Below are 43,609 nucleotides of genomic sequence, written 5' to 3'. Positions count from 1 at the left end.
TCTGCGATCTCTACTGCAAACAGCAGCTTCGCTCCGCCACGGCTTCTGATACCGGCGTCGGATATCTTTATGAATGGATGTTTTTGGGAATTGCGTTGCGTAGCAAGTCTTAAAGCCCTATCACAAACACCGAAAATTTTCGTAGCAACGCTTGTTTCAACAAAAAGCATTAACTAGCCTTATTCTCCAAGCTTTCAGGCATTTGTTCGATTATGCCTTCACTAAGAAGTGCTTCAAACACACGTCGCATACTACCTTTTGCGGTATTGTATTTGCCGACAAGTTCGCCGTTTATTACCATGTAAGCTATTCTTTCATTTAGGTCATGCTTCTTAGCCCACTGCCTGATACTTATGCAGTTATCTATGAAATATTGCTTTATCACGGTTGCTCCTTTCGCTCATTTTTTCAAACATTTGAATAATTTAACTTTTTTAAGGTATAATTTTTCAAATGTTTGTAGAATTATATCACATATTGTGAAGTAAGTCAATACAATCTGTGAATAAAAATATATAGGATTTCACAATATGCCAAAAATAGACGTAATTTTAGATAGGATTTATAAAAAGCTAGACATAAAAGGTGATGCCGATTTTTGCAAAAGGTATGACATAAAGCCAAATACACTAAGCAACTGGAAAGCAAGAAATTCTATCCCATACGATAAAATATTTGAGATTATGAAAGCTGAAAAATTGTCATTAGATTACATTTTTTTAGGCAAAGATATTTCTGATACACAAATTGTGAAGCAAAAAGGGTATTACATTACAGCTCTTAGCCATAGCGCAAGTGCAGGAACTTCAAGTATGGTAGATGACGTTGAAGTTTATGAAACGGATAAGAAAATTTTTATACCAGAAACATTTTTTAGAACGCAAATGGACGAAAAACGCCTAAGAATGATACAAGTGGTCGGTGATAGTATGTTGCCTAAATTGCATTCTGGCGACTGGGTTGTTTTGGATATTAATGATAAATTTTTGGGCGATGGTTTATATGTTATCAACTATAACAATATACTAATGGTAAAAATGTTGCAATTTAAACCTAGTGGAAATATTTTTATCAAGAGCCTTAATGCTGAATATGATAGCTATGAAGTAGAAAGCGACAGCCAAGAAATTTTTTATATTGTTGGACGTGTTATAAAAACTATAACTTAAAACCAAGCTTAAAATGTTCCTTAATCAAAAAGGCTATTTTTTAAGCTTAAAAGCATAAGTTTTATTATTTTTGTAATGTTCCTTAATTAAAATCGCCTATTTTTAGATATATCACAACACTAAGGAACATTAAGCTTTATTAAGGAACATTTTTATTTAAATTTTGTTCCTTAATCCCCATTTTTTAAACCTAAATTTATAAGATGATTTGATTATAGTAGCTTGTTTTGTGTGAATTTTTCCGCCATTTTTTCCACCCTTTAAAATGCTTTTAAAAGGCGTTTATTTAGGCTTTATAGGCTTTTAAAGAAGTTTAGTTTTTCCACACTTTTCGGGAAAAAACGGACGATTTGGGATTATAGGGATTTTTCTTGCAGCTGAATTTTTACATTACAACTGAGAGTGAAGTTTTTTAAAATGCCTATTTTTCGTGCTTTCAAAAATCTCGCGCTAAAATTTCTCACTCTCATTTTCTATACCCCCTCAAACAAGTAACATCAATCAGGATATAAAAACATAATCAACAACACAAATATTATCTCTTAATGAAATAAAAAATCTCCCAAAAAAACACAAAATTTGATCTTATATAAAATTTTTTCCCAAAAAAAGAAACAAATACTGCCCTCCATTTGTAAAAAAGTACTTACATTAAAGAAAAAAGCAAAAACCATAAAATAATCCAATGATAATAGGTTTTCTTTTTTGGTGTTTTGTTTTTGTGCGAATTTTTTGCTTGCAAAAAATTAATAGCACAATTATAAAAGTTCAAAAGTTATTTACTTTTGATTTACCTTATTTTTGGTTCCGACAAAAAGAAAAGAATAAGAAGGGAAAACGCTATAAAAAATGGTCTTAAAGTGCGGTAATTTCGTGGACCGTAGCCATTTTATATTTTCCCATACCTGGGAAAAATGGTTTTCTGTGTGGGAAAAATTTAACCACACTAGCGAAATTTTTCCCAAGAAATTATAATTAATCATAATTTTTTACAGCAATAGCAATTTTTGGAAAGTTTTTATCACACGTGTATATAACTTCGCAGCCTTCTTTATCTGCGCAAAAATATTGCAATGCATCCTCCAGGTCGGCATTAGAATTTTTAGAGTACTTTATAGCCTTCTTTATTGTTTCGACGCCAAAGCTTGCTAGCTGCCATTTTTGAGTTATCACTTCTAGAAAGTCAAGCAATATAAGCTGTTTTTGCTTTGAATGACGTAAATTGTAATAAAGTGTGCTAATACTATCTTCACTAATAACAATGTCAGTGCCATTTCGCATTAAATTTTGCATGAGTGCAACAGCTTTTTGGTTATTTGCTCTATCAGTATCAATAATATCAATAATAATATTTAGGTCAAAAAAGACTTTCATTATTCATCCCTTTGGTTTAGTTCGTCTGATTTAACAGCCCTAAGTGACTTAGCATCACCTTTAAAATCACCCTTAAACGCTCCAACAAATTTCATAATATCAGCAATATCGCTCTCTATGCCGCTTGCTGCTTCATTTGTTGTTTCAGATTTTACCTCGATGGCTTCTGGCTTGTCCTCGGCTGGCTCCTCATCATGTTTTTTTGATATCACGATCTCAGTCTCACTCTTATTTGCTGAATGTTGGATCTGTTTTACGCTATCTATTTGAAAATCATCGGGGGCTGCCAAAACCTTGTCAAATCCATCATAGGCTGCATCAGTTAAAATTTCTTTTGTCATTTCGAGCGTTTCGAAATTAAATGTTTTAACAGTCGTTTGCCTTAGCTGTTTGAGGTCTTTTATTGAGCCTTTGCCTACGATTTGTGGGTTGAGCATAAATGAGTTTTTGCCTATAATGTCGAATTTATCCTTGTCATTTTCACTGATTTTAAAAATTGCCTGCTTATCTTCTAACTCTTTCAAGGCACGATATACACTTGATTTTGCCAGAATCTTTCTCTCTTCAAAGTATTTGACAAAATCACTATCATATTTAAAGATATTTTTATAATTGACATTTTTTATCATCACTAAAAAAACCGTTCTGGCATTGTTTGAAAGATTTTCAACTAAAAAGTCTAAGTTTTCAACAAATACCTTTATAAAGGCATCTTTTGACTGTTCTTTTTGTAAAAAACTCGTTACTATCGTTTTTACTTCACCTGTTTGGCTATCTACTATCTCTTGCGTACGATTGTAAAGCCTGGCACTCGTAGAACGAGATTTTTCAAGATCTATAATCTCTCTTGCCATATTTGTCCTTTTTTTCATTTTTTGACACAAATTTACATTTTTTCGCCTTATTGCCTACTTAATTTTTCCCAAAAAATGATACAAAATTTATTATATTAGAAAATTTTTTCCCAGAAAAAAATATTTTTATTTTAAAAGTATGGTTTAAATCAAAATTATAAATAATTTTTGCTATATAATTTTTTTCCATAACAGGTGTTTTTTGGGCTGCCCTTAAATTTAATTTGAGAGTATGTAATACTCACAAGTGATTTTTGTTAAATTTCACGACCTAAAATTAAAAATTTGAAAAAATATTTAAAATTTGTACTATCTAGAAAATCAAAAAATATAGATTATTTTTATGAAAAGATAATTTTTATAGTTTGCGGGTCTAATGGACCCGCAAAAAAACAACATAATTTTAGTAATATTTTTTAAAACTTTACGACTAAAAAATATAAAAATTTAAAAAAAGTATTTATTGAAAAATAATTTTTATTATTTGGGGGTCCATTGGACCCCCAAAAGCAAAATAGCTATTTTTTAAAAATTTATAGTGAATTCTACGACCTAAAATTGAAAAAATAAAAAAAAGACTTTATAAAAAATTGATTTTTTTTAAAAAAATAGTAGTCATATTTGTATTTTTATGTTAAAAAATTTAAGATTAGCTTAATTTATTTAGAGTATCAATAGCCATATTTAATATCACCTGGCTTCTCTTTGATATGAAATTTTCTGCCACTCGTAAGACCTCTTCATCTAGGTTATAAAATTCATGTCGCTCAAACTTAAAATTAGATAACTTTTCAAGTCGTCCTATGTGCCTTGGCATAGCAAACATCTTGGCCTGATCATCAAAATTTAACTCAAACCAGCTTATTTTATCCTCCATCAAGCTATCTATGTTTTTCAATTCTTCCTGAACTATAAAATTTAAAAAGGATAGACCATTATCAAAGATCGGTGCTGCCTTAATTAGATTTTGGCTTTCATTATCTATTAACATGCCAAAATTACCTAAATGTCTATCTGTATTTAGTATTAAAGCGTCAAAGAGCATTATGTCCTCAAATGCTTCTTTGCCATAAATTTCTTCTATTTTTTTCATTAAACTTAGTTTATCTGACTTTATATCGCTCTTGTCTAAGCAGTAGTAAATTGGTAAATAGCCATACTTTTCACTGGTAAAAAGCTCACAAGAACTTATAATTTCTTTTTTAAAAGCGACTAGATCATAGTCTATTGCATTTAAATTTAGTGCTTTTGCGATTTGAGCCATATAATATTCACAATATGCTTCATATCCGCCTTCTGTGCTTTTTGTATTGCTACCTTTATATAGTTCAATCTTGCCACTACTTTCATTTTTATGCCAACATTTCTTTAGCATGCCATTTGTTGTTAATTCTGGAGAAACAGATAGCTCTTTTAGTCTTGTTGATATGCCAGTAAAGGCAACTAATGTAAGTGTTTCATTAAAAGAGTTGCTATATAAATTATAATCAGACCATTTGTAGTCTTTCTCGTTTGATACCACCCAATAGCAATCATTAAGAGAAAGCCCAAAGGATATGTTGATATAGGCCATAAAATTATCTTCTCTTGTTATACCGCTACTAGCTAGAATTTCATTAACAAATTCTCTATTTTTTGGGATTTTTCTATTTCTAATCCAGTTCTCTAGCGACCCCTTTATGTTTTTTGGACTATTTTTTATTTCAAACGGAACTATATCCTGACGTAAAACTTTAACGTCAAGTAGATAGGCCATTTCCTTTTCGACGCCCCTAAATATCTCTTTTTCAAAACAAACATTAAATTCTAAAACATCTACGTCTTTGTTTTTTAAAATATATGTTTTTTTCATTAAATATCTTTTATTTTTATTTAATAATATGTTTAATTATTATAAAAACTAGTAAATTATTAAAAAATATTGTTTTTTTATTTTTTAATATACAAATAATTGTAAATTTAAATAAAATTATTTTTTTATATTAAGAATACTATATTAGTCAATATTTTTAACTAATTTTACAACTCACTCAAAATTTTCTGATTTATCTCTTTGAGAGCTTCTTTTATCAAAGCATTAGCCTCTTTCTCTTTGCCAAGCCTTGTTGCGAGATCTAAAATAACGTTATAAAGCATTATATTATCCTTTGGAAATCTAACACACTCCATCCCTGCTACTACATAACTTTCCACTATCTCGCCCAACTCTTTTGGACTTTTTGTCGCACCTAGCTTTGCCAAAAACTCGTCTGGAAGCTCTATCTTTTTTAATGCCATTGTTCTTTCCTTTCTGATTTTATTTTATAATATTCTTTAATTTGCTGTTTTTTATAACGTTTTCAAACCATTCTATTTTATTAGGCGAATAAATGGTGATTGTGCCATCTTGCTTTTTAGCGATAAAATTTAAATTTGAAAACTTTTGTTTTTCTCTATCCTCGATCAACTCACTATTATCAAAAAAATAAATTTCATCGCATGTTGGGATAATGTGGGCTAAATTTTCAAAACTTTGCGAAAAACGCCTTTCAAGTGTTGCCTCATCAATAGAGTGTCCATTTCTTGCTGCTCTTATGGTCACTCGTTGTTTTGAGAGTTCGATGCTATTTAAGCCAACATAATAAAGGGTAATATAGTAGCCAGCCTCTTTTGCTTCTTGTATAAATTTAACCATGCTATGTTCGCTAAGAGTAGTTTCTATATTAAAATCTATTCCGCGCTCAATGTAAGATTTTCTAAGCTTTAGCGCAAGCCTGCCAGCTCTATTTTGATCTTTGGGGTTTTGCCAGTCGCCAAATTCTCTAACGATTTCATCAGAATTTATCCTTGCACCATAGATGACAGAATCTGCTTCTAGCTGGTTAATATAAAAAGTAGATTTTCCTGCACCATTTACACCTGCAAATATATATAATTTCTTTTGATCGTCCATTTTTATCTCTTTACTCTTTTAAATTTTAAAGCCAAAAAGCCTAAATTTACACATTTGAACTTTTTTCTGGGAAATTTTTAGATCTAACCATCTATTTTTGTCCCAAATCCTGACATAACTTTTTTAAGTGTAGAATATGCTTCATTCAAATCAATGCTTGCACCATCGATATAGTCTTTTAAAATAGCCTCGTATTCATCTTGGCAAGACAAACAAGTATCTATTAAAAATCCTTTTTGGTTCTCATAATTTTTAAGCCCACGATAGTAAAATGCCTGGTGCCCTACATCTATTATAAAAGGGATAATGCCATTTTTTAGGCACTCTTTAAACATTATTAACCTACCAATTCTACCATTGCCATCTTCAAATGGGTGTATTCTTTCAAATTTATAATGAAAATCTATAATATCTTTTATATCTATATTAGTTTTTATAGTATATTCACTAAGTAGCCTTTCTATCTCTTGCATAACTTGTTTTGGTTTAGTGGTTGAAAAATCCCCTATATAATTTGCTATTTTCTTATAGTCGCCTATTACATCATCGCTAGTCCCACTCTTTAAAATTCTATGAAGCTCTTTTAAAAAATCTTGCGTGATAGGCTCGTAATTTTTTTCTAATATAAAGTCAAATGCCTTGAAATGGTTTCTAGTTTCTATAACATCATTTATTTTTATCTCTTCACCATCTTTTTCAGAAAAAAATGAGCTTGTTTCATAAATATGTCTTGTTTGCTCTTTTGTCAAACGACAACCCTCAATATGGTTAGAGTTATATGCAAAAGCTATTTGATTTAAATAATAAAAGCCATTTTTTATATTATTTCTCTTTTCATATAGTAAAATTTCAAGAGACGAAACTTTTTTCATAGTCAAACTACCTTTTAAAAGTTTAAAACTAAATTTATAATAATATAGCTAATAATAATAAAAAAATCAATACAAAACTCTATAATATTTAGCATTTTATTAAAAATAATATTTTAAATAAAAATATATCTTTTATTACTTGACAATACAATCTATTATGATATAATCTCTAAATATATTTACATAATAATTATAAAAAATAAGAGCGTTTAAAAAATTAGCCCTTGTGATAAATAGTAAAAAATATTTTACATAACAGACTATTATGTAAAATAAAAGGAGAATTTTATGAAAAATAATGAGAAATTAGACTTTGCAGACGAGATGGCGAATTATAGAGATAGTTTCATTTCTTATAATAAGATAGCAGACAAGAGCATTAACACAATTAATACATATAGAAATTGTCTTGACGGCTTTGTAGAGTTTTGTTATGAGAATAATGACGTTATTAGCTTTAATAATCTAAATCAAAAGCATATAACTGATTATTTTATATGGTTAGATGACTTATATAGAAAGAAACAACATAAAAAGATTGCTAATAGAGCTAAAAGTGTATCAAGCTCAACAAAGATTAGTTATTTAACTATTTTAAAGATTTTCTTTAAGTATATTACTAATAATAACGATAAGCTTATAGATTTAGAGAAAATATTAGATGGTTACAAGATCGCTAAGAAAAAAGTAAATAAATTTGAAAATTTTATGAAAGAGGGCGAGAGGGATAAAATTTTAGACTATATAGAAAATAAGCTGGTTAAAAAACCTGAATATAGATACATTAAAAATTACAGAAATTCGTTGCTTATAAAACTAATGCTAAAAAGTGGGCTAAGAATAAGCGAAGCACTAAATCTTAAATTTTGTGACTTTCAAGAGAGTGACGACGGCGAATTTTACGATATAAATATACTAGCCAAGGGTGGAGAGTATCAAACGGCATATATACCAAAAAGCCATATAGAAGATGATTTTGAGAGGCTATCTGGCATATACCCACCTGAAAGCTATATCTTTACAAATAAAAACGGCGACAAGCCTATTTCTAGGCAATGCGTATATACTTTACTAGAGCGTATATATAGAAAATGTGGCATAGTAAATAAAAGGGGTTGCCATATATTAAGGCACTCGTTTGCCATGAATATGGTCGAGAAAAATACAAACTTGGGAGTTATACAAAAAGCCCTTAGGCACAAAAAGATACAGACAACAATGATCTATGCAGACGCTACTGGGGATATGGTAAAAAAAGAGATGAGGCGGATAGAACATACAAAACAAACTATACACGATGTAAATCAAACCAAATAAGTAGCTAAATTTTAGACGGAGTCGATCAAACAAAGTGGCTTGTTTGAGTCTGTAAACTCGGCATTAAACATTTTTTCACGACACCGAGTCCTCTTTATGTTTTTAAGGAATTATGTAATTTTTATAAGTCGCATAATTTTGTTGCTAAATAGAAAAATCTTAAAAAAATACACCGATATGTCTATATGTTCTTATTAAAATAAGACAATAATATTCTATTTTATATTGATTTTTATCCTACTTTATGCTATAACATCTATGAAACGAAAAGGACAATGGAGGAGTATTTTTATGACTGAAGGAGTTAAGGATATCAGAGCGACAAAAATAAGCATCACGCTTGATACTTATTTAAAAAAGGAGGTGGATAATATTGCAAAAGAGCTAGGTAAAACTAGGAGTTGCCTAGTCGCCGATGCGGTTGAGTATTATCTTGATTTTTTAGATATGACCGTTGCCACAAGGAGGTTAAATGATAAAAATGACACCATTATATCAAGTGCTGATATGGAGAGATATATAAATGAGTTGGGAGCTAAAATTTAAAAATAGTGTTAAAAAAGATTTTAATAATATTGGATTTTTCGAATCGGCTAAAATTATAAAATCTTTAAATGATTTTATAGAAAATTTTTCTGACGATCAAGAAAGAATTTTGTTAAAAAACGGAAATATCAAAAGGCTTAAGGGTAGTTTAGAGGGTTGTTATTGGCTACGGCTTAGAACATATAGGGTCATCTATGAAAAGAGAGAAAATGAGCTTATAATTCTTGTTTTAAGGGTCGGTAGCAGGGGGAATGTTGATTAAAAAAAATCAAAGTGATTTTATCCCACAAATTTTGGATTATTTTTGATAAGCATAATTTAAAAATAAAAGCAAACTTATTGCGTTTTGCTTTTATTTTTTTATGATCATACTCTTTCTCAAATGTGAAGAATTAAAACATGATCTAAAAAATATATTATACTTACAAATTTTTATAAAAATTACAGGACGCAGTTATGAGCGATGCTTTAAAAATATATAGCAACGATGTTCTTGTAGGATTTCTTAAAGTATATGCCGTAGGCAGAAATGAAACATATTATTTTGAATACGATAAAGAGTGGTTAAAAAATGGCTTTGAAATAGATCCAAATTTACCGCTGCAAAGTTCCCAGTTTGTATCTAAAAAACTATGGGGAGCGTTTTGTGATATAAGCCCAGATAGATGGGGCAAGCTAATCCAAAAGCGAAAAGCTGGTAGCGAACTTACTGAAAGCGAATATATGCTAGGAGTAAGTGACTATTTTCGTATAGGCTCACTCAGAATAGAAAAAGAGTGCGAATTTGTATCTGCTACAAACGATATTCCAAAGCTAACTCACATTAGCGAGCTTTGCATATCATCACAAAGAATTGAGCGTGGTGAGAGCCTTGAAAGTGATATTAAAAATTTGCTCGCACCTAGCGGAAGCTTGGGTGGGGCTAGACCGAAGGCAAGCGTATTAAAAGACAATGAGCTTTACATAGTCAAATTTCCGTCCATAAAAGATGAATATAGACAAATTTCTCGTAGTGAAAAGACTATGTTAGATGTTGCCAGTATCGCAAAAATAAACGTATGTCAAAGCGAGCTTTTTGAAACAGCAAAAGGCACGGCTTTGCTTGTCAAAAGATTTGACAGAAACGGCGATAAGAGAATACCCTATAAGTCAGCTATGACCTTGCTTGGGGTTAGAGATGGCGATGAAAGCAACGATAAGAGCTACTGCGATCTAGCTAGCGTGCTTGATAGTAAAAACAAAAAAGAGCTTTTTCGACGTATGGTTTTTAACGGCTTATTTGGCAACACGGACGATCACCTAAGAAATCACGGCGTGCTATATGATGAAAAAACAAAAAGCTGGAATTTATCCCCTGCATTTGATATAACACCAACACCTATAATCTACTCAAAACAAAACCATGCTTTAAATTTTGTGGGTTTTAAAAGCTTGCCATCGGTCCAGCTTTTTTATGAGATAAAATCAAAATTTGATATAGATGACGGCGAATTTAAAGAGATCATCACAGATATGCTAATGGCAAGAGATAAATTTGAAGAGATAGCAAAGCGAAATAAAATAAATAGCGACAACTTGAAAATGCTAAGAAACAACTATTGCCACGAGGACTTTGGAAGGGGTGGGCGATGATATGTTTGCTTTGCCATTTGGTTTTATGGGGCGAGAGATGGCCATAGTAGTTTATTGCGCTATCCCAAATATTCTCCAAGCAGATTCTCAAATTTCACCCTTAGATACTCAGGCTCTTTTATCTTGATAAATGGCAGCCAGTACTTGACCACGCGCAGGATCTCATCGTCATAGGCTACCTCAGTGCTTAGGATGATCTTATATTCATCTTCGCTTATTATTTTAAAATTTGGCAAGAATTTCTTTCTTTTAAAGTAGCTCATCGCCTCGCTTTTTATCTCTAGTGTAACCTCAAATTTTACGTCTGAAAACCAGTTTGTATCGTTTTGTTTAATGCGGTTTATAAATTCTTCATTTGGCTTAAATGTGCTCTCTTTTATCTTTATATTTTCAAGCTTTGAAATGGTGAAATTTTTAAGCTTGCCACTATTATCTGCCAGCAGGTACCAGACGCCATTGTTGTTTATCAGTTTATATGGTTTTAGTGATCTAAATTTAGCGTTATAAGAGCACTCAACTATCTTATTTTTAATGATAGCAGCGCTTATCTCTTCAAACTCGACTCTTGAAATTTGCAGATCCTCAAAGCCTTGATTTTTGATGAGATAGGCTTTGTTTAGCTTCTCGTTTAAGATGTCGCTAATAAATTTATCGTCTAGGTCCGGAAACAAAGACTTCACTCCACTAAGTATGGCAAATGCCTGGATATCTTTATAGCTAAGCTTACCAAGTGCATAGTCAGCCAAAAAGTATTTGCCATTTGCTTTTTCTATAGGCAATACATTTAGGCGCTCAAAGTCCCTTAGGATGGTTCTTTTATTGACACTAAATTCCTCCGTGAGCTCATCTATGCTAAGTCTTGCTCCGTCATTTAGCTTTATTAAAATTTGAGCGAGCCTAAAGGCTATCTTGTCGTGAGAGTGCATCTTAAATCCTTTTAAAAATTTCGTTATTTTATCCTAAAAACAGATCGCGACACAACCTGTCAATGCTCTGGTGTAAATTTCATTAAATTTTTTTAAAAAAGGAGAAGATATGAGCCTAGCCGAGAGCATAGATAAAGCAACAAGTAATGCACAAATAGATGAGGTAGATAAAAATAAAGTGCACTACTACAAAGAGAGATTTAGTGCATTTGAAGAGATAATAAATGATGAAAATCATCAGATAAATGAGCTAAAGCTTTCAGATTTTCAAGGTTTTGCTTCGTATGAGCAAAATTTAAAAGATATAGACAAAGACCTAGTTGATATGGCTAGTAGCGCTATGTTTATAAATGAGTTTAGTGGCCACTCTGCAAGCATAGGGCTAGACATATCCGACATTAAAAGCACTATGGCTCATAATGGCATGCCAGTGATCGTTAGGGGTATTTCTAGTGGGCAAGATGCTATCCAAAATGCTACCAAGCAAGCCATGCAAAAACTTCTCTCATCAGATGTGTCTGTTAGGTCTGTGACGGCTTGGTTTGAGATAGAAGAAAGTATGGAATTTTCAGATTTAACAGAGGCTATAAATATCATAGAACAGCATCTTGAGCCAGATAGTGACATAGTCTTTGGGACTACAAGTGATGTTAAAAACACAGGCACTGCCAAAATAACCATACTTGCTATGACCTCAAGAGGTATAGGCTAAATTTTATTTGCCTCAGCTCTAGCTTTTATGAGCTTAGCTAGCACGCTGCCTTCTCCTACTCCTACTATCTTTGCTCTTAGTTTTGTTACATCGGCATGGCTAGGGGCTTTGGCATGGACTGTTTCATTGCGTAAGTCTTGGAGTGATGTTATTACTTTTGGCAGGGTTTTAGCTACATAAGTTTGCAACACATTTCCTTCTAGTGCGTCTTGTACAAGATAGTTTTTAAAAAGAAATTTATAGGTTCCTAAATTTGGTTTATTGTTAAACATATCAGCGACCGTAAATTTTGAACCCTGAACTTCATAGTCTATCTTTAGGATGGCTGGATTTTTATCTGTGAGCTTTTTAAAAAGCACTTTAGCAAAGGCATAAATTTCTTGCTCCATAGTCTTTGAGTATTTGACCACGACCGAGCTAAAGTCATAGAGTGGGTTGGAGATGTTGTCAAGATACTCTATCTCGGCTGAGATGATGTTTTCTATGCTGTCTGGGTGCATGAGGTTTATCAAATTTTGCCCAAAGCAGTAGTGAGTCAAATTTTTCTTGATTTCTAAAAACTCATCACTCTTATAAACATCAGGATAGAATTTGCTCTCTTCATCAAAATAGCTCATGCCTTGTTTTGTATCTATAATGAGTGGATAGACGTAGGCGTTGCCATAGACTGCGTATGTGTGGCCATTTACCGTGAAATTTGCTAGGTAGTTATCTCTAACACACTCAAAGTCGCTTCTAGCTAGCTCCCTTATGTCGCTTATCACAAACCACTTCTCTACATCTAGCTCTTTTTCTTTGTAGTAACTCGGTGCGATCTCGCTCATATCATTGCTTGTGATAGAGGTGACCTTTGCTACAAATAAATTTGAATAGTCAGTTAAAAAGAGTTGTAAAAATTTGGCATCGCCGCTTGAGCTTAACTCTTGAGCAAACTGCTCTATTTACTCCTCAAAAGGATTTATCATATCTCGGCGCTTGCTCTTTATCTTGCCAAAGGCAACCTTGCCCTTGTCATTTAAAATTTTAAGATGCTGCTCGATGACATCGCTTTGGTAGTATGGGTTGTAGAGGATGAGGATGTTGCGAATTTTATCTGACATAGTTTTACTTAAAAATTCTCTTTATTAAATCAAACATGCTGTAACCAGTATCTGTGTATGGTTTGCGCTCAAATTTATCATTACCGCATTTTGGACACACTTTTGGTATCTGAGCCATATCATCAGCATCTAGGCAATCACTGCTAAAATGAACCACCTTTTCATAACCGCAGTTTGTACAGCACATTTTAAATGGATTTGGACGTCTTGGCATTGTTTTCTCCTTAACAATATAATAAATAAAGTTTGTCACATCCTATGTGATTCTCAATTTTACCACAAAGGATACGACAAACCAAACGGAGCTACTTTTGATGGTTATTTTACTTTTTCTATGTATGCTTTTATGACAGTGTCAGTTAAATTTTTAAAGAGATCAAAATCTCCTTCGTATATTAAACTAAAATTATCATTTAAATATGCTAGATAGGCGTTGCCCATTAACTTAGTTGTAGAGACAGCAACTGTAGCATTAAATGCTCCTGCAACAAATCCTACAGTCGGTATAAATTTTAATAAATTGCCAGCTGCATATCTTACTGCAAAACCTCCAGCAGCTACTGCAGCAAAAGATGTTGCTAGTTTTGTAATGCTTTCTACATTGGCTTTAAAGCCGTAATTATACGTAATATGTGATATCATGGCTATTTGAGTAGGCAAAAGCAGAACTATATCCGAAAATGGTATAGGTGTAACTGCTATAGCTCCTACTGTTGCACTATATTTATTGATGATATCTAGTGATGCTTGATATTTTATATCTTTATTATATTTTTGCTCTCTAGCAAAAGCTTGCTTTGATGCAGTAGGTAGAGCATCGTATGTTTTTTGGGTAAGTTCTTTTACGCCTTTAAATGGCTTTATGTTGCCATCGTCGTCTTCGATTTCTAGTGCCATAACTCTTTGCAAGCTGTCGTCATTGATGCAAAGCTCGCTTTTCACCTTGTCTGAAAATTTTTCATTATTTTCGTCTTTGTCTTGATTGGCTTTTGTGATTACAGTTATTATGGTATAATTTTTTTGTTTAAGTAATTCAAATAGCTTTTTCTCTCCTTCCTCTATCCTTCTGCTGGGTTCTGCTATACAAAACCATACTATATGTATCTGCTCATCAGCTTTCTTATGGCTATCTTCTTCTAAAAAATTTTCAATATCAGCATACGTATTTTCAAAGTCTCTCATCTCAAGACCTTTTGTATCGTAGATACTAAAATTTTTATTTACTTCTATCTTTCTTATCTCTTGTGTGACTGGCTTTCCAGAACCAGTTTCTGCAACTTTGTCGCCAAAAACAGCGTTTATGAGCGTGCTTTTACCTGCTCCTGTCTTGCCAACTATTAAAACGTTTAGCTTTGAAGTTAAATCTTGTTTAATCTCTTTAAAGACTTCACTGCCTTTAGTTATCAGATCATTTAAGTTTATCTGAACCTCTTGTTGATTTTGAGTTGTTTCCATACTCAGCTCCTTTGAATAAAATTTTGTAATTGAAATTATGTTGAATGTTATTAATAGAAGTTATATTTTTAGAAAATAATGATACAAGAGGAGTTAATGCGAAAAATTTATTTAACGGGGCTACTACCCCCCCCATTTTTGTTTTTTCATACTCACTCCTTTTAAGTTTCGTTATTTTAGTCTATTTTAAACAAAATATAACTTAAAATTAAATAATTAACTTTAGTTTCATATAAATTTGCTTTATAAGCTCCTGCAGTGCTGGCAAATATAAATTTAGTGCCAAAAATTTAATGATCTTATACATGACATAGCCAAACAATAAATCTAAAAATAATCTCCACATTTCTACTCCTTATCTTTTTAAATACTTTTTACAACATGAAACACTATTATTCATAAATTTTCTCCTTAAAAAATTTCTCATCATAGTATCTTTTATATACATCTGCAGCATCTTTAAAAATAGTCGCAATTTCTTGCATATGTGTGGCGGCTCTTAGCTCTCTTAGTGCTTTAACTAGCCTATTGTTTAGCTCAAGAAGTTTAATGATAAGCACTTGTTCATCTTCTTTAAATTCGTTGTAGTCATCGCTCTTACTTTGCGCTAGATCAAGCCTAGTAATGTTATTTGTTATCATCCAGCTCACCGTAAAGTCTATCATCAAATTTAGATCGCATAAAATTTGCAAATCTTCTTTTGAATTTATAAAAAGATGAAACAATTTATTAAAATTTTTGCTATCTGATCTGTTAAATTTCAAAATTTTCTCACTGCTAATGGACGTGTAGGCGGACTTTAACTCTGGTAAATTTTCTATGCCAGAGAGTTTTTCTTGCAAACTTTGCAAAGAAAGAAAAAGGCAACTAATAGTTTCATTAAATTTACGACTTCCGTCTAGCTCATTCTCTTCTAAAAAAACATCATCGCTAATGACCAAATCACTCATATCTATATCGTCATGCTTGTGTGGTCTATGCTCATTTTGCGTGTTGTTATATGGTGTGCATGTATTATAATTATCAAAATACTTTTTCAACCCAAAACCTATAGCCCCAAGCGCCACGCCACCTATGATATATCTTAGCATTTATGCTCCTTTGATTTGATTTATGGTGAAAATTTAACCTAGTGGTGTGACAGGTTGTGTCGTAGCATGTGAAGAGGCTAAAAAAAGACACAATAATTAAATATTTGTCTATCAAAAAGCCTAATCATACTTATTGTTCGTATTTATTGTAAAAGTATAATAGTCTTTTAGTATCACTATATGCAATTCAGCATTGTATTCTGGCGGTGTTGTAGGAAAATTCTTTAGACTTATATTTTTTATATCGTAACGTAGAAAATAATATAAATATTTTGACCTATATTCACTTACTGCTTTATAATTATCCATCATATTGCTATATGCTTTTTTAAAATCTTTATGATTAGTAGTGTTTAAATAGGCTATAACAGCAATAGGATTGTTTGAAATTATATTTTTTAGCTTATTTTGCGCTACTAGCAAAAGTGCAAAGCCTAATATATATTTTTCGTTTATTCTGATATCGTTTTTTGGGACCATGTGTTCAATTCCTGTAGATTGATCATGCGTATATGTTAACAGCCCCTTCTGATCTTTAATCTTTAAAAGCTTTATTGTTTTTTTTCATTGCCTCTTCATCAAATAAAATTTTTAATTCTATTTGATTTACCAGTGTATTTACTTTGCTTAGGGCATCTCTTATTTGCTCTGGTGTATAAACGTATGGATTGGCTTGCTCGAAGTGCTTTTTGTATATAGTTTGCATGGCATCATACGCATTTATTAGTTTTTCTTCTTTTAACTCTTTCCAGTCTGGCTTCTTGCACTTTTGTATATCAGTTATAGCGGTTTTCATGCTATCGCCTGTTATTTTAGTAACATATTCTATGATTAAATCAATCTCGACCTCTTTATTGGAGAGAGCATTATACATATGCATTAGATATTCTGGTGAGATCTGATGAGTTCCTAATATTCTTTCTGCCCAAGCATGCGCAAGACCAAAATCCTTACTAGATGTCGTTAAAAAGTCCAAAGCAAGAATCGCTGCTAATACATTATCTTTTATTCTATCTAACATTTTCAAAACTCCTTTTTATTAAAATATAAGTGCCATTCTAATAATAACAGGTTGTGTCAGTTAGCTTATGTTATTTAGCATATTTTTAACGTATTCTAACTCCTCTATATTTATCTTTTTGCCTTTTTTTGCTTTGTCGGCTATTATTTTTGCCTTATAAAATTTTTCTTGTATAACTTCAACTCCCTTAAATAAAATTTCTTTTGCTTTTTTGTGTTTTTCAAGCTCTTGATAGTTATTATAATTTATGTATCCACAAGCATCCCTGGTAGTTCTAAATATCTCTGCAAAATCATCTTTGTCAATAGCATTATCTATACTTTTACATAGCTTTTCAAAAGGCGTATCACCTAGTGATGAAAATAAGACAATCAACTTTTTTATGCTTTGTTCAAATAATGTCGGACCTACGCATAATATCAATGGCATAGAAATATTATTGTGTTTTAAAAATGGCATACTTTCAAATTTCAGTGAAATTTGGGCGTAACTCTTTAGCACTTCAAGTCTGCGAATATCCTCAGCACTTAATTTTTTATCCTCTTGTATAATCGCGTACTTTTCTTTAAGTATCTCATCTATAAAAGCGTCTATCTTTGAATCTACTAAATCTAATAATATAAAATTACAAATAGCTTTTATGCCAAACGGAATAAAAAAATTAAATCCATTTGAAAATAAGTTGCTGTCTGAGACTATAGACAATAATGATATGGAAAGATCATTATTTGCTGAAAAGTAACTCCTAAAACTCTCTACCTTTGTTTTTAGCTTTTTAAAATTTTCACTAAAAACATCCTCTCCTTTATACTCATTGCCAAACTCATCTAAAAATTTTTTATATGAAATGTAATTTTGCGGAATGATTTTCTCATTTTGTATATCCTCAAGTATAGGTTTAATGGCAGCTAGAAGTTTTTGTCTAAATTTATCTTTATTGCTTTTAAATAGATCAAAATCAAGCAGAGAAATCTTATCTCTCAGCCTCTTTCTTATCTGCTCCATATACCCTATAACGCTATCATAGGTAGCTATGCTAAGCTCTCTGCCTATCTTTTCATACGATGAGTTTAACAAAATTTTGACAGCCTCATCTTTGCCATACTTTTGACTTTGTGTTCCAGCTCTTGTTTTTCTTGATATGGAGCAAATTTTTATACTTTTGAGATTATTTTGTTCGCAATTTTTTTCAAGTTGACATAGCGTGTCACTATCAGCGACATCGCAGTGAGTAAAGACAATGTTTCCATCTATATCATATTTTTGTTTTATCTCTTTTATTTTAGTTATTTCGCCAGGCTCTATTCTGGAACTTGAAGTATTTATAACGTAAAACAAAACATGTATGATCTTATTTGGATCTTTTTGGCTCTGCTTATGAGATAAAAAATTATCAAGCTCTCCCATCCACTTTGATTGATTATCGGGTTCCAATCCTACAGAATCATATACATTTATCTTTATGCCCTCTTTTTCAAAATGATATGCTTGAAAATTTTCAGCCCAGCTAGTTACCGGCTCTCCTGAACCGGTAGTAAATTTATCCACATTAAAAAGATAGTTTGCAAAAGAGCTTTTGCCGGTGCCCGTTTTTCCTATGATTAAAATATTGCAAGCAATACTCATAGCTTATCCTTTGAATTGATCTTTTGCTTTATTTATAATACCAAATATAAAATTTGAGTTAAAAACTTCAGCCCAAACAGGCATTTGACCAGTTTTTAAAAACTCATCTAGCGCCTTAGCATTTGCCTCAACAATCGCCACGCCGAATCCATAAGTAAGACTTCCAGCAACTGCTGCATTTATTAGCTGTCCCAAAATAGGTATAAATTTTGTAAGGCTAGCTGCCGCTGCCTTGCCCACTATTTGCAATAGCTGCGTTCGTAAAAGCTCTCCTAGCTTTAAAGCGCTACCGGTATTTAACCAAAAGATATTTGTTATCTCTACACACATGGTTATTTGCTGTGGTGCTATAAGAAGGGCGTCTGAGACTGGTACTGGATTTAGCCCTGCTGTTGCAGCAGTCGTTGTAGCGGCTATTTTTACTATCCTATAAGCTTCTTGCTTTTTAAGCTCTATCGAAGAAATTTGCGCCGATATGAAGGCTTGTCTTAGCATATCATCATCAAGTTGACCAACAGACCACTCAAGCAAAGCATCTATATCAAGTTTCATGCTTTCATCATTTGTGGTTTCAAAAAAATCCATTGGGCCGATTTTTTCTTTGATGATACCTTTAAATGCGTTTGCATCTTTACCGCTACCATCCTCTAGCTCTTCATCAGTGTCGCATTTTGTAAAAACTATTGCGATTTTATACCCATTGTCTTTAAAATATTTGATATTTTTTATGTCATAAGGAGTTACTCTATGATTTGCTATAGATATACAATACCAAACTATATGTATCTGCTCGTCTAGATTCTTTTTTTGAAGTTTTTCAAGCTCAGGGATTATACTTTGTTCAAAATTTGTATTGTTTTGCTCATTTGTACTTGTTGTTTCGTACCCCTCAGTGTCATAAAACACTATCGGCACACTTTGGCTCGGATCTTCTATTCTGTTCATACCTTTAGTAATAGGAGCTCCAACACCAGCCTTTGCTGCGTTTTTGCCAAATATACGATTTATAAGAGAGCTTTTACCAACTCCTGTTCCACCTACAACAGCCAAATTTGGCTTTTTTATCGCCGCTTTTTGCTCTTCAAACTCTTTTTGGAACGCCTCTTCAAATTTTGTCATAACAACTCCTTTACATGTTAAAATAATTTAATATTTTACAACTATTTAAATAAAAAATATATTTTATTTAAAAAATATTGTTTTATTGCTAACTATATGCTAACTTTTAGGACATTACATGTCTTTTTTGCTAATCCAAAAAATAATTAAGCATTTATTAAAACACTTGCTTTTGTTTTTGATTTGATTTATGGTGAAAATTTAACCTAGTGGTGTGACAGGTTGTGTCGCAGATGATAAATTTACTAAAAACCCACCGCGCACTTATGCTTTAGCTTCCTGCTATACTTACTTTTATCTTTTTTGACCCTTGTCGAGAGAGAAATTTCTCGCCTAATGTGAGACAATATATTTTGATCTCGCTTTTGCATTTCTTATCCTTTAAATTTATTTTTACAAATAGGCAAAATCTTACAAATTAGCAGTGTCAAATGCTGACACTTAAGTGCCCATTTTGCATGCACCAGCTAGCCAAAACTTCTTTTAGAGTATAATTTTAAAAATCTCTCAAAGGCAACCATGCTAAAGTATTTAGAGTTAGCCGTTTGCGGCACAAATTTAAAGCTCACCTACCCATTTATAGGCTCTACCATCAGAGGCACCTTCGGACACGCGCTAAGATATGCAAGCTGCCCTTTCGTCAGCCAAGAGTGCGGCACATGCGACATTTCTGGTAGCTGTATTTATGATGAATTTTTTGAAAACATCTCTGATACGCCAAATTTTAGGCTAGATATCGAGCTTGGCCAAACGAGCTTTGACTTTAAAATTTTGCTTTTCGAGCATGCCGTTAGCTACCTGCCATATGTAGCTATCGCTGTTAAAAATATGCAAGAGATCGGCCTTGGCGCAAGTAGAGATAAATTTAAGCTCAGCCACTTTGCGCTAAATGGCAAAATGGTTGAAATCAAATTTTTACTAAACTCCGAGCCAGAAACTCTAAATTTCACACCAAATTTCACCGCAGGCGACTACGAGATCTACCTTCAAACCCCACTTCGCATAAAACAAAAAAATGCCCTTGTTAAAAGCGAGATCGACTTTAGGTCATTTATCCGCCAGATCGCCATGCGATATGAGGGCATTTCAGGCACGCAGATGGATAAATTTGAAGTTAAATTTGACCATTTCGAGCAAGAGCTTAGCTTTTACGACCTTGAGCGTTACTCAAACCGCCAGCGCACCAAGATGCACTTTGGCGGCGTCACTGGCAAGATGCGAGTTTATGGCCTTGATGAGCGCTCAGCAGGGCTTTTGCAGCTAGCCACTATCACAGGTGTTGGCAAAAGCACCGTTTTTGGACTGGGCAAGATAGCTGTGACGCAGATCTAGCCTTTGTGCTTCTGGCTGGCTTTTGCGTCAAGCACTAAAAAGCTAAAAAGGATAGCCTATGTTTGATCTAAATTTAGAGGATATTTTTACAAAAGATACATTTGACTATGCGCTAAAAAGGCTCAAGCACACAGCCTTAGGGCTTGACGAGCTTAGCATGGATGAGCTCTGCACGGAGGCATTTTTTGCCGAGCTAAAGGATGAAATTTTAAACCTCTCTTATTCGCCCCAGCCCTTAAAACGAGCCTTCATCCCCAAAGAGAACAAGGACGAGTTTCGCAAACTAGCCATCCCATCTTTAAAAGATAAATTTACACAAAACATCCTCATTGGCGAGCTTTCAAGCTATTTTGACAAAGGCTTTTCAAACCGCTCCTACGCCTACCGAAGTGGCAAATCATACTCAAACGCCATCTTTCGAGCCAGAGATTTTTGCTTGACGCACGACTTTGTCTTAAAAACCGACATAAAAGACTTTTTTGAAAACATAAACCACGAAAAACTACTTGAAATTTTACGCTCAAATATCAAAGACACACGCATCATTAGGCTCATCGAGCTTTGGATAAAAAATGGCATCTTCGAGCATTTTGACTATACTTCTCACACAAAAGGCGTCCATCAAGGCGACGTTTTAAGCCCACTTCTTTCAAACATCTACCTTGATCAAATGGATAAATTTCTCGAGCATAGCAGTATAGAGTTTGTAAGATACGCAGATGATTTTGTGCTCTTTTTTGGCTCACGTGAAGCCTGCGAGCAAGCGCTTGCCGGACTAAAGGACTTTTTAGTAACCATAAATTTATCCCTAAACGAAGCCAAAACATCCTTGCACGACAAAGATAGCGAATTCACCTTTCTTGGCGTAAATTTCAAAGCTCACGAGCTAAGCATAGGCGAGGATAAATTTGCACGCATCCTATCCAAACTCACAGCCTCGTCTAAAAAGCCAGACATCACCCAAAGCGTAGAGAACATAAATGCCTATATCTCACACCTAAAGACCATTTCGCTTAAGCTCTTTTCGCCAGCGCAAAAAGATAGCTTTTGCCTGCATTTTGATGAAGTTTTGACAAATTTAACTCGCAAATTTTTAAAAACCATAGACAAGCACACTCTAGCAGACGCTCTATCAAATTTAAATTTCCCATTTGAGCTAAGTCACTCTCTCAAAAAAGCAAAAATTCTCTCCTACTACAAAAACGCTAAACGTCCAGCCGTAAAGTCCGTCCAAAACGCCCTGGAAGCCAAAAAGCGCGAGTACACAAAGTCCTTCTCGCAAAGCTCCGTCATCCACATCACGACGCCATTTTATTTTCTAGCGCTCTCACAGGGTAAATTTGTCCTAAAAGATAAAGGCACTATCAAGCACAAATTTCCGATCGCTCAAATAACCCAGATCATCATAAACGCTCAAATTTCCCTAAGCTCTGCCGTCATAAAAGAGTGCGCTAAACGCAAAATTTCTATAAATTTCATCGACGAAAAGACAAATTTAAGCTACGCCACGCTCTTTACAGCAAACTCAGCCATCTCAAAAACCGCCGCCTCGCAGATCACACTGCTAAAAACCAAAAAGTCTATGCGTATCGCCCAGCAGTTCATCATCGGCAAGCTCAAAAATCAGATCAACTACCTAAAATACCTAGACAAATACCACAAAAGCCTAAGCTCCCACATCAGCTCCATGCAAGAGATACTAACCTCCCACGTCCCAAACGCCCAAAGCGTAAGCGAGCTTTTGGGCTTTGAAGGTAGCAGCGCAAACGCATACTGGCAGGCCATAGCAAAGGCGATAGACTATAAATTTAGCTTCACCGCACGCGTCACGCAAGGCGCAACCGACATTGTAAATTCAGCCCTAAACTACGGCTACGCCATCCTTTACTCAAAGATACTAAAGTCCATCGCTGCTGTTGGTCTTTCGCCTCACGTCTCATATCTGCACGCACTTGACGAGCAAAAGCCCACTCTAGCCTTTGATCTCATCGAGGAATTTAGAGCCTTCATAGTTGATCGCGCTATCATCTCCATGGTAAATAAAAACGAGCCTTTCGAGATAAAAGACGGCCTTTTATCTGCCAAAACTAGGCAAAATATCGCTAAAAACGTCAACGAAAAGCTCTTTGCCTACACGCAGTATAGAGGCGAGCAGCTAAAAGCGCAAGATATCATCGACAAACAAGCATACGCCCTAAAACGAGCCGTCACACAAAATGAAAAATACAAGCCTTTTATAGGGAGATTTCAATGAACATCATCATCTGCTACGACGTCCGCCTAACCAAGCGCCGAAACAAACTAGCCACGCTACTTGAGAGCTACGGCCTAAGAGCAAACTACTCTGTCTTTGAGCTAGATATCTCTGAGCGTGACTTTTTATCTATAAAAGAGCGCATAGCAAAGATCATCGACCCTAAAACTGACAAAGTGCTATTTTACCGCATCTGCAAGAGCTGTATGGCTAAAAGTGAGACCTTAGGCGAGGGCAAGATATTTTGCCCAAGCGACACCTATGTCTAAGCGCCTTTTTTAGGGATTTGATTTTCGAACTTTTGAAAATTTCAAAACACCCTTTTTACCGCATTTTTATGTTTTATTAAGTTTCAAAAACTTCGAAAATCTCAAATTTCCCTATCCCAAAAAAGACTTTCTCGAACTTTTGCATTTTTGCACTTTTTAAAGTTGCCTTTTTTAGGCACTTAGCATAGAGCCCAAATTTGCCAAAATTCGAAAATCACACAAATTTTCACTTTTCATTTTAGATTTTCGAACTTTTTAGCTTTCATAAATACCCTTAAATTCGCTATCTTAAGCTATCTATAAGCAAAAGAGTGCGAATTTTAAAAATTTTTTTAGCCACATTTTCGAACATTTTGCCATTTGTGATATAATGCCGGCAAAGAGTAGTTCTTTTAAAACTCATTGTTAATTTACAATCGTTTTTTGGGCTATTAGATACAAATTTCCCCGATCTAGGGGATTGAAACATGTCCCCAGAATTTTTTTACCAGACTTTTTCTGTCAGGCAATAAATTAGATACAAATTTCCCCGATCTAGGGGATTGAAACAACGTAGCTATTAAGCCAGCGCCTAAGTATTTGTATCATTAGATACAAATTTCCCCGATCTAGGGGATTGAAACAACCGCCTTGTTGCTGTCCATAATTTTGTTGTTGATAACCGCATTAGATACAAATTTCCCCGATCTAGGGGATTGAAACTATATTTCGTTTGAAGTATATCTTTTACCTAATAATTCTAATTAGATACAAATTTCCCCGATCTAGGGGATTGAAACGAAAATCTTCACAATCGATATCTGTTGTGTTAGCCATAAATCTGATACAAATTTCCCCGATCTAGGGGATTGAAACGTTTTCATTTTTATCTCCTTTGTAAAAAAAAAATGAACTATATTTATCTGATACAAATTTCCCCGATCTAGGGGATTGAAACATTGAGGAGGTTGCCATTTTCGTCATAAGTGTTTATAACGAAATCTGATACAAATTTCCCCGATCTAGGGGATTGAAACACACCTCTTTGCACATTTCGTGCAGTTCCTTGAAGTATCTGATACAAATTTCCCCGATCTAGGGGATTGAAACTATGAGAATCCAATATCAATGCCTAGTTCCATAATTTTATTAGATACAAATTTCCCCGATCTAGGGGATTGAAACCCTTGATTAAAAAAGTGAAGGTATTGCTCAACTAATGGATTTATCTGATACCAATTCCCCCGATCTAGGGGATTGAAACCATGTTTGATTTTTATCTTCAAACATAGCTATTGGTTCGTATTAGATACAAATTTCCCCAATCTAGGGGATTGAAGCAAGCAGGTGTATCTAGCATAGTTCTCAAGTATTAGTTCATAGATATATTTCATTTTAGTTATTTTTTAGTTGATATATAAAAAAATAATCATCATATTGACTATATATGACAACGAAACTTTTTATAATTGCCTCCGAAGTTGATGCTAAAGCGTCAATAAAAAAATTAAGGAGTTTTTATGAAAAAGATCGCATTATCTTTAATGGTTGCAGGAGTTGTAAGCTCTGCTTTTGCTAGTGAGGCTGCTAATCTAGCTAATATAGCACCTACTAATCACGACAAAGTTGCCATCGCGCTAGATACTTACTACAAAGGTACTGACATATGGGGCGCTTCCTCTTTTGCTCTTGGCTTTGATGGTAAATATGGCTTAGTGCAAGCTGCTAATGGCGAGCTATACTTCCGCTTAGCAGGTCATGCTGGCGTTAGAAGCAAGGATGTGCATAGATTTCTTGAGATAGGTGGCGGACTTGGCTGGTCTCAAAAGCTATCTGAAAATCAGTTTGTAGCACTTGAGACAAACTACAAATATGGTCTTGTTACTGGCGACATTGGCAGTGATCTTAAAAACTGGCGAGAATACGGCGTGCAAGCAACATACGGCTATAGAGTGGCTGAGTGGCTAAGTGTCGGCGTGAGTGGGTCTTACGATAAAACTCAATATGATCTATATGCCATCAAAAATATCAAAGGCTCTACATACGGCTTTGGCGTGCCTATATCTATAAGTATCTCGAAGGGAGCAAACCTTAATATATATGGCGGCTATCAAAGCCAAAGGCTAGATGGTAGCGACCTAAAAAAGGGACAACCTATAGTGACTTTGGGCATCACAGCGAAATTTTAGTTCATAGTAGCCAAGGCGTATGCTTTGGCTAAATATTTCTTTTTAGAAATATTTTTAACTAAATTTGCAAGCCTTAACTCTTTTTAAGTAAATGAAATATGAATTTAAATAAAATGTCAAATATGATGCAAAAAAGGAGACTATATGGAGTACCTATATGGTATGAGCATTCAAGGGATACAAGAATACATCTACTCTACAAACAAACTACAAGAGATAGTTGGCGCAAGTGAAATAATCGACTCTTTAGGGCAAAAAAATAAAGATAAGAAAAAAGACGATGGGCCATTGTTTGCTATATTTGACGAGCTAAAAGAGAGTGGCTTGATTAAGGAAATTTTACTAAATGCTGCTGGAAATTTCAGAGCTATAGTAAATGGCAAAGAAAATTTAAGCAAGATAGTCCTTGAGCTACCTAAAAAAATAATGCAAAATGCTTATGGTATCACGGTCTCTCAAGCTGCTGTTAAGTACGATGGATATAAAGAGTCTTCTAAAAAGCTCGAGGAAAATCTCAAAATCCAACGTAACCGCCCAACTCTGCCACTTGATATGAGTATAAATTTTATGCTTCTAGCGCCAAAAACTGCTAGGGGTGTTGTAAAATTTAGTGATGATAGGCTAGACATCTCGTGCGTGCAAAAGAGAAAGTCGCATGATAGATGGTTTAACAAACGCCGAACAGAGCACAACGAAGAAGATGACATTAAATTTGCTGAGCTAAAAGAGTTTAGCGATATCTCAAATAAGAAACATAAACTAGCAGTTATCCACGCTGATGGCAACGGCCTTGGGGTGCTAGTAAAAAACCTAGCGCAGATCGTGGATAGCATTGGTAAAACAGAAGCTATAGTTAATTTTTCAGAGGCACTAGATAGATCTACAAAGTCTACATTTGCTAATGCCAAAAAAAGGACAAAAGAGACATTTGGTGATAGTTTAAAGATAAAGGCGCTGATACTAAGTGGCGATGATATGACGGCAGTTTGTGACGCAGATATTGCACTGGAATTTACTAAAAATTTCATAGAGGAATTTGAAAATGCAACCGAAAGAGAAAAGTCTTATATCGGGCGAAAACTAACAATGTGTGCTGGCATAGCATACTGCAATGAGAAATTTCCATTTCACTACGCTGTTAGCCTAGCTGAGGAGCTTTGTGGGATGGCCAAAAAACACTCTAAAAATAAATACCCAAAAGAGAGCGCTGCTCCAAGCTGCGTGATGTTTCATAATGTCCAAAGCTCAAATTTCCAAAGCTGGGATAATTTCATAAAAGATGAGCTTACGATAAAAAACAAAAGCAATAACATCAGATGCGACTTTGGTCCATACTATCTAAATAAAGATGGCGAAGCAAATATAGATGCTTTTGTAAATTTAGCAAAAATTTACAGTGGCGAAAAAAGTCCAAAAGGCAAGCTAAGAGAGTGGATAAAAGAGCTTGGCGTAAATGAGAATTTAGCCAAGATGATGCTAGATAGGATAAACGATATGCTTGAAAATAGGGGTAAATTTGATAAGGCTTTGGATGAGTTTTACAAAGGGCTATCTTGTGAGAATTTGATAATAGAAAAAGATCAGTCGCAAAAAACTCCGATCTATGATCTGCTACAAATTTTATCTGCTACTTATAGTCTGGGAGGCAAAAAATGACAATAAGTTATGAGCTTAAATTTTTCGACTACTGGCACGTTAGTAGTGGGCTTAGTGGCGGTGCTGCCTTAGATAGCTATGTGGTTAAAGATAGCTTTGGACTTCCTTATGTCCCTGGAAAGACCATAAAAGGCTTGGTGCGCGAGATGGCAGAGCTGTTTTGGAGCAAAGAGGATATAGATAGATGCTTTGGCTCAAGAGGCAATGAAAATAAGCAAGACGACAATAATGACACAACGCAGGCGCAATGCTACTTTAGCAGTGCGGTGTTGGATCAAAAAACGGCTGATGAGATCGTAGCAAACAATCTTTCGCATAATCTCTTTGACGTCATCTCATCAACTATGGTTGATAAAAATGGCATAGCTGTTGATAAGTCGCTAAGAGATATCGAGGTGGTTTTACCTATTAGCCTAAAAGGGACGATAGAAAACGTAGATGAGAAATTTGCCAAAGAGCTGGAGCGATCTTTAAAGATGATAAAGAGGATGGGGCTAAATCGCAACAGAGGCCTTGGCAGATGTGAATTTGTAGTAAAGGGGTTATGATGAGAGAGCTAAAATTTGAGATAACTTTTAAAAGTCCGATCATACTGCAAGCAGCTTCAAATACACAGGGCAAGATGAGCCTGCTTGACTTTATCCCTGGAAGTGCATTTTTGGGTATGGTGGCTAGCAGATATAATGAATTTAGCGATCCATTTAAAATTTTTCATAGTGGGGCGGTGAAATTTTGTGATGCGTCGCCTATTAAAGATGGCAAGGAATTTTTTAAGATCCCGCTCTCTTATTTTCACGAAAAGCTTGATAGTAGCAAAATTTATAACCATCATCTGCTTTGTAAATATAACGCTAACGATAGGGATAAATTTGAGGATTTTATCCAGCTAAAACAGATGAGAAGTGGCTATATAAATGACGAAAACGAGCAGCTAAGCTTTGTCTATGACTTTTCTCAAAAAAGTGCCTATGATAAAAAAGCAAGACGATCTAAAGATAGTCAAATGTATGGCTATGAGGCGTTTAGAGCTGGGCAAAAGTGGAAATTTGGCGTTAAATTTGATGAAAGTGTTAGTCAAAATGAGATAGATCTAGTAAAAGAAACTCTTGAGTGCTCAACTAGACTTGGCAAGTCAAAGAGTGCTGAATATGGAGCTGTAAAGATAGAATTTATCGGCGAGCAAAAAGATGAAAATAAAAATTTTACGCCACCAGAAAAATATACTTTTATATATGCTAAATCCAGACTTGCACTTACCGACGAAAACGGCAACCCAAGCTACGATGTAAAGTATATATTGCCAAATTTGAGCCAAAACAATATCGACTATGGCAAAACACAGATCAGAGTGTCTCAATTTACCCCTTATAACGGCACTAGAGCTACAAAAGACTATGAGAGAATTTGTATAAATAAGGGTAGCGTCATCGCACTAAAAGATCTAAGTAGCGAGCAGATAGCTGGGCTAAAAAATGGCGTTGGAGCGTATTTGAGTGAAGGCTTTGGCGAAGTTTTGATAAATCCGCTATTTTTAAGTGGTGGAGATGAGAAAGATAGAGCGATAAGCTTTAAAAATGATGAAATAGATGAGCCAGCAAGCGTGAAAGTCGAGATAAAAAGCGATTTGGCTAACTTCTTAAGTAAAAAGGAAAAAGATAGAGCGCAAACTCTTACGATAGCTGAGGATGTAGCTAAATTTATAGATGCTAATAAGTCTAAATTTAGCGATATATCAAACTCTCAGTGGGGAGCGATAAGGTCGATATGTAGAGATGTTGCTACTAACGATAGTGTGCTTGACGACAAAGAGGCTAAAATCAGCAACCAAACCGCCGAAGAAAAAGACAAAAATATAGCTGGTCAGATATCCAAATTTATACGTAATGGCGTTAGAAAAGCGAACTGGGATTGTGAAAAAGAAACTGGCAATGGACATGTGCTTTTAAAAGCCATAAAAGAGAGCAAAAATCCACTTAAATTTACACTGCTCTTATCGATGCAAATGCCAAAAGCCACAGGAGAAAAGAGATGAAAAGATTTTTAGCACACATTGTTATAGAGGCCAAAACTCCGCTAAAGGTTGGAGGTGGCAAGAATGATCTTTTTTACGATGCGCCTATACAAAGGGACTTCAATGGCCTGCCAATGATACTTGGCACTTCGGTCGCGGGGATACTAAGAAGAGCGTTTGAAGAGTATATCGGCGAAGAGGTGGCAAATGAAATTTTTGGAACAAAAGGCAAAGATAGTAAAAATTTAGTTGGCTCAAGACTCGTGGTATCAAATGCGCTACTTGTCGATGAAAATGATATGGTTTGTGAAGAGTTGCTTTCAAAAAAGAGCAAATTTTTACAGCTTTTTGATAGCTTGCCTATCAGAGATCACGTCGCTATAAATGCAAATGGCACAGCAAAAGACGCTGGAAAATTTGATGAAGAGGTAGTTTTTAGCGGAAGTAGATTTAAATTTTCATTAGAACTTGCAGGAACAAAAGATGAGTTTGAAAAGATACTAAATTTGCTTTCAGATCCTGCTCTAAGGCTTGGTGGAGGAAGCTCAAAAGGCTTTGGTGCTTTGGCGATAAATGATATAAAATGGGGTGAATTTGATCTTTGTAACTATAAAAGTAGCTTAAATGATAGTCCCGAAGGCTTTGTAAATTTTGATCTAAAAAGCAAACCAAATGAGAATTTTTTAAGATATGAGCTTTCGATAGCTGCGGATGATTTTTTTATGTTTGGAAGCGGATTTGGTGATGCAGATGCTGACCACACGCCAGTGACTGAGAGTGTGGTTGATTATGAAACTAAAGAGCTTAGCAAGCAAAAGATTTTAATCCCTACTAGCTCAATCAAAGGTGCTTTATCGCATAGAACAGCGTTTCACTACAATAAAATAAAAAAAGAATTTGAAAACGATGGCAAGGTCGGTAGCGAAAATGAAGCTGTAAGAGAAATTTTTGGCTACGAAAAAAATAAAAACGAAAATGGCGCTAAAGGTAAAATTTTAATAAGCGACTGCTTTTTAAACTACAAACCAAGCAATGAGACAAAAGTCTTTGAGCATGTTAGTATAGACCGCTTCACTGGCGGAGCTATAGATGCGGCCTTGTTTCAAGAAAAAGCTGTCGCTAAAAAAGATAAATTTACGATAGAAATTTTACTTAGAAATGGTGTGAGTGACGACGCGCTAAGTGCATTTGAACAAAGCTTAGATGATGTGGTAAAAGGACGTTTATCACTTGGCGGAGCGACCACTAAGGGCTATGGATTTTTTAAAGGCAAAGCCACAAAAAATGGCGAAGAATTGGAGCTAAAAAATGAAAAAAAATAGAGATGAAATTTTAAAATATGTTAATGGTCTTGCTGGTTACGAAGGCTACATCCAACTAATGAGCGAAAAAATCGATGAAAAACATATCTTTTTTGCTGGAGAGAGAAGCCCTAGCCTTAGTGAAGGCGAGCTAATTTATGAGGCACATTTTTTTAGTTCAAGTCAAAATAAAAGTATATTTATACGCCAGATAAATGATGGATGGTTTGTTGATGAAACGGACCTAGACAGCGTAAAACTAAGTGAGGATGACGTAAAAGTCTTTTATACAAAGTCTAGCGACATCAAGATAAAAATGGCTCAAATTTGGATAGAAGAGAATGACGAGCTTTGCGAAGGACTACCTGTTTTGAAATTTAAAAAGTCTGCTTTTGCTGGTTTTATAAGAGATAAAAAGGATGAAAAATGATAACCGCTCCTTATAATTTTGTACCACTAAATGAAAAAATATTTTACCCGCCTTGGGTTAGTGAAGACATACTTAAAAACATCCACGACGTGCCATTTAAAGATGGTGAAAGCGGCGTAATAGAGGTCGAGACAACAGCAAAAAGTCCTATTTTTATAAAGGATAGTAAAAATCGCACCGAATTTTGTCACTTTACAAACGAAAATGGTGGCAAAGAGTACTACATACCTGCAACTAGCATAAAAGGAATGATACGAAATGTCCTTGAGATAATGAGCTTTAGTAAAATTCGTATAGACGAAGGGAAGCATAAAAAACATCTTAGTGTTAGGGACATGACGGATAGAAAAAATTTAGTCGGACAGGCTGATGGTTGTGGCTTTTTAGTTAAAAATGGCAATAGTTATATGATTGAAGAATGTGTAGATATTCGAACAATAAATTTACGCAATGACGAAAATTATAAGGACATAAAAAAACTAGAAACTGCTAAGGATAAATACACAAAATTTGGCTTATTAAAAGAGATAAATTTTACTCCTTATAATGAGAAGTCGCAAAATAGATCAGGGCAAAATATAACCATTAAGCGAGCTAAATTTGATAGGCAAGGAATAATAGGCATTTTAGTTTTTACGGGTCAAATAGGGAATAAAACACACGAATTTATCTTTGCTAAAAGCGGTAACAAATTTGCGTTAGATAAGAGGGTTTTTGAAAATTTTAAAAGTGTATATTTTGATGACGAAGAATCAATAGATGGTCAATTTTGGAAAAAGCAGTTTAATAAAGGTATGCCAGTACCAATTTTTTACAACAAGGACAAAACTGCTATTGGCTTAACGCAACTTTTTAAACTAGCTTACAAAAAAACCATTTTTGAAGCAGCTAAGCAGGCAGGTGACGAAACAAAATTTGATCTTGCTGAGACTATTTTTGGAACAGTTAGGGGCAAAAAGGCTCTAAAAGGACGAGTATATTTCTCACATTTTAAATCAACAATTGAGAGATTTGAAGCTCAAAAGACCGAACAAGGGATATTTGGCACACCAAATCCTAGCTATTATCCAAACTACTTAGAGCAAAATGGTAGTAAATACATAACACTTATGGACACAACTGCTAGGATAAGAGGCTATAAACGATATCCTTTACACTATGGAGTAGAGCAACTAAACATAGGAAACGGCAACAAAGATATGGTGGTTGAGTTTAAGCCGCTTCCAGCAAATAGCGTATTTAAAGGCAAAATCGTATTTCACAACCTTAAAAAAGTCGAAATAGGAGCACTAATAAGTGCTATAACTTTTCATGGTAGAAGTGATAAATGTATGCATAATATTGGCTTTGCAAAGCCCTATGGATATGGTAAAATAGATATTAAACTTACATTAAAAGACCTAAAATATAGCCAAGACGAATATCTAAAAGAATTTGAAAAACAAATGAATGAATTTGTACCAAATTGGCTTAATACAAAACAACTAACTGAGCTTAGATCAATGGCAAGCACTAGCTATAAGGCATCAAGGCTACTTCAATATCAACAACTAGAAAATCCAAAGTCAGATTATTTAAAAAATACTGGAGTAGAGAAAAACGAATTTAATGGAGCTAAAAATTATAGCGAGAGCTTAAACGAATACTCAAAAATGATTATATATACAAAGCCTCAAAAAAAGCAGAATAATCAAAATAATCAAAGCCGCTGGAACTACGGAAAAGGAAGAATATAGAATGAATAAATACCAAAATAGAGAACTTCAAAAAATAATTGTTTCGCTTCTTGGAAGCTCACTTTTGGGTGTTAAAGCGTTTTTGATAATAACTGGGGTGGCTGTCTTTTTTGCGTGGCTGCCTGATGGCATGTCTGCATTGCTAGATAAAATTTTTGGAGGAGAAATTTTTAGCTGGAGCGCAAAAGATGGAACTATGCTAGTTCAAATTTTAGGCTCGATTGCAATATTCTTGCTAGTTAAGCAAATAATCCCAAAAAATGTTGCTAATGTAGAGATAAGCATAAATAATGAACCTAAAAAAACAAAAGCATTGGTGCTATTTTTAAGTCCGAATTCAAGCGAAGAAGAAAAGTTGGAAAAATTTAAAAGCCTTGAAGACTTTAAATCTAACAACTATTTTATGCCTCTTACTGCGATTGACTACCATAAAGATAGGCTCACAAAGTTAGTCATCGCTTGCTCTAATCAGTCCTTTAATGATAAGGATAAATTTTTAAAATGTGTGCAAAATATTTTTGGCAGCAAGATCGCAAAAATTATAGAGATAAAGAATGCTGGTGACTTCGAAAAAGCTAAAAATGTCTATGATTTTTTAGAAAATACATATGAAGAGCTTAAAAAAGAGGGCTTTAAAGAGGATGATATCGTATTTGACGTTACCGGTGGCCAAAAAGTAATAGCCATAGCTGGAGCAATGTTTGCGATACCAAATGATAGGCATTTACAGTATGTTTCTACAAATGATTATAGTGTTAAACACTATGATTTGACCTATATAAAAAATGAGGAGTGAGATATGAAAGTCGTAACATTTTTGGGTACTATCAAAAAAGCAGAAGATCATGACGTACCTATTTATAGATATGATAACAAACTAAAAGAGCTATACTCTTTAAAAAGAGAGAGATATGTAAATATGCTTCCTCTATTGATAGACAATTTTGAATCAAAAAATATTGTGCCAATCTTTACAGAAAAAGCTCGAAAGATTCAGTCTGAAGTTTTAAAAGATGAGCTAGGAAATAGCTATGATGAGATATTTAATAATGAAAATTTAATAGAAGGCGAAAAAGACTTTTACGATATCTTGCGTATCATAAATAATGCAACATCAGGCGATAAAGAATACATAATAGACCTAACTCATGGATTTAGACATATCCCGATCTTGGCAACTATTTCACTTATTTCTCAAAGTTTAAATAATACAGACAAAATTAAACATATATTTTTTGCAAAAGAGAAGACTACTGGAAAAGAGTATGAGATAATAGACCTAAAAGAGTATCTGGAGCTTGCAAATATGTCATACGTATTAGAGACTTTTGATAAAAATTATACTGTTTCATTCGTGGCTTCATTTGAAAACGAAGATTTTGAAAATTTGAGAGGCGAGCTAGCAAAATTTTCTAACTATATTCTTTCTAACTCATTACAAGCACTTAAAAATAGCTTTGATATAGTCTTGGAATACATAGAAAATATTAAAAAGAATGAACAAATTTTTATTTTTAAATCCAGCCTTGATAGAATTAAAGAACACATAGAAGAGCTAAAGAGTATTAGCAGAAAGAGGGATTTTCAAAAGCTATACGAGATGTCTGAGGTTCTTAACAAAAAGGGCTACTTATTAAATGCTATAACTTTGTTATTTGAGGCTATTGGAAGCTATTGTAATGAAGGTATAGAAAAAATTAATCCAACAATAGAGAGTTATGTAAGAGAATTTAGAAACAGTGATATTTTCAATCATTATGATTTGACAAATCAATCAAGGAATCTTGTTAAAATAGGCACCAGAATGAACTCTTACCTATTCGGCATTGAAAAAGCTCGAAAGCATTTTGAATTTAGTGAACAAAAGTCTAGAGAATATTTGAGCGAAATTAAAAGATTAATAGTTGAAGAAATAGAAAAAGCACAAAGTATTAAAGAATTTAGAGAATTTATAGTTGATGCCGAGAGATTAAGAAATAATTTGGCACACGGTAATAGTAGTGAAGAGATTGAGAATCCGAAATTAAATTTTAAACGACTTTTAATTGACTTTAAAAGATTTTGTCTAGATGAAGATATTTTTGGCGTAACAAAATGAAAACTCTTTTTATTTTAATGAATCACGCTCTAACACCAGAACAAGAAGAGGATGCGAGAGAAAATTTAAAAATTGAGAAATTTGTAAATATAGCTGATGCAAAGTGGAGTGACATAGATCCGTTTGAAAAAAGTGTAGTAAATATCGTAAATATCTACAAAGATAGACTTACGGGGCAGGCTAATGCAGGCGATGTGTTATTGGTTCAAGGTGACTTTGGAGCAACATATAACATGATAAAATTCGCAAAAAATATGGGTTTAACCGTCGTATATGCTACTACAAAGCGTATTATAGTAAGCGAATATATAGAAAACGGAAAAGTCGTAACAAAACGAGAATTTAAACATGCAAGATTTAGAGAATATGAGGATTTATAATGGCAGAGTTAAACAATAAAACATTAATTATTTTTGAAATTTTAAAAAAATTAGTAAAAAAACGAGAAATTTATCCATCAGACACAGAGCTTTTGGATGAATTTGGCATACAAGAAAGAACGCTAAGAAGATATATAGAAGAGATCAAAATTTTATTCGGGGATTCATTTATAGTGGAAAATAAGCTTGTAAAAAATGCCAAAAAACCTATGGGTGTATTAAGAGTAGCTGATAAGAATAAAGACATAATCATCGTTTTAGAGTATCTTTTAAAAAATAGCGACAATCTAGGCTGGTTAATCACCTTACTAAACGAAAACGACCCTAGCTTATTGAAAGATTTAGAGCAACATGAAAAAGAGGTATCTAAGCAGCTACAAGAAGATTCTGATATATTTTTATTTAAGACAAATCCTTTAGAAAATTTACAAGATGAGCCTAGCAAAAGGTATTTGAGTGAGCTTCGTAATGCAGTTGCAAACAGAGAATACCGAGACATTAAGTATAAATATATCGGTGAAGTCGAAAATTTAACCGATGCAAAATGCCTAAAAATAGTCTTTACTGATGGAAATTGGTATTTGGCTATAGAGGATGCTAACGAAAATTTTAGGCTTTTAAGGGTAGCTTTTATAGTATCTTTAACCAAAAGTTCAAAAAACTATCAAAAAAAGATTTTGTCAAAGTACAAAACATATTTTAATAAAATACAAAATGCTATGAGCTTGCCATCAAATACGCCACAAAGAGCAATGCTAAAAGCCTCTCCAAAGGTAGCTATATATTTTCGTAAAGGCATGAAGAGCTTTTTCCCATCTCAAAGATTTGAAAAGACTTTAGAGGATGGCAGTGTTACGTTTAGTATAGATTTTACTCAGGATATAGAAATTTTACCTTTCATAAAGAGATGGCTCCCAGATATCGAGATATTAGAGCCAAAAAGCCTAAGGGATAAATTTAAAGAGGATTTAAAAATTGCTCTTGATTTATTAGATAAATAATTTCAAATTTATAGCTTAATAGGCTATGGCAAACAATATTGAAAGAATTAATATAAGCTATCAATGTGTGGTAAATACATAAGCAAATATCAGTCTTATTATCCTGTTGCCATATTTATCTTACCATTAGTTATAGCCTCACAGCAAAACTATCCAGTTATGCAGTATTTATGTAAAAATAGTAAAATTGCATTTAATAAATAAACTTGGAGCATATACAATGTTTCACATATTAAATCCCAAATATAATGAATTATCAGAGCAAAATTTCAAAGAGACTATAGATGGGATCTGGGACTTTGTGGATACCAACAACAACCATATCCTATCAAACCCTCAAAACAAGATAAAGGGCAACAGACCGCTAATAACTAAAAAGAGATTTATAGATATGATGGAAATGGAGTGGACACCACTACAAGAGGAGATCAATTTCTCAAATTATCTATATTTAGCGATCAAAAATATGGAGAGTAAAATCAATGAATCCAGCCAGATCAATCAAGAACAAATAGAGCAGATCAAAAAAGAGTTAGTAAATTTACTAATAACGATCAACCACGACTGGGTGAATTGGAGCGATGACTTGCGATACGATAGAGCCAAGTGAAGAAGTGATAACTCGGATGAGAACTTATATCGAGAAACGTCTGGACGTGGAGCAACAAGAGATAATGAGATCAACGTATCCAGCACCTTCGAACATTCAATCAGGCGACTGGATGCACAGACTAACGATACTTTACCGCTGGACGACAGCTTTGGAGAACTTGGGGATGATAGACGACATCCAAGCCAGAGGGCTAGTGGACGAAGAGAAACTAGAGGAGCTAACTATAGCTCTATACAGGCAGGAGTATTGGGAGAAGGATATTCTTTGCGAGGATGGAGCGAAGAAATTAAGAGAGATGGGCAATACGGATTTGGAAATTTACAAGATAATGGGAGGACTATCGATATATAAAGAATATCTCAATCTGAGCGACGCGAGATATCCGATGAAAGAGATAAGAGAAAAACTACTAGGACATTAAAAGGATAAAATGCGGAAGAAAATTTTACACTAGATGAAAACACTTTACCCCTATGGCTTAAACAAGACTTAAAAAAGTTTTTGGATTGCAAAAACTCAAATGTTCATCCTAATTTTGATTTAAGCTTATACTGGAGCGAGCTTTATACAACAATAAACATATCTCAACTCAGTAAAGAAATTACAAAAGATGAAGCAGACTATTTAAGAAAAAAATATTTAGAAATTTGCTAGACACACATCCGCTATAGCATCTTAGAAATTTAAATTTCTATATCTGCTATGATTTGCAAATCAATTCTTTTCAAAGCAGTTATAGTTTTTCTTTGAAATTTAAGCTAGCTGCTGATATTGAGCTTGTTCTTGAAGCAAGCTCTCATATTCGCTAAGCATATTATAAAACGTTGCTTTTTTAAGTCCTGATGCACTTATAAATTCTTTTGACGTTATCTCTTTGTTTTGCCATTTTTCATAAAGCTCACGCCAGTTTTGCGGAAAAATGAGCTTATTGCGCCCAACACTATAATTTTTATCAAGTGCCGATAATGAAATTTTCTCATTCCTTGCTAGCGTATATAAAGTTTGCAACACTGCCATATTTACGGCATAGTTAGTGCCATCTTTATAAGTTGGAGCAAGATCGTATATAAATAGTGAAATTTTGTTGTCTATGAAAAATTTTAACTCACTGGCAACATAACTTTGTGATAATGCAAGGCTAAAAATGCCTCCAACTATCACTATATCGCCTTGCTTTAAGCACTTTTTTAGGCGTTGGTACTCATTAAAAGAGCGCGTACTCTCACTGATGATCAAGACTTCCCCTGCTTCGTCTAAATATCTTAAAATGCTCCTAAGCCCTTTTATGTCGTCATTTTGCTTAGCATAAATATAAATTTTCATCACTAACTCCAAGTAAAAAAGCCAAAGCCTCCAAATTTTATACCCAGTCGCTTTTCTAGCTCTGCCCTATCTAGGATGAGCTGATTTTTATCTTTTGTGCTTAGAATTTTAGCTTTCATCTCAGCAGGCAAAGTATTTACCCAGTTTTTACACTTATTTTTACTATCACTATCCGTACCTAGCTCTATAGTTACCTGTTTTTTGCTTATCTTAAATGCACTTTTACCGTGTTTATAAAATTCAGCGATCTCATTAAGCGAATCTTGTGCGATAAAACTAGCATTTACTGAATAATCAGCATTAAAACTAAGCGGCCTCATATAACTAGCTCGAGCATATCCAAAGTCATCTAAAATTTCAAGCAATACATTTGATGAGATGAGCATCACATCAGGATACCAAGTATCGTCCGTATCCCCTTGTATCATCAAGTCTAGTAGCTCTGAAATTTTAGGTAGCATTCTGCGTAGATACTCCCTGTAAAGTCCGTTACTTAGGCGAGATATGATTGCATTGCCTCTACCTTTGTAGGCGTTTTGATCGATATTGCTTGGTAAAGCTCCTTCAAATCTTAAAAATATCATACGTTTTCTAAGCGTTTCATCAGGGTCAAGTGCATCGTTTGAGGCAAAAAGTATCATCGGTTGATCTTGAAGTTGATGTTTTTCGCATTCCTCTGGGCTTTTTATAATATTTTTTAATCTGCTGATATAAGCATTGTCAATTTCATCTACAAACACTGGCAATGAGCAGTATCCTGCTTGTATATCTCTTATAAACGTGCTTTTGCAGCTCTCAGTGTTTAAATTTACGAGCCTTTTCCCACTCATCATCTTTAAAATAGCCGTGATAACAAAGGTCTTTCCGCAGTTTGCACTGCTTGAAGCAGCCAATAAAAACATAGGCAAGCTTGTAGTGCTTATATTTTTAAGATATGCAGTGCAGCGTATTTTTGCATGAAAAGGCGATGCAAACACCGCATTTAAGAGCTTAAAATGAGTATGTTTTATCTTTTCTTTATCTCCAACAAAATCATTAAAATTTTCAAGAAGCGCTAAAAGCTCGTCTATATCTCGCCTAACTTCATCAGGGCTCGGCTCTAAATTTAACTCATCATCATCTATAAATGCTCGCAAATTCTCATAGTCAAATTTTAAACGCGAGTAGTCTGCCTGCGGATTTATATTTTTAGCCTTTAAACTCTCTTTGTTTAAATTTAACTCAAATTTCTTAAGAGTTTTTGGAGAAATTTCAAAAAGCCCTTGTTTGTTCTTTAAATTTGTATCACCCACCAAAGCATCATATCTACCTTTTATTTTTTCATAATCTATTGCGTATTTAACACTATCAAGCTCTACATCCTCACGAATATGTTCTAAAATTATGACTTCGTTCTTCTCTTTTATCTCTTTTATGATTGCGTTTGATTTAAATGGATCATCGGTGTGCTTTGTAGTGATCACATCAAGTGGGAGGGCTTTGCAGCACGAGTAAAAAGTGTCAAATCTTTTACTATACTCATCAAAGCAAAACAGCGTATCATCATACGAGTAATGCTCCATTTGATCGCCTTCCCAAGCTCTTGCGCTCATATTTGCAGACGAGCTTATTACGCGTGTGGCGCCATTTTTAGAGTTACTTAGTATATAAATTTTACGGTGATCTACGCACGCAAGCGGCACCCTAAACTCAAGCCTTTGCCCCCTCATCATCTCTAATAAATTTTCAAATTTACCAACTTCTCTAGCCGCAATGTCCGCATCCGTAAGTGCTGCAACAATAAGATTTTGCATCGTCATATCTTTTTGCGTAAAAAAACTACCGCCTATTATTACTTTCGCATTTGTAAAATTTACAAGCAATTTATCGACAAATTTTAGCTCATATGAAAAAGTTATTGCCTTTATCGTATCATAACCATCAAAAAGTTCTTCACAAGATAGATAATTAATACTTATTAACTCATTTTTAAAGCAACATAGTTTTTCGTCACTAGGTTCATTAAATAAATTTTTCTCAAAATGCATAAAATTTCCTTTGTCTATAAATATATATTAATTTTTAGACATTATACATTTTTTGACTAACCTGTCAATACTAGAGATGGTTTTTAATAAATTTTTAGTCTTGAAGCAAAACACACCAATTACAAAAGGTCGTATGTTCCCCTACCCTACCTCTAGCTTAACCTCTTTGCTATCTAGTCCAACTCTTTGTTTTACTTCGTTAAATTTTTGGATAAATCTATTTTTATTCTCACTATCTATCAAATTTATCCCACTTTTTGCAGATGATGCTCTTTGTATATTGCTATTTATTGCATAAATTTTACATGGCTCTATATACGATCTATCTTTACCATCTATGCTCTGGTAGCATACTACACTTAGCTTATCATCTTCATATATATCTATATCCCCGCCACTTAAATTTGAGTTTATATAATAAACTCCTTTAGGCATATGCTCTACTTTCTCATATTTGCCCTCTTTACCAAAGATATCATTAGATAAGCTTGTATCAAAGCACATAGAACTATCCGTATGCTCAAACTCATATATGCAAAGCTTACCGTTAGAGTATTTTAAATAGATAGGTGCTTTTATATCTACTCTAATATGCGTCTTTCCAAAATTAGTATTAAACGCAGGTGATTTTAGATAGGCAAAAAACATTATGATATGGTTGCCATGATTTAGCTTCTTTAGTAGCTCTTTATCTTTTATATCATCTTTTGGACTAAAAGTGATCTTTTTGCCTTTAAATTTCTCTTCGCTTAAATTTATCGCCCCTGCTACCTTGCCTACCACCTCACTATTATATTTATCCTCTCTTATCACCTTATATGCCCAGTTTACCTCTTTGTAGTCATCGTCTCCCTTATTTGGTAGATAAACTGCCTCTAAATTTAAAGTATCCTTTATGCTTAGATTTGTAGCGTTAGTGTTTTCTGAGGTATTTAGCCTGATCTCAGTTATATTTTTTTGATAAGCGACTGTAGATACTTTGATATCAAACTCAGCACCTCCATCTTTTTTATCTTTACTAGCCAAAGTAACAACAGCAGTATCTTCTTTGGCATGTATCTCGGCAGTGTCATACCTTTTACTAAGATCAAATGTAGCTATGATAAATTGTGAAGTCTTTTTAAAGCCTGTAGAGTTTTTGTCTAAATTTATATTTATTCTAAATTTAGCCGTATATGAGTTTTTAGAGCTACTATTACTATCTGAGTCTTTATCATCGTTTTTCTTTAGGTAGTAAGAGGGATAGACTCTTTTATCTTCACCATTATGAAGATACACCTCTTTTATATCGCAGCTTTTACCTTCTTCATCCTCTATGATCAGATCACTCACTACTAGGTTGAAATTTCCTTCATTTTTTGTAGAGATACTATCAGTAGCGTCTGGTAGCCTTAGCTTTATATCAAACATACTTGAAGCCTTGTCGCTTCTTATGCTATAGCTGTTTTCTTTAGCAAAATTTAAGAGGTTAAAGTTCATTTTTTCAAAGAAGTTAAGAGTTATTACATTGCCGCTATTAAAGGCATATCTCTCATCTTGTGATATGAAAATGTCGTTAGCATTTTTATATATGATAGTCTCACCATTTGTAGAAGGCTTTATAAAGCTTATCTCTTCATCTCTTGAGTTTTTATTAGGCTCTCTTACATCTTGCTTATAGTTCATAAGCACTATCTCACTCTCATTGCTATTCCCATCTGGGTTTAAATTTGAACAATCAAGCGATGTGTTATCTGCTAAGACGATAGTAAAGGTTGTATTTTTTGGTTGGACAGGCATTACAGGAAGGGCTGAAACCGTTGGATATATAAGCAAGATATCTCTCTTAGCTTCAGGTTTAAACTCACCATTTTCTGCTCTTATCTTTAAAAGCTTATTTATCCTTGAGATATTATGGCTATTATCATCTTTTGTGGTGATCACATAGATATCTTCTAGCTTAAAGGTCTTTGAGGTGACATTTTTTAAAAGAGCATTTATCTTATCTGCAAAAAATTGCAAGATAGTGTTGTATTTTCTGTAGTGTGTATTGAAGTCAGCATTGCCATTTGAGTAGCCAGCTATAGTTCTATTGCCTTTAAATTCCTTAGTAGTCTCATAAGCTATAGCGTTTTGTAGATAGGTTATAGATGGCTCATCTTTATCTTTTATCTTTGCCACATTTAAAAGAGAGAATAGATCTAAGCACTCTTCAAAGGATATTGCGTTTATGCTTATATCTCTTAGTTCGTTTTCTTTGACCGCATTATTATTTTCATTACTTTCAAACAGCCCAAATTCATTTGACTCTGCAAATCTACGCTTAGCTATACCTATCTCATTGTCTGCATTACTCTTATACCTTATCTCATACCAAGCACCAAAGCGGTTTTTAGCTCTTAAGTGAGCTTTTAGTCCATTTCCTACAAGGCTTGGATTATTATATGTCATGCTCATTAGAGCTATATATCTTTTTCTTCTCCACCTATACCTACACACATGATATAGCTTCCAGCTGGAGCTCTGTCAAGTTGTGTATAGTAATAGTTTTTAGTGGTATTTAATTCCCTTTTTGCAATGTCTTTACCAAAAGCATTAATTAAAAATTTCTCATAAAACTCTTTATTCCCCATAGGGGGGGGGTATCTTTATTTACAGGCTTTGGAGGAGAGTCCATCCAGAATTTTTGTGTAAAGTAGTTATAGCATAGATCATTTGTACTATTTTATCGTTTATTAAAAAACCTGTTCTCCAATCGTATCTTTGCACTATGGATTTTGTGTTGCAATACTTATCTCTATACTTAACCCAGTCGATCTGACTTTGTTTTAGCTTTTCCAAATATGGCTTTATCTCCTCTTTTAGCCTCTTCATTCATGTAAGCAAGGTCATATTTACTCATCATTAGATCATATGCTTTTTTGCATATCTCTATCTACTCTTGATATATCTTCATCAGAGCATACTAGCTTTTCTACTCTCGTTTTAGCTTTAAAGCAATCAAAGCTATGCTGGATTTTTTCAATTGAGTAGAGGTTTAATGTGATGAGTAATGCGGATATAAAAATAAGTTTTAAATTTTTCATTAGAATTCCTTTTGCCGATAATAAAGTCTTGTTATTGTATCTTTTATGGGAATTATTAATCATAATTTAAAAGCTTATTTTAACGCAAATCATCTACTATTTCGTATTTGTCGCTACATTTTTCATATAAAATTTTTCTAAGCTCATTGATTTTTTGCATGTATTTTGCTTCGGATTCGGGACTAGCAAAGCCCTTATA

The 43,609-nt window shown here is 33.9% G+C and carries 46 protein-coding genes and 1 CRISPR repeat array; of the genes, 22 read left to right on the top strand and 24 right to left on the bottom strand.

The features are described 5' to 3' along the window. Nucleotides 1–169 precede the first annotated feature (169 nt). Nucleotides 170–385, bottom strand: coding sequence for a hypothetical protein (locus tag UNSWCS_RS05965; protein ID WP_021087736.1), 216 nt, complete (start codon nt 383–385; stop codon nt 170–172). A gap of 145 nt (nt 386–530) precedes the next feature. Between UNSWCS_RS05965 and UNSWCS_RS05960 the strand changes: the two genes are divergently transcribed. Beyond that, complete coding sequence (locus UNSWCS_RS05960) at nt 531–1,169, top strand: S24 family peptidase (RefSeq protein WP_021087745.1); 639 nt, start codon at nt 531–533, stop codon at nt 1,167–1,169. A 975-nt stretch (nt 1,170–2,144) separates the two neighbouring features. On the opposite strand, the gene UNSWCS_RS05955 is transcribed toward UNSWCS_RS05960, so the two are convergent. From UNSWCS_RS05955 to UNSWCS_RS05930, 6 genes are all read right to left on the bottom strand, one after another. Continuing rightward, nucleotides 2,145–2,543, bottom strand: coding sequence for a type II toxin-antitoxin system VapC family toxin (locus UNSWCS_RS05955; protein WP_012000868.1), 399 nt, complete (start codon nt 2,541–2,543; stop codon nt 2,145–2,147). Then, complete coding sequence (locus UNSWCS_RS05950) at nt 2,543–3,397, bottom strand: hypothetical protein (protein WP_021087716.1); 855 nt, start codon at nt 3,395–3,397, stop codon at nt 2,543–2,545. Before UNSWCS_RS05950 ends, UNSWCS_RS05955 begins: the two co-directional genes overlap by 1 nt. 649 nt (nt 3,398–4,046) lie before the next feature. Continuing rightward, the gene (locus tag UNSWCS_RS05945; RefSeq protein ID WP_021087747.1) at nt 4,047–5,249 is read right to left on the bottom strand and encodes a HipA family kinase; all 1,203 of its coding nucleotides are present in this window, start codon (nt 5,247–5,249) and stop codon (nt 4,047–4,049) included. A 167-nt stretch (nt 5,250–5,416) separates the two neighbouring features. Then, on the bottom strand, nt 5,417–5,674 hold the full coding sequence (locus UNSWCS_RS05940; protein ID WP_021087719.1) for a hypothetical protein: 258 nt from the start codon (nt 5,672–5,674) through the stop codon (nt 5,417–5,419). A 19-nt stretch (nt 5,675–5,693) separates the two neighbouring features. Next, nucleotides 5,694–6,329 carry a zeta toxin family protein gene (locus UNSWCS_RS05935; RefSeq protein WP_021087733.1) on the bottom strand — a complete coding sequence of 212 codons (636 nt, stop codon included), beginning with the start codon at nt 6,327–6,329 and terminating at the stop codon, nt 5,694–5,696. A gap of 83 nt (nt 6,330–6,412) precedes the next feature. Continuing rightward, a complete protein-coding gene (locus UNSWCS_RS05930; protein WP_021087742.1) occupies nt 6,413–7,201 on the bottom strand; it encodes a Fic family protein in 789 nt (262 codons plus the stop codon). A 288-nt stretch (nt 7,202–7,489) separates the two neighbouring features. Here UNSWCS_RS05930 and UNSWCS_RS05925 point away from each other — a divergent pair, with 288 nt between their 5' ends. The 4 genes from UNSWCS_RS05925 (at nt 7,490) to UNSWCS_RS05910 (ending at nt 10,696) form a co-directional block, all read left to right on the top strand. After that, a complete protein-coding gene (locus UNSWCS_RS05925) occupies nt 7,490–8,518 on the top strand; it encodes a tyrosine-type recombinase/integrase (RefSeq protein WP_021087731.1) in 1,029 nt (342 codons plus the stop codon). Nucleotides 8,519–8,809: 291 nt separating this feature from the next. Beyond that, a complete protein-coding gene (locus UNSWCS_RS05920; RefSeq protein WP_021087749.1) occupies nt 8,810–9,064 on the top strand; it encodes a ribbon-helix-helix domain-containing protein in 255 nt (84 codons plus the stop codon). Beyond that, nucleotides 9,042–9,326, top strand: a complete 285-nt coding sequence (locus UNSWCS_RS05915; RefSeq protein WP_021087728.1) for a type II toxin-antitoxin system RelE family toxin — start codon at nt 9,042–9,044, stop codon at nt 9,324–9,326. Before UNSWCS_RS05920 ends, UNSWCS_RS05915 begins: the two co-directional genes overlap by 23 nt. Nucleotides 9,327–9,520: 194 nt before the next feature. Beyond that, nucleotides 9,521–10,696, top strand: a complete 1,176-nt coding sequence (locus tag UNSWCS_RS05910; protein WP_021087713.1) for a type II toxin-antitoxin system HipA family toxin — start codon at nt 9,521–9,523, stop codon at nt 10,694–10,696. Between the two features lie 59 nt (nt 10,697–10,755). Here the strand turns inward: UNSWCS_RS05910 and UNSWCS_RS05905 are convergent, their stop codons facing one another. After that, on the bottom strand, nt 10,756–11,622 hold the full coding sequence (locus UNSWCS_RS05905; RefSeq protein WP_021087729.1) for a helix-turn-helix transcriptional regulator: 867 nt from the start codon (nt 11,620–11,622) through the stop codon (nt 10,756–10,758). A 109-nt stretch (nt 11,623–11,731) separates the two neighbouring features. Here UNSWCS_RS05905 and UNSWCS_RS05900 point away from each other — a divergent pair, with 109 nt between their 5' ends. Next, entirely contained in the window at nt 11,732–12,334 is a 603-nt protein-coding gene (locus UNSWCS_RS05900) for a cell division protein FtsZ (RefSeq protein ID WP_021087720.1), read from the top strand. On the opposite strand, the gene UNSWCS_RS05895 is transcribed toward UNSWCS_RS05900, so the two are convergent. The 11 genes from UNSWCS_RS05895 to UNSWCS_RS12650 all read right to left on the bottom strand — a co-directional run bounded on the left by UNSWCS_RS05895 (nt 12,331) and on the right by UNSWCS_RS12650 (nt 20,117). Then, entirely contained in the window at nt 12,331–13,275 is a 945-nt protein-coding gene (locus UNSWCS_RS05895) for an HP0729 family protein (protein ID WP_320973605.1), read from the bottom strand. The two genes, UNSWCS_RS05900 and UNSWCS_RS05895, sit on opposite strands and share 4 nt — an antisense overlap. Beyond that, a complete protein-coding gene (locus tag UNSWCS_RS12515; protein WP_235044393.1) occupies nt 13,276–13,434 on the bottom strand; it encodes a hypothetical protein in 159 nt (52 codons plus the stop codon). Nucleotides 13,435–13,438: 4 nt separating this feature from the next. Beyond that, on the bottom strand, nt 13,439–13,648 hold the full coding sequence (locus tag UNSWCS_RS05890) for a hypothetical protein (protein ID WP_021087751.1): 210 nt from the start codon (nt 13,646–13,648) through the stop codon (nt 13,439–13,441). A gap of 104 nt (nt 13,649–13,752) precedes the next feature. Then, nucleotides 13,753–14,889, bottom strand: coding sequence for a YcjF family protein (locus tag UNSWCS_RS05885; protein WP_021087717.1), 1,137 nt, complete (start codon nt 14,887–14,889; stop codon nt 13,753–13,755). Between the two features lie 208 nt (nt 14,890–15,097). After that, complete coding sequence (locus UNSWCS_RS11830; RefSeq protein ID WP_021087744.1) at nt 15,098–15,235, bottom strand: hypothetical protein; 138 nt, start codon at nt 15,233–15,235, stop codon at nt 15,098–15,100. Between the two features lie 46 nt (nt 15,236–15,281). Continuing rightward, nucleotides 15,282–15,980 carry a hypothetical protein gene (locus UNSWCS_RS05880; protein ID WP_021087737.1) on the bottom strand — a complete coding sequence of 233 codons (699 nt, stop codon included), beginning with the start codon at nt 15,978–15,980 and terminating at the stop codon, nt 15,282–15,284. 120 nt (nt 15,981–16,100) lie between these two features. Continuing rightward, nucleotides 16,101–16,460 (bottom strand): hypothetical protein, encoded by a 360-nt coding sequence (locus UNSWCS_RS05875; protein ID WP_035143593.1) that lies wholly within the window; start codon nt 16,458–16,460, stop codon nt 16,101–16,103. 55 nt (nt 16,461–16,515) lie between these two features. Next, the gene (locus tag UNSWCS_RS05870; RefSeq protein WP_035143592.1) at nt 16,516–17,001 is read right to left on the bottom strand and encodes a hypothetical protein; all 486 of its coding nucleotides are present in this window, start codon (nt 16,999–17,001) and stop codon (nt 16,516–16,518) included. A gap of 60 nt (nt 17,002–17,061) precedes the next feature. Further along, nucleotides 17,062–18,627: a GTPase domain-containing protein gene (locus tag UNSWCS_RS11510; RefSeq protein ID WP_021087724.1), complete on the bottom strand. Its 1,566-nt coding sequence runs from the start codon at nt 18,625–18,627 to the stop codon at nt 17,062–17,064. A gap of 3 nt (nt 18,628–18,630) precedes the next feature. Further along, nucleotides 18,631–19,746 carry a GTPase gene (locus UNSWCS_RS05860; protein WP_021087732.1) on the bottom strand — a complete coding sequence of 372 codons (1,116 nt, stop codon included), beginning with the start codon at nt 19,744–19,746 and terminating at the stop codon, nt 18,631–18,633. A 245-nt stretch (nt 19,747–19,991) separates the two neighbouring features. Further along, on the bottom strand, nt 19,992–20,117 hold the full coding sequence (locus UNSWCS_RS12650) for a hypothetical protein (RefSeq protein ID WP_021087750.1): 126 nt from the start codon (nt 20,115–20,117) through the stop codon (nt 19,992–19,994). 148 nt (nt 20,118–20,265) lie between these two features. Here UNSWCS_RS12650 and cas6 point away from each other — a divergent pair, with 148 nt between their 5' ends. The 16 genes from cas6 (at nt 20,266) to UNSWCS_RS05780 (ending at nt 37,416) form a co-directional block, all read left to right on the top strand. After that, nucleotides 20,266–21,078: a CRISPR system precrRNA processing endoribonuclease RAMP protein Cas6 gene (gene cas6, locus UNSWCS_RS05855; protein ID WP_021087741.1), complete on the top strand. Its 813-nt coding sequence runs from the start codon at nt 20,266–20,268 to the stop codon at nt 21,076–21,078. Nucleotides 21,079–21,136: 58 nt separating this feature from the next. Further along, entirely contained in the window at nt 21,137–23,332 is a 2,196-nt protein-coding gene (gene cas1 / locus UNSWCS_RS05850; RefSeq protein WP_021087740.1) for a CRISPR-associated endonuclease Cas1, read from the top strand. Further along, nucleotides 23,329–23,601 carry a CRISPR-associated endonuclease Cas2 gene (gene cas2 / locus UNSWCS_RS05845; protein ID WP_021087730.1) on the top strand — a complete coding sequence of 91 codons (273 nt, stop codon included), beginning with the start codon at nt 23,329–23,331 and terminating at the stop codon, nt 23,599–23,601. The genes cas1 and cas2 overlap by 4 nt, the downstream gene beginning before the upstream one ends. Before the next feature lie 430 nt (nt 23,602–24,031). Further along, a CRISPR array of direct repeats spans nt 24,032–24,921; the repeat unit is 37 nt; unit sequence ATCTGATACAAATTTCCCCGATCTAGGGGATTGAAAC. A 179-nt stretch (nt 24,922–25,100) separates the two neighbouring features. Continuing rightward, a complete protein-coding gene (locus tag UNSWCS_RS05840; RefSeq protein WP_021087712.1) occupies nt 25,101–25,769 on the top strand; it encodes a hypothetical protein in 669 nt (222 codons plus the stop codon). Nucleotides 25,770–25,913: 144 nt separating this feature from the next. Then, nucleotides 25,914–27,425, top strand: a complete 1,512-nt coding sequence (locus UNSWCS_RS05835) for a Cas10/Cmr2 second palm domain-containing protein (protein ID WP_021087710.1) — start codon at nt 25,914–25,916, stop codon at nt 27,423–27,425. Next, nucleotides 27,422–27,973: an RAMP superfamily CRISPR-associated protein gene (locus UNSWCS_RS05830; RefSeq protein WP_021087725.1), complete on the top strand. Its 552-nt coding sequence runs from the start codon at nt 27,422–27,424 to the stop codon at nt 27,971–27,973. The genes UNSWCS_RS05835 and UNSWCS_RS05830 overlap by 4 nt, the downstream gene beginning before the upstream one ends. Continuing rightward, the gene (locus UNSWCS_RS05825) at nt 27,973–29,457 is read left to right on the top strand and encodes a hypothetical protein (RefSeq protein ID WP_021087715.1); all 1,485 of its coding nucleotides are present in this window, start codon (nt 27,973–27,975) and stop codon (nt 29,455–29,457) included. The genes UNSWCS_RS05830 and UNSWCS_RS05825 overlap by 1 nt, the downstream gene beginning before the upstream one ends. Further along, on the top strand, nt 29,454–30,758 hold the full coding sequence (locus UNSWCS_RS05820) for an RAMP superfamily CRISPR-associated protein (RefSeq protein ID WP_021087722.1): 1,305 nt from the start codon (nt 29,454–29,456) through the stop codon (nt 30,756–30,758). Before UNSWCS_RS05825 ends, UNSWCS_RS05820 begins: the two co-directional genes overlap by 4 nt. After that, on the top strand, nt 30,745–31,167 hold the full coding sequence (locus UNSWCS_RS05815) for a TIGR04423 family type III CRISPR-associated protein (protein WP_021087727.1): 423 nt from the start codon (nt 30,745–30,747) through the stop codon (nt 31,165–31,167). The genes UNSWCS_RS05820 and UNSWCS_RS05815 overlap by 14 nt, the downstream gene beginning before the upstream one ends. After that, the gene (locus UNSWCS_RS05810; RefSeq protein ID WP_021087718.1) at nt 31,164–32,903 is read left to right on the top strand and encodes a TIGR03986 family CRISPR-associated RAMP protein; all 1,740 of its coding nucleotides are present in this window, start codon (nt 31,164–31,166) and stop codon (nt 32,901–32,903) included. The genes UNSWCS_RS05815 and UNSWCS_RS05810 overlap by 4 nt, the downstream gene beginning before the upstream one ends. A gap of 1 nt (nt 32,904) precedes the next feature. Then, nucleotides 32,905–33,699, top strand: coding sequence for a hypothetical protein (locus UNSWCS_RS05805; RefSeq protein WP_021087723.1), 795 nt, complete (start codon nt 32,905–32,907; stop codon nt 33,697–33,699). 3 nt (nt 33,700–33,702) lie between these two features. Beyond that, entirely contained in the window at nt 33,703–35,001 is a 1,299-nt protein-coding gene (locus tag UNSWCS_RS05800; RefSeq protein WP_021087743.1) for a CRISPR-associated DxTHG motif protein, read from the top strand. After that, the gene (csx20, locus tag UNSWCS_RS05795) at nt 34,998–35,381 is read left to right on the top strand and encodes a CRISPR-associated protein Csx20 (protein ID WP_035143591.1); all 384 of its coding nucleotides are present in this window, start codon (nt 34,998–35,000) and stop codon (nt 35,379–35,381) included. The genes UNSWCS_RS05800 and csx20 overlap by 4 nt, the downstream gene beginning before the upstream one ends. Further along, the gene (locus UNSWCS_RS05790) at nt 35,381–36,382 is read left to right on the top strand and encodes a helix-turn-helix transcriptional regulator (protein ID WP_021087734.1); all 1,002 of its coding nucleotides are present in this window, start codon (nt 35,381–35,383) and stop codon (nt 36,380–36,382) included. Before csx20 ends, UNSWCS_RS05790 begins: the two co-directional genes overlap by 1 nt. Before the next feature lie 220 nt (nt 36,383–36,602). Then, complete coding sequence (locus UNSWCS_RS05785) at nt 36,603–36,992, top strand: hypothetical protein (protein WP_035143590.1); 390 nt, start codon at nt 36,603–36,605, stop codon at nt 36,990–36,992. 16 nt (nt 36,993–37,008) lie between these two features. Next, a complete protein-coding gene (locus UNSWCS_RS05780) occupies nt 37,009–37,416 on the top strand; it encodes a hypothetical protein (protein ID WP_155242301.1) in 408 nt (135 codons plus the stop codon). 332 nt (nt 37,417–37,748) lie between these two features. On the opposite strand, the gene UNSWCS_RS11505 is transcribed toward UNSWCS_RS05780, so the two are convergent. From UNSWCS_RS11505 to UNSWCS_RS11820, 5 genes are all read right to left on the bottom strand, one after another. Next, the gene (locus UNSWCS_RS11505) at nt 37,749–38,318 is read right to left on the bottom strand and encodes a hypothetical protein (RefSeq protein ID WP_021087746.1); all 570 of its coding nucleotides are present in this window, start codon (nt 38,316–38,318) and stop codon (nt 37,749–37,751) included. Nucleotides 38,319–38,320: 2 nt separating this feature from the next. Then, nucleotides 38,321–40,345 (bottom strand): hypothetical protein, encoded by a 2,025-nt coding sequence (locus tag UNSWCS_RS05770; protein ID WP_021087714.1) that lies wholly within the window; start codon nt 40,343–40,345, stop codon nt 38,321–38,323. Nucleotides 40,346–40,486: 141 nt separating this feature from the next. After that, a complete protein-coding gene (locus UNSWCS_RS05765; RefSeq protein ID WP_200862618.1) occupies nt 40,487–42,775 on the bottom strand; it encodes a hypothetical protein in 2,289 nt (762 codons plus the stop codon). An 11-nt stretch (nt 42,776–42,786) separates the two neighbouring features. Next, nucleotides 42,787–42,957 carry a hypothetical protein gene (locus tag UNSWCS_RS12350; protein WP_021087748.1) on the bottom strand — a complete coding sequence of 57 codons (171 nt, stop codon included), beginning with the start codon at nt 42,955–42,957 and terminating at the stop codon, nt 42,787–42,789. Between the two features lie 276 nt (nt 42,958–43,233). Beyond that, on the bottom strand, nt 43,234–43,410 hold the full coding sequence (locus UNSWCS_RS11820; protein WP_021087735.1) for a hypothetical protein: 177 nt from the start codon (nt 43,408–43,410) through the stop codon (nt 43,234–43,236). Nucleotides 43,411–43,609: the final 199 nt, after the last annotated feature.

This window comes from Campylobacter concisus UNSWCS, from assembly GCF_000466685.1.
GTDB lineage: Bacteria > Campylobacterota > Campylobacteria > Campylobacterales > Campylobacteraceae > Campylobacter_A > Campylobacter_A concisus_A.
Note: the sequence above shows the minus strand (reverse complement) of the source record. Positions and strands in the feature narration are given on the sequence as shown.

Bases quoted from the DNA above. Each gene is read 5' to 3' on its own strand.
- UNSWCS_RS05960 (WP_021087745.1), top strand. From the start codon at position 531: ATGCCAAAAATAGACGTAATTTTAGATAGGATTTATAAAAAGCTAGAC.
- UNSWCS_RS05955 (WP_012000868.1), bottom strand. From the start codon at position 2,543: ATGAAAGTCTTTTTTGACCTAAATATTATTATTGATATTATTGATACT.
- UNSWCS_RS05950 (WP_021087716.1), bottom strand. From the start codon at position 3,397: ATGGCAAGAGAGATTATAGATCTTGAAAAATCTCGTTCTACGAGTGCC.
- UNSWCS_RS05945 (WP_021087747.1), bottom strand. From the start codon at position 5,249: ATGAAAAAAACATATATTTTAAAAAACAAAGACGTAGATGTTTTAGAA.
- UNSWCS_RS05940 (WP_021087719.1), bottom strand. From the start codon at position 5,674: ATGGCATTAAAAAAGATAGAGCTTCCAGACGAGTTTTTGGCAAAGCTA.
- UNSWCS_RS05935 (WP_021087733.1), bottom strand. From the start codon at position 6,329: ATGGACGATCAAAAGAAATTATATATATTTGCAGGTGTAAATGGTGCA.
- UNSWCS_RS05930 (WP_021087742.1), bottom strand. From the start codon at position 7,201: ATGAAAAAAGTTTCGTCTCTTGAAATTTTACTATATGAAAAGAGAAAT.
- UNSWCS_RS05925 (WP_021087731.1), top strand. From the start codon at position 7,490: ATGAAAAATAATGAGAAATTAGACTTTGCAGACGAGATGGCGAATTAT.
- UNSWCS_RS05920 (WP_021087749.1), top strand. From the start codon at position 8,810: ATGACTGAAGGAGTTAAGGATATCAGAGCGACAAAAATAAGCATCACG.
- UNSWCS_RS05915 (WP_021087728.1), top strand. From the start codon at position 9,042: ATGAGTTGGGAGCTAAAATTTAAAAATAGTGTTAAAAAAGATTTTAAT.
- UNSWCS_RS05910 (WP_021087713.1), top strand. From the start codon at position 9,521: ATGAGCGATGCTTTAAAAATATATAGCAACGATGTTCTTGTAGGATTT.
- UNSWCS_RS05905 (WP_021087729.1), bottom strand. From the start codon at position 11,622: ATGCACTCTCACGACAAGATAGCCTTTAGGCTCGCTCAAATTTTAATA.
- UNSWCS_RS05900 (WP_021087720.1), top strand. From the start codon at position 11,732: ATGAGCCTAGCCGAGAGCATAGATAAAGCAACAAGTAATGCACAAATA.
- UNSWCS_RS12515 (WP_235044393.1), bottom strand. From the start codon at position 13,434: ATGTCAGATAAAATTCGCAACATCCTCATCCTCTACAACCCATACTAC.
- UNSWCS_RS05890 (WP_021087751.1), bottom strand. From the start codon at position 13,648: ATGCCAAGACGTCCAAATCCATTTAAAATGTGCTGTACAAACTGCGGT.
- UNSWCS_RS05885 (WP_021087717.1), bottom strand. From the start codon at position 14,889: ATGGAAACAACTCAAAATCAACAAGAGGTTCAGATAAACTTAAATGAT.
- UNSWCS_RS11830 (WP_021087744.1), bottom strand. From the start codon at position 15,235: ATGTGGAGATTATTTTTAGATTTATTGTTTGGCTATGTCATGTATAAG.
- UNSWCS_RS05880 (WP_021087737.1), bottom strand. From the start codon at position 15,980: ATGCTAAGATATATCATAGGTGGCGTGGCGCTTGGGGCTATAGGTTTT.
- UNSWCS_RS05875 (WP_035143593.1), bottom strand. From the start codon at position 16,460: ATGGTCCCAAAAAACGATATCAGAATAAACGAAAAATATATATTAGGC.
- UNSWCS_RS05870 (WP_035143592.1), bottom strand. From the start codon at position 17,001: ATGTTAGATAGAATAAAAGATAATGTATTAGCAGCGATTCTTGCTTTG.
- UNSWCS_RS11510 (WP_021087724.1), bottom strand. From the start codon at position 18,627: ATGAGTATTGCTTGCAATATTTTAATCATAGGAAAAACGGGCACCGGC.
- UNSWCS_RS05860 (WP_021087732.1), bottom strand. From the start codon at position 19,746: ATGACAAAATTTGAAGAGGCGTTCCAAAAAGAGTTTGAAGAGCAAAAA.
- UNSWCS_RS12650 (WP_021087750.1), bottom strand. From the start codon at position 20,117: ATGCAAAAGCGAGATCAAAATATATTGTCTCACATTAGGCGAGAAATT.
- cas6 (WP_021087741.1), top strand. From the start codon at position 20,266: ATGCTAAAGTATTTAGAGTTAGCCGTTTGCGGCACAAATTTAAAGCTC.
- cas1 (WP_021087740.1), top strand. From the start codon at position 21,137: ATGTTTGATCTAAATTTAGAGGATATTTTTACAAAAGATACATTTGAC.
- cas2 (WP_021087730.1), top strand. From the start codon at position 23,329: ATGAACATCATCATCTGCTACGACGTCCGCCTAACCAAGCGCCGAAAC.
- UNSWCS_RS05840 (WP_021087712.1), top strand. From the start codon at position 25,101: ATGAAAAAGATCGCATTATCTTTAATGGTTGCAGGAGTTGTAAGCTCT.
- UNSWCS_RS05835 (WP_021087710.1), top strand. From the start codon at position 25,914: ATGGAGTACCTATATGGTATGAGCATTCAAGGGATACAAGAATACATC.
- UNSWCS_RS05830 (WP_021087725.1), top strand. From the start codon at position 27,422: ATGACAATAAGTTATGAGCTTAAATTTTTCGACTACTGGCACGTTAGT.
- UNSWCS_RS05825 (WP_021087715.1), top strand. From the start codon at position 27,973: ATGAGAGAGCTAAAATTTGAGATAACTTTTAAAAGTCCGATCATACTG.
- UNSWCS_RS05820 (WP_021087722.1), top strand. From the start codon at position 29,454: ATGAAAAGATTTTTAGCACACATTGTTATAGAGGCCAAAACTCCGCTA.
- UNSWCS_RS05815 (WP_021087727.1), top strand. From the start codon at position 30,745: ATGAAAAAAAATAGAGATGAAATTTTAAAATATGTTAATGGTCTTGCT.
- UNSWCS_RS05810 (WP_021087718.1), top strand. From the start codon at position 31,164: ATGATAACCGCTCCTTATAATTTTGTACCACTAAATGAAAAAATATTT.
- UNSWCS_RS05805 (WP_021087723.1), top strand. From the start codon at position 32,905: ATGAATAAATACCAAAATAGAGAACTTCAAAAAATAATTGTTTCGCTT.
- UNSWCS_RS05800 (WP_021087743.1), top strand. From the start codon at position 33,703: ATGAAAGTCGTAACATTTTTGGGTACTATCAAAAAAGCAGAAGATCAT.
- csx20 (WP_035143591.1), top strand. From the start codon at position 34,998: ATGAAAACTCTTTTTATTTTAATGAATCACGCTCTAACACCAGAACAA.
- UNSWCS_RS05790 (WP_021087734.1), top strand. From the start codon at position 35,381: ATGGCAGAGTTAAACAATAAAACATTAATTATTTTTGAAATTTTAAAA.
- UNSWCS_RS05785 (WP_035143590.1), top strand. From the start codon at position 36,603: ATGTTTCACATATTAAATCCCAAATATAATGAATTATCAGAGCAAAAT.
- UNSWCS_RS05780 (WP_155242301.1), top strand. From the start codon at position 37,009: ATGAGAACTTATATCGAGAAACGTCTGGACGTGGAGCAACAAGAGATA.
- UNSWCS_RS11505 (WP_021087746.1), bottom strand. From the start codon at position 38,318: ATGAAAATTTATATTTATGCTAAGCAAAATGACGACATAAAAGGGCTT.
- UNSWCS_RS05770 (WP_021087714.1), bottom strand. From the start codon at position 40,345: ATGCATTTTGAGAAAAATTTATTTAATGAACCTAGTGACGAAAAACTA.
- UNSWCS_RS05765 (WP_200862618.1), bottom strand. From the start codon at position 42,775: ATGACATATAATAATCCAAGCCTTGTAGGAAATGGACTAAAAGCTCAC.
- UNSWCS_RS12350 (WP_021087748.1), bottom strand. From the start codon at position 42,957: ATGGGGAATAAAGAGTTTTATGAGAAATTTTTAATTAATGCTTTTGGT.
- UNSWCS_RS11820 (WP_021087735.1), bottom strand. From the start codon at position 43,410: ATGAAAAATTTAAAACTTATTTTTATATCCGCATTACTCATCACATTA.